Source organism: Fulvivirga marina, from assembly GCF_016775155.1.
Classification (GTDB): Bacteria; Bacteroidota; Bacteroidia; order Cytophagales; family Cyclobacteriaceae; genus Fulvivirga; species Fulvivirga marina.
Map to the genome: position 1 here is coordinate 1 of NZ_JAEUGD010000018.1, position 57,671 is coordinate 57,671.

53 protein-coding genes (1 of these 53 running past the window's edge) are annotated in these 57,671 nt (G+C 40.3%); 6 read left to right on the forward strand and 47 right to left on the reverse strand.

The features are described from left to right. Positions 1–202: 202 nt before the first annotated feature. The 10 genes from JMN32_RS05120 to JMN32_RS05160 form a co-directional block, all read right to left on the reverse strand. On the reverse strand, positions 203–1,057 hold the full coding sequence (locus JMN32_RS05120) for a hypothetical protein (protein ID WP_202855221.1): 855 nt from the start codon (positions 1,055–1,057) through the stop codon (positions 203–205). Positions 1,058–1,250: 193 nt separating this feature from the next. Further along, on the reverse strand, positions 1,251–1,376 hold the full coding sequence (locus JMN32_RS27495; protein ID WP_262896697.1) for a hypothetical protein: 126 nt from the start codon (positions 1,374–1,376) through the stop codon (positions 1,251–1,253). A gap of 248 nt (positions 1,377–1,624) precedes the next feature. Beyond that, a complete protein-coding gene (locus tag JMN32_RS05125; RefSeq protein WP_202855222.1) occupies positions 1,625–2,461 on the reverse strand; it encodes a S1 family peptidase in 837 nt (278 codons plus the stop codon). A gap of 76 nt (positions 2,462–2,537) precedes the next feature. Continuing rightward, a complete protein-coding gene (locus JMN32_RS05130) occupies positions 2,538–3,020 on the reverse strand; it encodes a hypothetical protein (RefSeq protein ID WP_202855223.1) in 483 nt (160 codons plus the stop codon). Positions 3,021–3,119: 99 nt separating this feature from the next. Next, complete coding sequence (locus JMN32_RS05135) at positions 3,120–3,809, reverse strand: SLATT domain-containing protein (RefSeq protein ID WP_202855224.1); 690 nt, start codon at positions 3,807–3,809, stop codon at positions 3,120–3,122. A 79-nt stretch (positions 3,810–3,888) separates the two neighbouring features. Further along, entirely contained in the window at positions 3,889–4,938 is a 1,050-nt protein-coding gene (locus tag JMN32_RS05140) for a PDDEXK family nuclease (protein ID WP_202855225.1), read from the reverse strand. A 174-nt stretch (positions 4,939–5,112) separates the two neighbouring features. Beyond that, a complete protein-coding gene (locus JMN32_RS05145; protein ID WP_202855226.1) occupies positions 5,113–6,063 on the reverse strand; it encodes a Shedu immune nuclease family protein in 951 nt (316 codons plus the stop codon). Positions 6,064–6,654: 591 nt separating this feature from the next. Then, positions 6,655–7,512: a hypothetical protein gene (locus JMN32_RS05150; protein WP_202855227.1), complete on the reverse strand. Its 858-nt coding sequence runs from the start codon at positions 7,510–7,512 to the stop codon at positions 6,655–6,657. 108 nt (positions 7,513–7,620) lie between these two features. Continuing rightward, positions 7,621–8,451 carry a S1 family peptidase gene (locus JMN32_RS05155; protein ID WP_202855228.1) on the reverse strand — a complete coding sequence of 277 codons (831 nt, stop codon included), beginning with the start codon at positions 8,449–8,451 and terminating at the stop codon, positions 7,621–7,623. 358 nt (positions 8,452–8,809) lie between these two features. Then, complete coding sequence (locus JMN32_RS05160; RefSeq protein ID WP_202855229.1) at positions 8,810–9,691, reverse strand: hypothetical protein; 882 nt, start codon at positions 9,689–9,691, stop codon at positions 8,810–8,812. A 762-nt stretch (positions 9,692–10,453) separates the two neighbouring features. Here JMN32_RS05160 and JMN32_RS05165 point away from each other — a divergent pair. After that, positions 10,454–10,882, forward strand: coding sequence for a hypothetical protein (locus tag JMN32_RS05165; RefSeq protein ID WP_202855230.1), 429 nt, complete (start codon positions 10,454–10,456; stop codon positions 10,880–10,882). A gap of 24 nt (positions 10,883–10,906) precedes the next feature. Here JMN32_RS05165 and JMN32_RS05170 read toward each other — a convergent pair whose 3' ends face one another. The 5 genes from JMN32_RS05170 to JMN32_RS05190 all read right to left on the reverse strand — a co-directional run bounded on the left by JMN32_RS05170 (position 10,907) and on the right by JMN32_RS05190 (position 19,827). Continuing rightward, positions 10,907–11,569 (reverse strand): hypothetical protein, encoded by a 663-nt coding sequence (locus tag JMN32_RS05170; RefSeq protein ID WP_202855231.1) that lies wholly within the window; start codon positions 11,567–11,569, stop codon positions 10,907–10,909. Between the two features lie 2 nt (positions 11,570–11,571). Continuing rightward, entirely contained in the window at positions 11,572–12,999 is a 1,428-nt protein-coding gene (locus tag JMN32_RS05175; protein ID WP_202855232.1) for an AAA family ATPase, read from the reverse strand. Positions 13,000–13,113: 114 nt separating this feature from the next. Continuing rightward, positions 13,114–18,741: a DNA (cytosine-5-)-methyltransferase gene (gene dcm, locus JMN32_RS05180; protein ID WP_202855233.1), complete on the reverse strand. Its 5,628-nt coding sequence runs from the start codon at positions 18,739–18,741 to the stop codon at positions 13,114–13,116. Then, positions 18,738–18,956 (reverse strand): hypothetical protein, encoded by a 219-nt coding sequence (locus JMN32_RS05185; RefSeq protein WP_202855234.1) that lies wholly within the window; start codon positions 18,954–18,956, stop codon positions 18,738–18,740. The genes dcm and JMN32_RS05185 overlap by 4 nt, the downstream gene beginning before the upstream one ends. Positions 18,957–19,059: 103 nt before the next feature. After that, a complete protein-coding gene (locus JMN32_RS05190; protein WP_202855235.1) occupies positions 19,060–19,827 on the reverse strand; it encodes an HsdM family class I SAM-dependent methyltransferase in 768 nt (255 codons plus the stop codon). 116 nt (positions 19,828–19,943) lie between these two features. On the opposite strand from JMN32_RS05190, the gene JMN32_RS05195 reads away from it, so the two are divergent. Then, positions 19,944–20,168 (forward strand): hypothetical protein, encoded by a 225-nt coding sequence (locus JMN32_RS05195; RefSeq protein ID WP_202855236.1) that lies wholly within the window; start codon positions 19,944–19,946, stop codon positions 20,166–20,168. A gap of 12 nt (positions 20,169–20,180) precedes the next feature. On the opposite strand, the gene JMN32_RS05200 is transcribed toward JMN32_RS05195, so the two are convergent. The 14 genes from JMN32_RS05200 to JMN32_RS05265 form a co-directional block, all read right to left on the reverse strand. Beyond that, a complete protein-coding gene (locus JMN32_RS05200) occupies positions 20,181–20,438 on the reverse strand; it encodes a hypothetical protein (protein WP_202855237.1) in 258 nt (85 codons plus the stop codon). A gap of 21 nt (positions 20,439–20,459) precedes the next feature. Beyond that, positions 20,460–20,984, reverse strand: a complete 525-nt coding sequence (locus JMN32_RS05205; RefSeq protein WP_202855238.1) for a hypothetical protein — start codon at positions 20,982–20,984, stop codon at positions 20,460–20,462. A 371-nt stretch (positions 20,985–21,355) separates the two neighbouring features. Further along, a complete protein-coding gene (locus JMN32_RS05210) occupies positions 21,356–22,402 on the reverse strand; it encodes a hypothetical protein (protein WP_202855239.1) in 1,047 nt (348 codons plus the stop codon). Positions 22,403–22,408: 6 nt separating this feature from the next. Next, positions 22,409–25,456: a fibronectin type III domain-containing protein gene (locus tag JMN32_RS05215; protein WP_202855240.1), complete on the reverse strand. Its 3,048-nt coding sequence runs from the start codon at positions 25,454–25,456 to the stop codon at positions 22,409–22,411. Positions 25,457–25,472: 16 nt separating this feature from the next. After that, complete coding sequence (locus tag JMN32_RS05220; protein ID WP_202855241.1) at positions 25,473–27,311, reverse strand: TonB-dependent receptor; 1,839 nt, start codon at positions 27,309–27,311, stop codon at positions 25,473–25,475. Continuing rightward, a complete protein-coding gene (locus JMN32_RS05225) occupies positions 27,308–31,417 on the reverse strand; it encodes a T9SS type A sorting domain-containing protein (RefSeq protein WP_202855242.1) in 4,110 nt (1,369 codons plus the stop codon). The genes JMN32_RS05220 and JMN32_RS05225 overlap by 4 nt, the downstream gene beginning before the upstream one ends. Positions 31,418–31,419: 2 nt before the next feature. After that, positions 31,420–33,483 (reverse strand): hypothetical protein, encoded by a 2,064-nt coding sequence (locus tag JMN32_RS05230; protein ID WP_202855243.1) that lies wholly within the window; start codon positions 33,481–33,483, stop codon positions 31,420–31,422. A 70-nt stretch (positions 33,484–33,553) separates the two neighbouring features. After that, positions 33,554–34,177 (reverse strand): hypothetical protein, encoded by a 624-nt coding sequence (locus JMN32_RS05235; protein ID WP_202855244.1) that lies wholly within the window; start codon positions 34,175–34,177, stop codon positions 33,554–33,556. 24 nt (positions 34,178–34,201) lie between these two features. Beyond that, the gene (locus JMN32_RS05240; RefSeq protein WP_202855245.1) at positions 34,202–38,515 is read right to left on the reverse strand and encodes a hypothetical protein; all 4,314 of its coding nucleotides are present in this window, start codon (positions 38,513–38,515) and stop codon (positions 34,202–34,204) included. A 326-nt stretch (positions 38,516–38,841) separates the two neighbouring features. After that, positions 38,842–39,108: a hypothetical protein gene (locus JMN32_RS05245; protein ID WP_202855246.1), complete on the reverse strand. Its 267-nt coding sequence runs from the start codon at positions 39,106–39,108 to the stop codon at positions 38,842–38,844. 15 nt (positions 39,109–39,123) lie between these two features. Further along, positions 39,124–39,357: a hypothetical protein gene (locus JMN32_RS05250; protein ID WP_202855247.1), complete on the reverse strand. Its 234-nt coding sequence runs from the start codon at positions 39,355–39,357 to the stop codon at positions 39,124–39,126. Positions 39,358–39,366: 9 nt separating this feature from the next. Continuing rightward, entirely contained in the window at positions 39,367–39,681 is a 315-nt protein-coding gene (locus JMN32_RS05255) for a hypothetical protein (RefSeq protein WP_202855248.1), read from the reverse strand. A gap of 90 nt (positions 39,682–39,771) precedes the next feature. Then, positions 39,772–40,017 carry a hypothetical protein gene (locus JMN32_RS05260; RefSeq protein WP_202855249.1) on the reverse strand — a complete coding sequence of 82 codons (246 nt, stop codon included), beginning with the start codon at positions 40,015–40,017 and terminating at the stop codon, positions 39,772–39,774. A gap of 116 nt (positions 40,018–40,133) precedes the next feature. After that, the gene (locus JMN32_RS05265; RefSeq protein ID WP_202855250.1) at positions 40,134–40,418 is read right to left on the reverse strand and encodes a hypothetical protein; all 285 of its coding nucleotides are present in this window, start codon (positions 40,416–40,418) and stop codon (positions 40,134–40,136) included. A 219-nt stretch (positions 40,419–40,637) separates the two neighbouring features. Between JMN32_RS05265 and JMN32_RS05270 the strand changes: the two genes are divergently transcribed. Further along, positions 40,638–41,129 (forward strand): helix-turn-helix transcriptional regulator, encoded by a 492-nt coding sequence (locus tag JMN32_RS05270; protein ID WP_202855251.1) that lies wholly within the window; start codon positions 40,638–40,640, stop codon positions 41,127–41,129. An 11-nt stretch (positions 41,130–41,140) separates the two neighbouring features. Here the strand turns inward: JMN32_RS05270 and JMN32_RS05275 are convergent, their stop codons facing one another. Both JMN32_RS05275 and JMN32_RS05280 read right to left on the reverse strand, forming a co-directional pair. After that, on the reverse strand, positions 41,141–42,475 hold the full coding sequence (locus JMN32_RS05275; RefSeq protein WP_202855252.1) for a tetratricopeptide repeat protein: 1,335 nt from the start codon (positions 42,473–42,475) through the stop codon (positions 41,141–41,143). Between the two features lie 145 nt (positions 42,476–42,620). Then, entirely contained in the window at positions 42,621–42,779 is a 159-nt protein-coding gene (locus JMN32_RS05280; RefSeq protein ID WP_202855253.1) for a hypothetical protein, read from the reverse strand. 786 nt (positions 42,780–43,565) lie between these two features. On the opposite strand from JMN32_RS05280, the gene JMN32_RS05285 reads away from it, so the two are divergent. From JMN32_RS05285 to JMN32_RS05295, 3 genes are all read left to right on the forward strand, one after another. Beyond that, positions 43,566–45,059: an AAA family ATPase gene (locus tag JMN32_RS05285; protein ID WP_202855254.1), complete on the forward strand. Its 1,494-nt coding sequence runs from the start codon at positions 43,566–43,568 to the stop codon at positions 45,057–45,059. Positions 45,060–45,306: 247 nt separating this feature from the next. Further along, positions 45,307–46,506, forward strand: a complete 1,200-nt coding sequence (locus JMN32_RS05290; RefSeq protein ID WP_202855255.1) for a hypothetical protein — start codon at positions 45,307–45,309, stop codon at positions 46,504–46,506. Positions 46,507–47,005: 499 nt separating this feature from the next. Further along, on the forward strand, positions 47,006–48,145 hold the full coding sequence (locus tag JMN32_RS05295) for a hypothetical protein (protein WP_202855256.1): 1,140 nt from the start codon (positions 47,006–47,008) through the stop codon (positions 48,143–48,145). Between the two features lie 315 nt (positions 48,146–48,460). Here JMN32_RS05295 and JMN32_RS05300 read toward each other — a convergent pair whose 3' ends face one another. The 16 genes from JMN32_RS05300 to JMN32_RS05375 form a co-directional block, all read right to left on the reverse strand. Further along, positions 48,461–48,709, reverse strand: a complete 249-nt coding sequence (locus JMN32_RS05300) for a DUF4248 domain-containing protein (RefSeq protein ID WP_202855257.1) — start codon at positions 48,707–48,709, stop codon at positions 48,461–48,463. A gap of 112 nt (positions 48,710–48,821) precedes the next feature. Next, positions 48,822–49,568: a hypothetical protein gene (locus JMN32_RS05305; RefSeq protein ID WP_202855258.1), complete on the reverse strand. Its 747-nt coding sequence runs from the start codon at positions 49,566–49,568 to the stop codon at positions 48,822–48,824. Further along, positions 49,558–50,196 (reverse strand): CHAP domain-containing protein, encoded by a 639-nt coding sequence (locus tag JMN32_RS05310; RefSeq protein WP_202855259.1) that lies wholly within the window; start codon positions 50,194–50,196, stop codon positions 49,558–49,560. The genes JMN32_RS05305 and JMN32_RS05310 overlap by 11 nt, the downstream gene beginning before the upstream one ends. After that, positions 50,118–50,489, reverse strand: coding sequence for a hypothetical protein (locus JMN32_RS05315; RefSeq protein WP_202855260.1), 372 nt, complete (start codon positions 50,487–50,489; stop codon positions 50,118–50,120). The genes JMN32_RS05310 and JMN32_RS05315 overlap by 79 nt, the downstream gene beginning before the upstream one ends. A 32-nt stretch (positions 50,490–50,521) precedes the next feature. Then, the gene (locus JMN32_RS05320) at positions 50,522–51,481 is read right to left on the reverse strand and encodes a peptidoglycan-binding domain-containing protein (RefSeq protein WP_202855261.1); all 960 of its coding nucleotides are present in this window, start codon (positions 51,479–51,481) and stop codon (positions 50,522–50,524) included. Positions 51,482–51,493: 12 nt separating this feature from the next. Next, a complete protein-coding gene (locus JMN32_RS05325; protein WP_238354360.1) occupies positions 51,494–51,937 on the reverse strand; it encodes an annexin in 444 nt (147 codons plus the stop codon). A gap of 30 nt (positions 51,938–51,967) precedes the next feature. Then, positions 51,968–52,147 carry a hypothetical protein gene (locus tag JMN32_RS05330; protein WP_202855263.1) on the reverse strand — a complete coding sequence of 60 codons (180 nt, stop codon included), beginning with the start codon at positions 52,145–52,147 and terminating at the stop codon, positions 51,968–51,970. Then, positions 52,134–52,982 carry a hypothetical protein gene (locus JMN32_RS05335; RefSeq protein ID WP_202855264.1) on the reverse strand — a complete coding sequence of 283 codons (849 nt, stop codon included), beginning with the start codon at positions 52,980–52,982 and terminating at the stop codon, positions 52,134–52,136. The genes JMN32_RS05330 and JMN32_RS05335 overlap by 14 nt, the downstream gene beginning before the upstream one ends. Before the next feature lie 2 nt (positions 52,983–52,984). Beyond that, the gene (locus JMN32_RS05340) at positions 52,985–53,296 is read right to left on the reverse strand and encodes a hypothetical protein (RefSeq protein ID WP_202855265.1); all 312 of its coding nucleotides are present in this window, start codon (positions 53,294–53,296) and stop codon (positions 52,985–52,987) included. Beyond that, positions 53,293–53,553 (reverse strand): hypothetical protein, encoded by a 261-nt coding sequence (locus JMN32_RS05345; protein WP_202855266.1) that lies wholly within the window; start codon positions 53,551–53,553, stop codon positions 53,293–53,295. The genes JMN32_RS05340 and JMN32_RS05345 overlap by 4 nt, the downstream gene beginning before the upstream one ends. After that, positions 53,550–54,071 carry a hypothetical protein gene (locus JMN32_RS05350; RefSeq protein WP_202855267.1) on the reverse strand — a complete coding sequence of 174 codons (522 nt, stop codon included), beginning with the start codon at positions 54,069–54,071 and terminating at the stop codon, positions 53,550–53,552. The genes JMN32_RS05345 and JMN32_RS05350 overlap by 4 nt, the downstream gene beginning before the upstream one ends. Then, positions 54,068–54,466: a hypothetical protein gene (locus JMN32_RS05355; RefSeq protein ID WP_202855268.1), complete on the reverse strand. Its 399-nt coding sequence runs from the start codon at positions 54,464–54,466 to the stop codon at positions 54,068–54,070. The genes JMN32_RS05350 and JMN32_RS05355 overlap by 4 nt, the downstream gene beginning before the upstream one ends. 11 nt (positions 54,467–54,477) lie before the next feature. Next, positions 54,478–55,107: a hypothetical protein gene (locus tag JMN32_RS05360; RefSeq protein ID WP_202855269.1), complete on the reverse strand. Its 630-nt coding sequence runs from the start codon at positions 55,105–55,107 to the stop codon at positions 54,478–54,480. Between the two features lie 59 nt (positions 55,108–55,166). Further along, positions 55,167–55,661 (reverse strand): SNF7 family protein, encoded by a 495-nt coding sequence (locus JMN32_RS05365; protein ID WP_202855270.1) that lies wholly within the window; start codon positions 55,659–55,661, stop codon positions 55,167–55,169. A 119-nt stretch (positions 55,662–55,780) separates the two neighbouring features. Beyond that, entirely contained in the window at positions 55,781–57,235 is a 1,455-nt protein-coding gene (locus JMN32_RS05370) for a hypothetical protein (RefSeq protein ID WP_202855271.1), read from the reverse strand. Positions 57,236–57,246: 11 nt separating this feature from the next. Beyond that, positions 57,247–57,671 carry the end of a hypothetical protein gene (locus JMN32_RS05375; protein ID WP_202855272.1) on the reverse strand. The gene runs 562 nt beyond the window's last position, so only the last 425 of its 987 coding nucleotides appear in the window; its start codon lies beyond the right edge, outside the window — the gene reads right to left on this strand; its stop codon occupies positions 57,247–57,249.

Genomic DNA, 57,671 nt, shown 5'->3' on the forward strand with positions numbered 1-57,671 from the left:
AATTACGCAACTCTTAAAGTGGCATAGTAACACCGAAATGACTGGCATAGTCCGACCGAAATAACCATGTTCTGTCGATCGAGAGAAACGTCAATATCTGGCAAATACTTATCAACCAAATTTCCAAAGAAAATATCATGTGATCTTTTTGAGAGTTCAAGTAGATCTGATAAGAAATTTTTCTCTAATTCACTAAGTTCTTTCATTTCCCATTATTTAGATCTTGCTTTATCTTCTGAATCAATTGGCTATTGCTTTTTTTCCTATTTTCCTTTTCAAGTTGGATCAATTTTTCTTCAAGAATGAATTCAAGTCCATCTTGTATGACTGGGAATACTTCCTTACAAAAGTTTTCATCTAATTCATGAATTCCTTTACTAAGAATTCCGTAAATCTCCTTGTTTTCAATAAGGTATTCAGGAAGATAATCCTTTAGAAAAGTAATTTTATCGCTCATTCTTGCTGATCGAAATTTTTCTTTGCTTATCCCTAAGTTTTCTTGAACTTTATCAAAAGTTTCAAAAATTAGGCCTTCAAAGATTCTTCTTAGATAGACAAATGAGCCAATGCCAACTCCATGAGCATGTAATCCAATGGCCTTGTTAAACTCAGAGATTTTATCGTTAGATAGCAATTTTTTGTATTTCCGAGTTACAAAACTATCAGTAAGTTCAGCTAATGAAGGGTTTTGACCAATCTTGAAAATTGAATCAGGCTCAACTCTAACATAAAAATAAATTCTATGTGAATATTCTTCTCTTAAACATTTAAAAGAAAGCCGAAAATCCTTATTTCTTAAGAAGTCAAAATCATATTCGTTGGTGAAATCTTCAAATGAAAAAATTTCACTATTATAACTATTTAAATCTGGGTTTTTCTTTTTTGCTCTTATTGGTTCTCCTTGAAATACAGTTTCCTTTTTGCAATAGGGACAATAAGAATCGATCTTGCCAGAAAAATAAACGGTTCGGAAAAGGCTTTCCAGGTCATCGTCACTAATTTCTGTTTTAGAATAGAGTGAATCCTGAAAGTAAAATTTTTTAATATCTATTTCCATCTAGAAGTCTAGTTTATTGCCGGTAACGATTTGTATATGGCAAGTAGGGCAATAGAAAGCACTGAACTTTCAAGCTAGCTCCGAGCCAAATCGTTTATTTAGATTTTATTTAATTCATTTTCAAAAGCCAAATCAACGATTTGGCGGTGTTTCAAATACCCACAGAACTTTCGTAAACAACTGAACGCCCCAATTAAGTACCGTCATGATTTTCGACTTCTATTTCAAAGTCTTTATACCCTTCCTTTTTTACTAGCATTTTTGGATCAGGACAGATCACAGATGGGTTCACCGGTGTCTGCATCCAATACCACTCCATACTGTACGAAGTAACAATGGCATGATGCTAAAAGTATCGTTAGTAATATATAGCAGAGAATTCTCATGGCATGTAACATCTATATAACAGTATGCTTGTTATTTTACATATAACTACTTCTCATTTATTCATTTGAATGACAAATAGTTATCCGACAGTAATATACTAGCCCATCATTCCATTTTCGCCCAATGGTATTGTTACCGAAACATTAAAATTCTCCATTCTTTAGTGTTTGTTATATACTGTTATTCACCGTATAGCATTTTCCTGAAATCCAGTAATTTTTCAGCTTTTATAGCAATTCCGAGATTATTTGGGACTGAGGTTTCTATAATCGTCCTCTGAGTTTGAGGGATTTCGACAACCTTAATTTCCCCATTGGCTCGATGTTGGAATCCCGCATAAAGAATCCCAACCAGATAAAGTTGCCTAAGGTTGGCAACACCACCCATTTGAGGCTGTAATGTACTGTTAGCGTAAAGAATTGGAGAACCGCTCGACCCTCCGAAGACAGCCATATCAATTAAGAATTCAGGTCTACCCTCATAATCCAGTCTTAAGTCTGTTGCAGTGACTCCTTTTCTGAAAATCGGTTTGTTGTTATAACTGTCCCAAATTCCATTCGGGTAACCAATCATAGTGACTTCTTCCATTGTATCGAAATGTGAAACTGTCTTAGCATTAGGTATCATTTCAAGAACTAATGGCAGATAGAAGAATTGTTTTCCGGTTCTTGTCATCACCATCTCAACGGTTTTAAAGTTAAGCATGCATAAATCAACGGTTTCATCTGGATGAGGAATCCAAAATGACTCGAAATTGCTAAATGGGATTTCTACCTTTTCCGTTCCCGCAATCTTGCCATCTTTTAAAATTGTTAAGGTTAGCGTTCCCTCTTCCGCATCTTTAATCACATGCTTATTCGTAATAAGAATAGGTTTAAAATCTTCACCTTCCGGTTTATTCAGGTAGATGAAAAATCCTGTCCCTGTACTTATTCCACCACTTTTAAGTCGGCAAACGATTCGAGTTGTTCCGAAGGACAGTGCTTCATAAAAGGATAGGTCTTGCATTTGTTTCATTAATCATACTTTGCGTTCAGAAATAGCACATAAAGACATGCCAGCATACCTTACATGCAATGTTGTGCGATATGTCCTAATTAACTTTATTCCTTATTTCTTCCGTTGATTTCAGAATCATTCGCCACATCGAAAAAAGAAGCTCGTTCCCGTTCTTAAAAAACTCGTCAAAGTCTATCACTTTCATTTCTGCGATTAGTCTATGGGTCAAAAGATTCCTTTTGTCAACATAATCCTTTAACATTTGCACTTGTTTGTCATCAGTTACTATCTTATGGGTTATTAGAAGGGTTTTAGTCCGTCCGAACGTTAAATCGTTTGTTTTAATTTTTCTTTCTGAATCGCTGTCGAACTTTAGACTTCCCTGATGCTTTTCTAAAATGAGATAGTAATAGCATACAGCTTCTAAAATGCCCGCTTGAGAAATACATGCTTCAAACTTTAACCCATTTGCAAATAGATTTTCAACATTAGTATATGTTGTTATAACCTGTTCTTTGTCGTTAACAACAGTCAAATTTTTGTAGTCCTCCTCCGTATTGGTAAGTTTGAATCCCATTCAATTATTAATTAATGCATTTTGCAGAAAGTATGAGTAAAATGCAATCCACTTTACTTGAAATTTAATAATTTTCAAAAAACTACCTTCAAAAGATCATCACCTTAATTGATCAAAAACAAATATTATTACTGGCCCATAAAGCATGATATGGTATTTAAAATTTACTCTGAAGTACTTTTCAATTTTAATACTCCATACATCCAGCTTACTTAGTTCAAAATACTCTGGCTTATGAATTTTAAAATATTTACTATCTATAGATGAGTGATTTTCATGCTGTCTTAAAATTGCATCATATTGTTTTGATATTTCAGCCACACGATTTTCTTCATTTTCTTTGTCCATAAATGAAGATGTCTTAACTATTCTCAACTGATTATATAGCTCAGCAATTTCAAGCGAACATTGATGAAATTTTTCACCTTTTATCGAGTAATTTTTAGAGCTTTCAAATTGACTATAAATTAAAATTAAAATAGATAAAGCGGTAGTCCAAAACCCTAATTCATTATCTGAAAGCTGTTTAATAAATGGAACATCATAGATATTTATTAGGTTAACAATAATCAAATAAGCAGACAAATATCCAACTGTTTGCGAAGAGAGCTGGTTCAATTTTTTATATCTTTCACTTGCGGAGAATCTAGCACCTTTAGTAACCCATAGTTTGTAATTTAATTCTACCCCAAAATCCTTCTTCAAATATGGAGGTTGCTTCTTCCTAAGCTTTCTAATTTTTTTTGCTCTTTTTACCTTTTTAAAATAATTCTTAATCTTTTTTAACATCAAATAATATTTAATCTATATTTTCTAGTAAGGCTTCACATGCCCTTGTGCATTACCAGCCATAATTTCATACAGAATGTTAGCTCTCGTTCTTTGTTATTTCGCCCTTAAGCTCTGGGAATTTTTGAAAGGTGTTGGTTACCAAATCGTAAGTTCCTTTGCCATGTTGGTTACTGAATGCGTAGGTCTTCCCTTCAAATTGAATCAGTTCATTATCTGCGTTAAACCACCTTGAAGAATCGTAACTTCTGACGTTGTGAATTTCTGAACTTTCAAATTCTTCTTTTGAGTTGCAAAATTTATCAACCCATATCCAACGTTTGGATCCAGTTAGCTCCATAAGTCGTTCTGGACTGATCCCAAGTCTTACTGCTTGACTCATTGCCAAATGCATTGTTTGACGTTTGTTGAGATTTGTTTCGTTTATATCGCCAATTGTTAGGTTGTACTTCGTATAATCTCTACTGCTTTCACGTCTAGCTTGTCGTTGTTCTGCCGCTTTTTCCCGGAGCTTTACCGTGTAATCAGTCGCCTCTGGAAGTGGTATTATTTGCTGAATATCAAAGTACAAATTGTCCCCGTCTTTCTGTGGCTTGATCCTAATGCATTTGATATCAATATCTCGTTCTATTAGCCATAATACTGATGTTGTAATCTCTTTTGAAAAGTCAGCAGAAACAAGAATTATTCGGACATCATTGGCAAATTCCTCTTCATTAACCTCGTCCCATTCCAAGAAGCTCATAATCTCTTCCTGTGCATCAATGTTGTCTATTCCGTTTTTCTTTAGATACTGTTGATAGGCTCGGACAGCCTTGTCAAAAGTTAAACTGGCTACCATGGCAGCATATCTAATTGATTGCAATTCCATGTGTCCTCCATCCTCTGTTCGTTTCAGTTCAACAACGACAAGATTCGCATCCTTATCAAGGCACAGTATATCAACCCTTCTTCTACTGTCTTCCCAATCTCCAAATTCACTGCTGATTACAAAGAGATTCTTTTCTACAGTTTCAATGGAGTTAATTATGAATTTCTGCAAATCATGAGCCTCATCAATTTTTTCGTTTGAAAAGGTCGTCTGAGTTAGCTCGATAATCTTATCTCCTTCTAGTTTGAATATTGGCATTGAATTTTGAAGTTATCTCCAGTCACGATTGATTTTTTTTTGTTTCTGAGAGTTGCAATACACATTTGTCATTTAAAATTTCTTGTGATTTTAAAGTGTATCTATTTATACCGTCCAATGATATAAAAATCTGTTTCTTAAACTGTGCGTATTGCAGAACGTCTTTAATGTATTTTATACATTGTTATCGTTTTTTTTAAATATATCGTACACATCTTTTATCTTCTCATATAGTTCGTCATATGTTATGATTTCAACATCCTTTAAACTGTTTCTGAAGATCCCAAAAGAACGGTTTTGATTGTCATCCATTTCTTCCATCTCTCTACTTCCAGCTATCAAAAGACATTTAGGGTGAAAGGATTTCAATCCGTTTTCACTTCCATCTGTTAAGGCATAATAATTTCTTTGAAATTCGTTTTTATAATTGAGAAGCTGAACGATAGAGCCTGAAATATCAGATGATATTGAGTAAGAATTACCTCTGTATTTTTGTCCTAGTAGTCTAGTTTTTGGGGTTTTGATTTCAATTAGAATAGCGTCTGAATTTTGTTTTTGTTTAAACAAAAAATCTATGATATTACCCCCTTTATTATCAAATGATTTCCCTCCTAAATATGATTTATCATCAACTTTTATAATTGGATTAATCAATATGTGAGATAGAATTGCTGGGTTAGAGCAAAATAGTTTTTGCCAAAACTCTTCATCATCATTTAACTCATTCTCTTGCCATAAATCCAGAAGTTCTTGATGATTTAATTCAAAATTAATTTCCGCTTTTTTTAGTTCGAATTTTCTGGGCTTATTCTCGAATATTGATTCGTTTCCTTCCTTGAACCGCTTCAGTTTCTCTATTGTGTATATTTCAGGAGATGCGTCTATTATTCGATGATGATTTGGACAAAGGAGAATTAGGTTTGAAATATTGAAAATTTCATTCACTGAATTGGTCGGATTATAACGCGGTCCAGCAGGAGAGTAGCTTTCAATGTGTACAATTTCTCCAAGAAATGTATTTCCATTAACTAACAATTCCTGTTGACAATCAGGGAATGCACATCTATTACCGGACTTTACAAAAAGGTCTTTTTTAGCTTTATTATTGATTAGTAATCTTTTCATTTTCTCTCTCTAATTACCGATAACATACCAGATAACAGTATGCTTGTTATTTAATTATGTAGCTATTGATGCACTATAACCTAAACAGCAAATACTTACCCAACCATAAATATTTTCAAATAACTACAATCGGATATAAAAAACACTTTAATTTAATCAATTCGCTCAACAACAGCTCTCATAATTCTCAACTGCACAATCGACTTTCTGAAAGCCATTCTTACGTTTGTGAGCCAAATTTAAAGCTAGTCAATGCGTAATGACATTGTCAATACCCAACCTTGGGTATATTGAAGGAAAAGTCAACAAATTTGGGAAACCCATACGAGAAAATCGAACCATTCAATTATTTGAATTTCAGAAGATTACATAAAAATCAAGAATGAGTGATGTTTTGAGAGAGGAATTATCGAAACACAGATCAAAAGATAATAATCTGAATGTCAATTACTTAGAATCAAAAAAGCCGATCATCTCGCGACAATCGGCTTTTTGTAGCCCCTCGGGGACAAATATCGAACCTTTTACTATCAGATTTGGCTGCAATCGAGGTTTTTGAAAAAGTGGCATGGTAAGTGATAGCTTCTGACATCACTCTTCTCTCTTCCTATCTTTGATCCAAACATCAAATGATTTCGAGTCGAGCCACTTGTCCATATTTTTCAAGTGTCTTTCTGTTGTTTTTTGAATCTGATTCTCCGAAACTTTCTGTGAATTTATAGTAATTATGCGTTGACTTATCAAGCTTGTAATATGTGGTTCTATCATTGGTTGACTACTAACTTGAAAGTGCCCTCCTTTAGGATTTAAGGCAATCGCTTCCAGCATTTTCGTATGAAGTCCGGTGATATTTAGGAAAAAGTAAAAATGTGGAACTCTAAGAGATAAGTAGCAAGAATCCTTATCGAACATTAGTAATGGATCAACCGTTCTTAGAAAAATAAAATTTAAGTGTTGCAAATGTTTAGGTGCTCTTTTGATTTCGCCCAATAACATCAAATAGTTTTGACTATATGTATGCGGGAAATTTCCATTGTTTAAAAAATCTTTTAATTCTTGTTCACAGGCATATATTTCTTTAAGATAACCGCATTCTTGCACGTCTGTTTCTAAAAGGCTTTGATGAATTATTCGCCACCAAACACTAGATAGGAAATAAAACAGTTTGTGATCATAATCAAAACTAGAAACTGCAATTCCATTATTGACAGGCTTAAAAATGCATTCCATGAAATACTTTTCATATATACTAAATTTCTGTTCACAATTATTACATAGCCAACGGTATTTATATCCATCTTGTTGGACCTTGTTCCTGTTTTTACCTCCACCTCTAAACAATCCTGTACCAGAAGTATTCTTTAGCCAACGAAATATAGCTTTCAGAATTACATGGCTTTCTATAAGCTTCGCTTGTTTATTACATAATTTACAAATTTCAGTTGTCATGTGGGATTGGTAACGTGGTATTTAGACAGTAGATAAAAAGAGAAGTATGCTGAGTGAGGAAATTTGCTAGTAGACATTTCCTCATTCATTTCATATTTTACCAATGGCTTATTCTCTTGCTTTCAATTCTTCCAATATAGGGATGAAGTCCAAGATTCTCTTGGATTGTATGCAATAACCTAGATTCATCGGAATATTCGTTAAAACTACATTATTAGTTGGGACTTTATACTTTTGCAACTCTCCTTGCGCGTCATAATCAGGTCCTGCATGAAGAATTCCGAGTAGAACCATTCTATTTCCTGCCTGTAACGGTTGTTTATGAAGAGAATAGCTACCTTCATTTACTATTAACACAGGAGAACCACTTGAACCAGGGAAGCAGGCACAATCAATCAGAAATTCCGTCTCTCCATTATGGTCAATGTAGAACGGAGTGGCCGTTATTCCCTTTCTTATTAGTGGAAGATTGTTTTGCTCATCACCTAATCCATTTGGGTATCCCACCATATGAATTTCTTCAGTGGGTTTATAAATCCCTAAATTGGTATAATCAGGCATTTCTTTTGCGCGTATCGGGGCAAAACATGGTTCTTTACCTTGCTTTTCCATTTCTGAAAGTATGCGACTCATTGGAAATAAACACAAATCGATATTTTCATCTGGGTGCATTATCCATCCGCTTTCAAAATCATTAATTGTGACAGTTGTTTGGTCCTTATAGTTGGGTTTCCCGTCTCCTCCAAGAGCTGTTAATTTAAACAAGCCTGTATGAGCATCTTCAACAACATGTTTGTTAGTTATTATAACAGTACTCGCTGCTTCATCGTCAAAAACAAATTGATAAAAAAATCCAGTGCCCGAAGCTGTATTCCCATTATTTAAAACACACTCTATTTTAAGTGTTGCATGCTGAAGAAATTCGAAAAGCGAAAACATAAATATTTAGATTAGCCTACATCTTAATAACAGTATGCTTGCTGCTACGTTTACAAGCGAAGTTGAAAAGCTAATATTATAATAGCTAGAAGTCAATACCCAACCTTGGGTATATTAATAGAAAAAGTCAGTAAAATTTGACAACCCACACGAGGAAATCCAACCAATTAATTCTCTGAATTTCAATTAATTATAAAATAACGAAGAATTATCGCTGCTTTTGGAGAGTAAATATCGAAACGAAAACAATCTAGGATACTCATTGTGGGTTTTGTATGGGCTATAACGGTTTGGTTATGCGCAGTAGAGTCCCGCAGGGCGCTATTGCGCATAGATTTTTGTTAGGCAAAGTTTTTAATCAGAAAACAGGAGAGTTACCATCGCTAATTAAAAATTCCTCTCTGATAAAAGCATTTCTTCCCAAGCCAGGCCAATTATCCCAGCCATATTTTCCATTGGACAGCGAAAAACCACCCCATGGATGAAATTTTTTCCATTCTTCAGAGTATGGTTCCCCAAATTCTCTTTCGTAAAGTTTTTGTATTGATCCTTTTAGTTCTGGTTCAATCAGATATTCTTTTAACTGATTGGCAATAGCTTTTTCTAATGCATTCTCAGAAGAAAGTATATGTGCATATAAATTTAGAATAGTGGGAAACAAATCGTTTCCATTAATTTGAGCAGCTTCTTCAAATTGTTGCCAAGTTTCCCAGTCAAGTGTATCAATTTTTTGTGACCCTCCATTAGGTTCTTTGTTTTCCAATAAATTAGTCAAAGTCACAATCAATTGGGGATATTCATCCTGACGGAACCAAAATCCCTCCAGTTTATCTAATACGCTTTTTAGCTTTTCCTGATTCAAATTCAAGGTATCAGAACTTGCTCGAATGTCTCTTGCGACTAAGTAAAATGTCTCCCTATCACTGCTTAATTTGTTCGATAATAAGGTTATTAACTTGGCAAATTGAGTTAATTGTTGATTGCGCTTTGATAGCTCTTTTTCATATTCTGCTAACCGCTCTTTTTCCTCCTTTACTTGTCTGTCAATTCTGGCATCAATAAAAGCGTTTATTCCAAGAAGTCCCCCAATTGTTACTACAGTGAGGAATATTCCTACTAATTTCCAAAGTTTGTTACTTATTTTCTCCCAAAGTCTAAACTCAAGAAGTTCCCAAGTTTCATTGGTCATTTCAGGAATTTGCTTAATTGGCTCTATATTTTTGTCATTGGAATCACCCATGGATTTCTAATTTTGCCTAACAATTGAATATATGCAACGTTGCACATATAAGCATTATGTATTTTCAGATAAAATACTGCATACTAACTCATTAATCGACAATAAACGCTTGCAAACGACCACAATCGGATATAACAGCACTTTAATATACTCATTTCGCTCAACAGTCCTTCAAAACTTTCCCAACGGCACAATATACTTTTCGAAAGTCATCTTTAATACCAGTGAGCAAAATTTAAAACTAATCATTGCCAAATGACTTTGTCAATACCCAAGGTTGGGTATTTTGGCAATTTTGAACTTAAAAGAACACTCTAAGAGTATTATCACATCATTATCGAGATGGAGTTGATTAAGTTAGTTTTACACGGTAAATTGTTCGCTCCGTGTGTTTCTGTATCCCTTATCTTACAATTTAATTAAATGGATAAATTTTCAAACTTAGCCAAATCGACAGTTTACTTTACTCAATACGTCGCTGAAAATCTGTAGCCCTTAAAAGGACAACATGATGAAGATGTTGTTCATTTTTTTGATACCTTACTTTTAAAACTTAACAGTGGCCTGAATACGGTTAGTGGATTGTTAATTAATTTTCAGCAGAAGCTTCACTATCATGATAGCATTTACATATTGCTCCGAACTTTACTTTCTGATTGTATAACCTTTGGGTTTCTCTTGTTTAAGTCAGGAACTGATGAGGACCTTGCGGATAATATAAAATGGCTTAAATCAGATCATATTCGATATACTCTCCACTCAATGAAAATATTTCAAAAAATCAATAGAACAAATGATAATGATATTGACAGAATGTTTTCTGATTTGGTGAAAGAAAAACCTGAATATTTCGGAGAAAATGAGAAAATAATATATCCTTCGTTTCCAACCGTAAGTAATATGATGAACAAAATGTTATCAGATACAAAAAAGTCGAATAATCCCTCAATTAACCTTGCGTTTCATTATTATGATCAATTTTCGAAATATGAACATTTAGGTGATTTGACCACATTCTTGATTATGCGACCTTTTACTCACCAAAATAATACGGATCAACGGTACAAAGAATTGGTTGATGTGGTAAGAATAGTGACTGAAACAATGGTAATTTTGACTACTCCTTGGGATGAATTTTATAAAGGGATCAACAATAAACGCAATGAACTACTGCAAGAGATAAACCTTTAATTATTTCTTGCAGTAGCTCTTTGCTTAATGGCCAAATAACCTTTTTAGAAAGTTTCTTTTTCTTTCCAACACAATACTGTAAACACTATCAGCCTGACTACCCGGATTGTCAAACTTAATCTCAGCAAACGCCCGTTTCTTTTTGAAAAAATTAAAAGGTGGTTTTCCTGGCTTCTTGTAATAGTAAGTCAGATCAAAATTGTGGTAAACTTTGTAATCTGCTATTAACGAATCAATGCCCGGTACGACCAGAGCTTGAAACTCAAGGTGCTTTGAATTATAAGAATACTTAATTGCCTTAACAGGTTCTATCTGCGGATTATTCAGAACGATTAAGGTATCTCTTCCATTTACCTGGATATGTCCAGCTGTACTTGCTTTTATTGAAGAATAGCTAATCAGATTCTTTTTGATGTTACCTACTTCTTTTTTTAGCATCCTTTTCAAATCTTCACTGAGCACCTCTTTTGCATTCTCGACTTTGATCTCCGCTATTTCTGCTCTTGCTCTGTTTTTTCCGGCCTTGTCCTTCCATTGCATAATTTCGACCGACTGCAGGTCTGCCATTTGCTCATAATCTTCTGCCAGGCTTTTTTGTTTCTGGTGTGAGTAGAAGAGGATAGCAATAATGATGAGTAGTAATATCCAATAATACCTACCCAAAAGTTTGAACAATGTTAAAATCATAATCAGGCGGCTTTATGTTGATCAAAAACATCCATTTCGCTGCCTTGGGCAAATCTACCCGTTTGGGTTGCAATGCCTCCTTCATCAACATTGATCAATACATCAACATTATGTGCATAGGTCTGACTTCCTCTAAAATCTCCTCCTTTGGTTGAGTGCATAATGTAGACAAACCCTTTAATGTTCTTGAATCTCTTTGGGAGCTGGTCCAGGGTTTCTTCATTAAGGCCCAACTTATGAACTGAGTCAAGGATTAAGTAATCGTAATCTTGTAGCTTATCGAAAGGTATATGATCATCAATGTCCAGGTTGGGGTGGGTTGCATTGACCCGTATCAACCTTTCTTGTAATATACCATTCTTACCTTCTTCTTTAGAAACATATAGTACCTTACCAAGGGTAGCCATATAACCAGCAAACTGAGCGCAAAGTGTACTTTTACCACTTTTGGGTTTACCATATACCAAGGCAGTGAATCCGGGTGTAGGATCACCAATAAAGCTTTTCCACTTACCTCCAAAACCAAGGGTATTAAATTTGAGTTTCGCAAAATCAACACTATTGATCGGACCATCGCACATACAGCCGTTCAATTCTTCCTGTTCGTAGTCTTCAACGATGCCCCTTAATCCTGACAGCTCTGCCTGATCTATTTTAATAGCGGAGCCGTCAGTAGATTTTTTTAAATTTTTCCTGATCTCATTTATGGTTTCATAGTATGGATCTCCTTTGCCAATCTCCTGCTTCCTGAACGCACTTTCTATAGCCTTTAGCAATAGTTTGGCTTTGTCTGCTGCTCTTTTTCCTGCTAGACCAATATAACGCTTGATCAGCATGACAGATTTATAAACCTTTTCCTTATTGGCAATAGCCCTTAATTCATCCTCCCATTTCTTTTCTATGCTTAAAGTGGTTGCCTCACTGTCTTTCATGCGGTTGAACTTTGCACATAGCTTATCCTGAATCTTCATTATATGCTCTGCATACTTTGAAGTTTTTCTTATCTCTTTGGCAATTATGGAACGTTGAAGAGCTTTGACATATAAACCTATCTGGTGTTTAGACTTGGTTTTATTGAGCAGATTTAAAAAACGTTTCAGAAAATAAAAGTCTTTGTCTTCGTGGAAAGTGAAGCTAATTTCTGGTGAGGCAATTTTCTTCGCTTTGGTTTTCTTTTCCTGTGTATTCTTCTTTCGATTCTTTACGGCAGGCTTTAATGCTACTTTTGTCCTTTTGGGTTTTACATCTTTCTTTTCAAGAAATTTATTAAGAAGTTCAATATACAGGTCTACTACCTCTTTGATGCTTTTATCTGCATCATAAAAGTGTACCAACTCATCAAAATCATGGTGTGTGTTTTGTAGGTCGGCAGGTAAACTTTTGACAATATCAGGAGTTATTTTCTTGTTGTAGTTTGCTATGGTTATCATTACTTTTTTCCTGTAATGATATCGCCAGCCTGTTTACCACTTTTCTGATGTTCCGTGATTTGGGGTGTTTACAAAGAATCCGGTCATAAAGTGACCGGATTCTATGAGGGTTTGTTATTTCTCCATTTGCATTTTGAATTTAAGCAAGGTCAATCTGGTCTTTACTGCTTTGGCTTTCAACTTTATTAGTCTTAATTTATCATCATTCTGTTCTCGCTTTAATGGCTTTCTATCAGGTGATGGCAGTACACACTGTCCGTCTTCTACGTCCGAGGCTTTGTATTCCAGGAGGTAATTTAATTTTGCGAAATCCCTGGCTCTTTCAATAGGGTTACCACCACTAATTTGAAGTTTTTCTTTCTTTGCCAATACCTCTTCGGTTTTGATTTTGATATAACTAGGTTCCCGTGTTTTGTCAAACTCATCTTGTATTTTATCGCGTTCAGATTTAAATGCTTGTAGCACGTCTTCCATGTTATCATTTAGGGTATAGCCTTTGTCTGCCAGCACTGTCCTTTCTGCTTTCCTTACTTCTGACAAGTACTCCTTGAATGTATTAAACATACTAGCTACATCCGAAGGGTTTTGCTCCATATCACGGCTTATGCTAAACATGGAACGCCCGATGCGAAGCAATTCTTTATCTGCTTTTTCGGTTCCTTCCTCAAAGGCTTCTGCTTCCTTAATGGCTTTACCCACTCTTTCAATAAAGGCTTTCTGATTGGCCTCTGTTTTCAGGATATACCAATTTTGAGTTTCATATATTTGTTCCTTGCCAAAAAAGTAGTTTTTAAAGTTTCTTGTAATCTCAATAAGTCTGGTTCGGCATCTCTCTTGAAATTCGTAGTACATATTAAGTTTAAAATTAAAGCGAGACATGGTATCTACGTTGTTTTCGGCAATTACTAATTTCCTGCGGATCTCTTTTCTTTCCTCATCAATTATGATTGTTGTCAGGGCGTTTACATTGGTAAATAGTGCAAACTTGACCTCCTGCGGATCGAGTGATTCCAGGTCGATAACATTACCCCGATCTCCCTTATACCAGATGTCGTTCACACGGGCTGTTTTTTCTTCAAGTTTCTGAAATACAAATACGTCCATTGAATCCTGTACAAGTGGCATTACTGAGCGCACATAACCAAATTCATTGCCTTGTCTCCATATCCTGCCCTCAAGTTGTTTAATATCGGTAGGGTTCCAATCGGGATAGAGGTTGTAAACTACGGTTCCCTTTTTTTGAAGGTCAATGCCTTCCCTTATGGTTGCTGTCCCTATTATTATTTTCACTATACCTGCAAGAAATGCATCCTTTATAGCTTCCTTACGGTTCGCTGATATACCGGAAGATATTATCTCAACTTCATCAAAACTTTTATTAGTGTGTTTAACATTGCTCTTGTACCCTAATTGTTCTTCTAGGTATTCCTTGATGTAAGGAAAGTAATCTTTACCGCGATTCATGTAGATTACTTGTCCTGAAACCGGCTCCCCTTTGTTTTCATGATATGTTTTGACGGACTTAATACACTCCATTGTATAATGGATTTTAGGGCTTCCTTCTACGTAATCAATGTAATCCTCCGGTGGTCTATTAAATTTATATAAAAATGGCGAAAGTGCATTGTCCAGGGACTGCCCCATTGCACGCATGATGTTACCATTTAAAACAGTCCCTTGCTGGGCGTGCTGAATAATCTCTTTTTGGTTATCCCTCTGCGCTTGGTTCATCCGCAAATAGGTGACTATCTGCTGGTCATTTGGCAAACGTTTAATACTTCCATCTGGCATGGTAGCATTGATTCGCGGCAGGTTCACCTTACACGGTCTTTTCACTCCCGCCTCTTCGCCTGTTTTATAAGCAATATGGTTATGGATGAGCTTTTGAAGGATTAGTCTGTTGTTAAAGCTTTTAACAACAGGAGCTTCCCTGATAGTATCATCATAGGAGTTTACATATTCTAATGATTGCAACACAAAGGTTTCCATGAATCGCTCCACCGAAACAATACCCATCTTGCGCATGCTTTCGTGGCCTACAAGGGAAAGCATGGAGTAGATTTCAAGGGGGCTGTTGGTGAATGGCGTGGCTGTTAGGAGCATGACGTTGCTACCGAAGGTGCGTTGAATGTAATTGCATAGAAAAAAAGCCTTTACTGCTCTACTGCTTTGTGAACCAGTGATCTTGTAGCGTTTAACTCCGTCTTCATCGGTGGGAACATCAGCAAAGACATTTTTGAAATTATGTGCTTCATCAATGATCATGTAGTCAAAGCCCAGGGTATCAATATCAGCAATGGTATCCTTCACGCCCATGCCTATTAATTCGCGAAATTTTTGATACTTGCTTTCAAGGTCACGGCCTGATTTATCCTCGTCACCTGCTTGGGCGAGTATTTGACTTAGTTCTTTAAAAAGAAGCTCCATCACTTTTCTTGAAAAACCGATTTTTTTCAGCCCCTCATAGGTCATTACGGTAATGCTTTTTTCTGGAACAGCTTTAAGAAAGTCAATTTTTCCGGCTATGGTTTTGTTCAGGTTGTACCATTCATTAACTGTTACATCTGTAAATGATAAAACTCCTGGTATGATTTTTTTGGTTGCCTTGTCATGATAGCCAATTATTTCACGTACCCACTTGGCATAGGTAGGATTGGGCACCACAATAACCGGGCGACTGCATTTCCCTGAATAAAGCGCATTAGCCGCAGTGATAATGGCTGACATAGTTTTTCCCACGCCTACATCATAAGCTATTATTCCTGATCCGGCAATCTCCATAAACGCTATTGCCTCACGTTGCGCAGGGGTAAATTCGAGACTGAATGCTTTAAACTTATATGAACATTCAAAGCCTATAGGTACGCGATGGTAGGGAATGGCACTAAAGCCATTGTACTCGCGGTTCCATTTAAAGTCAATTTTTTGTTGGTCTTCAAAGGTTACTGCTTCATAGAGGAAGTTGCTGAATAGCTCCTCTCCTTCTATTCTGGTGTATTTCTCAATAGTACTTTTGTGTTCATCTGAAAAGTCTTTTTTGAGGTTTTTCCCATTGATATAAAAGTCTATGATCTCTTTTGCGGTGACTTCATTAAAATGGTGCTTGTCAAGTTTTTCCAGCCATTTCTCAAAGGCATGGGTAAGGCTGTACTGCCTTATATCTTCTTCATCTTCATTTAACACTACTCCCGCTTCATCTCTAAGCTCTACTACTTCAAAGTTTCTCGCAAATTTGGATACACTTAAAATCTTTGGCCGCTCGTTGGGATCAGGATTGGTAACGGTCAAAAGTTTTGGTTTCAGACTATTGATTAAGTCAAGGTGTTTGCTGTACTCTTCCTCTCCAAACATGTTTATGATGTCAATTTTATCTTCACGGAGTTGTAATTCGCGGTCATACATATTGCCATAGGCAAACAAGGGATAGGGTAAAAAATCACCCCGGGAGTAAAACAGAACTCCTTCTTTAATCCATTGGTGAAGTAATTCATCATCAACTCTCACACCTGTTTTTTCTCTGGTAACATGCGCCTGGTTAATGATGTATTTATTGCCATCTAACCCTACATATACCAGGTAGGTGTCTCGATCATATTTGTTAGTGAATTTCGTCGGTTTACCTATGATTGTGCCTTTCTTTACGCTTTGAATATTCTGCCAACGGTTATCTTTGATCATTGTATCACGAATTGTACGCAATACTTCTTCTTCCTTACCAGCTTTTGAATTGACATAGTATTTGTTCCAGCCTCTCATGGGGTAGCCTAGTGAACGTTTGTACCATACCCATGCTTGTTTTTCCTTTTCACTGATACCCTTATTATACAGTTTATCTACATCATCAAAGCTTAACAGGTCATTGTGCTTTTCTTGTTTTTCTTTTTGGCTTTTTTGCAATACTTCCTTTAAGGATGCAAGGTTCTTGTTCATTACCTCGATATCCGGCTGGTACAGGTCGCCCAAGCTTGCAAAAAAATTATCATCGCCAAGCCCACTCAGGGCATAGTTGTTATTATTCATATTCTTTTTGAGTTTTAAGAGTTGTTGTTTGATATGTTTTGCATCGGCTTTTAGCTTTTCAAGCTTTTTATCCATGCGATCATCCGGTGGGGTTTGGAGGCCTTTCCTGATGGTATCAATAATATCTTGTTTTGTACCCTTAATGCTTATTGGAAAGTCTCTTGATGTAGTTACCCACTCTGTCCCGGCAATTTTCTCAGGGTGTGCTTCAAACCAGGTGTTATAGCGGGTGATTTCATCAAATGTTAATTCGTGATTACCGAAGGTGGTGTTGGCAAGCCGTTCTTCTATCAATGGAATGTTATATTCATAGGCAAAGTCTTCATACTCTTCCGGGAAAACACCATTTCGCAAGACTCTCAGGTTCTTTTCTATGGCTTTTTTCCGATCAATGTCGCTTTCTTCACGGAGCAGTAGGTTGTATTTCATGATGAGGTCTTCTATTACCTCCATCCGGTGTCTGTAGTAATCAGGTTCTTTATTTTTTTGCATAGAGCTGTATTTTGCATGAATGCCTTTTAAGTCCGGGAATAATGTTTCGTTGTAAAGACCGTCAAGTGTCGCCTGCAGGTGGACGGGTTTGCCTAATAACTTTTTGCCCAGGGCTTCTACAACGGGTACGCTGACTGCATTGCCAACAAGTTTGTAGCGTTGAGTATCACTGATTTCCTTTATCTCTCCATTGAAACTTCCGTAAAACGTCCATTCATCAGGAAAGCCTTGTAATCTCTCGCATTCGCGTGGAGTTAGCCTTCTTATCAACGGTTTGGTTTTGCTTGCCAAAAGGTTGTCCATCTGGGAAGAGCTGGCAATGGCACCAGTCATATTTTCACGCCTGGGGGTATATTCTTTTTCAGCAAATGGGGCATGGTCTATACCCAACTTCTGATTTTCCCTTCTTATGGCTTTGGCTTTCTCTGTTCTTTGGGTTTTAAGAGGTTGCCAGGGTCCTTGTAGCAATAAGTTATGTTTGTTTGTGCCGGTAATGGCATTGGTGTTTTTATCCTTGCGGAATTCTGTTCCCTGGGTATAGCTACCACCCTTCTGCTTTTGCCCTCTAACTGCAAGCACATAAGGGGCACTGTTGGTTTGCTCTCCAACCCGGGTGTCTATTGTCGGAGCAATGTTGGCCTGAATGAGGGTCTTTTCATTCCTTTTACAATCCGTTTGGCAGTGGTCTCCGATAGGAAATACTTGTGGAGCGGGTTCGCCTCTAAGACTTCCGACAAGGTACACACGTTCTCTATTCTGGGGGAGAAACCAGGCAGTATTAAGCAATTGCCATTGGACGTCATATAGCCCAATGTCGGCAAGCGTCCGGAGCACGATTTCAAAGTCTTTGCCCCCGTTACTGAACAGGAGACCTTTGACGTTTTCAAAGATAAAAATACGGGGTCGGCTTTCTCTGATAACCCTGACTGCTTCAAAAAAGAGGCGGCTTTTACTGCCTTTAAGTCCATTTCGCTTTCCAGCGACCGATAAATCCTGGCAGGGTGAACCGAAGGTAAGGATGTCTGGTCTTTTGATTTTCTTGGCATCGATGTTTGTTACGTTCCCTAGTGGGATCGCTTGTTTAAAATTGTACTTATAATTAGCTATGGCCTTTTCATCTATTTCTGAAAAGTAGTGGGTGGAAAAGTGGAACCCCGCACGGGCTAGTCCCAAGGCAAAGCCTCCGGTCCCGGCAAAGAGTTCCAGCAAAGTGAGGTTCCGGCATTTCATGTCATCTCGCTTTCCAGTTGACTTATAGCGGCCCCTATACTCACTTCATTCTTAATGGCATAGTTGAGCACCATGCTTTCGGCCTTTTTATAGCTTTCAGGTGAACTAAGCATTTGACAAAAATTAGGGGTGACACTACGATCGCAATGTTGGAGGGCAACCCGGATCATCGACCTGAGTTGCATTACTTGGTTGTTATTTAATTGAGTTTTCATACCACAAGCGTAGTATGAAACCAGAATGTAGTTCCGTGATTTTGAGTGTTAACAAGCTCTTATGTTACCTTGACTTAGAAAATATCAGCTTTAACCTCATCTTTTATGTTCTTTGAAGTACAATAATGTCGGTGGAGATTGAGGTTTTGGGAAACACTGGTGGCAAATGGTATGCATCCAGTAACTTGCATATCCAACCCATTTCTTTTTTCATTTGACTGTAGGTTGCTCCATTGCGCATAAACCTGTCGGGAATGATGTAAACCAATAAACCTCCCTTTTTAAGCATTTTTAGCCCGTAATACATGAAGAACAGTTCGTTCTGGATAACCTTCGGCCATGTGAAGTAGCTGCTGAAGAAGTTCCTGTACCTGCCGTATGGAGGATTCCCGATTATTAAATCGAAGGGGTAGCCGCTTAACCAGGTTAAACCTTCCTTGATACGGGAGACATAACGCGGTTGGATCATAAAGGCATTTTCAAAATAGAAGTTGTGGATCTCTGCCACTGGATAGAGTATTTGGGCTATCCTTGCACTTATTGGGTTGGTCTCAAAGCCTGTTAGCTTACTTTCTTTAGGTGCATGGCTAAAAAATCGACCTGTTCCACATGCGGGTTCAAGAACCTGTCCTCCTTCAAACCCAAAGTGATAAGCCAACTCCCACATAAGTTCTACTATGTAGGTTGGCGTATAAAATTCGTAGAGGATACCCTCACCAGTTTTACCGGTGGTGGATTCACCGCCACTTCCGACATACTGGCTTACAAAGGCTTTGTCTTCCTCGGAGTAGGTTTGTTTAGAGGCATCTTTGTTCTTAATTAATTCCTCGATCTCACGGTTTAGTTCTGACTGGTTTTTTATAGCTGCCATAATCGGGTTGTTTGATTATAGGGCAATGGTAGGCGAGGCAGTTAAAGAAGTTTCGTGATTTGGGTTGATTTTACCCACCAGAAAACATTTTTTATCAAAAAAATAGTTATGTCTTTATGAATAAAATACAAACAAAAAACAAGGTATTCCTAAAAGAAATGAATATCATGATGATCGTCACTGAAATTAAAAATACAAAGAAAGGAATGCTTTATATTTTAGAATCTATATGCTCAACCTTTCACTCCAAGGCTTTCAGAGACCAAATTGAAACAGGAGCTGACCGCAGGAAAAGAAAGATATACAATATAATTGGTTCTCCTCGTCATCATTCCCCATAAAACTTATATATATCAAGAAATACGGGATTTTAAAAATGCCAAACCTTTTGCAGTTATGTAAAATTCATAGCACTTTTTACCTGACTTTTCTACTCTGATAAAACCATGCTCTTTGCAGTAGTTTATAGTATCGTGCGAACCTCTGGAAGCATTGGACAAAACCTCAAAAGGAACCAATATATAGCCTGACGGATTGCTCGCTGATTTGAGTAACTCAATTAGTTCAACAACTGTTAAGTCGTCTTTTAGCCGACTAGCGATATTTATCATGACGCGAAAATAGAGATTATTCTAAACGCACTGATAGTACTTTAATGCATAATCACAAAAACTTTTAATCATCTCCCGTTGCTCTTCTGAAAATTCAAACTCTGGCCGATCGCCTAAATAGTTATCAGGATATTTTCTTAATTTCTTTCCTTCCTTAATCTCTTTGACGGTCAGGCATTTTATATGCTTTTTAGTAACCACTACCACAAAAGCACTATCATAGGGGTTCTCTTTTAATTCGACCTTACTGTAGGCTCCATCAGCCTTAAATTTAACTTCTATGTAAAAGGAACGTTTCCTGTTTTGGTCAAACACAACCAGGTCTGGCATTCTTCTAATTCCGAGGGATGTCTCATCCTCACATCGACTTAATTTGTTGGTAAGAGCAGGAACAGAATTTTCCATTCCATAATAATAAACCTCGTAGCCAAGGCTACGAAATAACTCTTTAATGATGGTTTCTGCGATACGGGCTTTGATAATATTCTCAACCCAAAATGCGTTGTTAGGTTTGAGAACATTTTCTTTAATGGTTTGGTCAATCATAACCCTTAAACTATAATCTAAATTACAATGATCAGATCAGAGGTAAGTATTTTTACATTATTTCACCTTTTAAGTACGATCTTTCTAGCAGAAGCTTAAATCGTTTATAAAACCTGTACCAATCCATAAAGAAAAATAACGAGAGCAATCAATAAAATGGTTACAACCATACCTGTATTGCTCAATTCAAATCCTTCTTTTGAACCCACAAATAGATTAACAAAATCAGATAATATTCTTCTCATACCCTATTGTCATATAGAGGGTTATCCAAACTCAAGGGCTTTGAATTATGGTGTAAGTCCTGACCTAATGAGGCTTTAGTACAAAACAGAAGTATAGCTAAAATTATTTGTCTCATGGTTTTATTATTATTCATAAGAAAGTTCGCCCGCCCAATCTAACGGGAGATAATTTTTATCTAGTTTGTACTTTCCATAATTTTCCTGAACCCACTTTTTGATAAACTTCAAATCGGAAGGGTTAAAGGAGTTTATAGAATAATACTTGGAAGAAAATCTCTTTTTAAAATCAGGATTTAATATAACGTTTACCAAATCCTCCGCTGCATAATTAGCTATTGGGACATAAGTCCCTGTATGAGAAATGGCTTCCACCTCATATTTAGATGAGGTCAATGACAACCATTTAGAAAGCTCAAGCACCGATTCTTGTGTGTTTAGATAAAGTAAGGCGGGTGACCTTTCTTGATAATCTCTTATGGGATTGTACATTCCCCTTTTATCATTGTTGGGCTTGTAGGGTAATTCAATCCTGTTTCTATCTAAAACATCTACAAGGCTAGGTCGATCTCCCATTCGAGCCAAAGCAAGTCTAACTGCATTTTGGTTGTAATGAAGGCTATCCCCTAAAGCTCCCTTTAGAACTTCCAAATACCTCGCGTCTTTAATTGATCCTGAAATTAGAATTATTTTGTCTTCAACTTTTTGGTCTGCTAAAGTTTTCTGGATCTCATTTAAGTGTGCCATTAAATATACATTAGATTTTATGGGCTGATCTTTAATGGAACTTAAACTATCAAGCCTCTCCTCAAATTCATGTCTCTTTTCTTTTGCAAAGGGATACTTTATAGTATCTCCTATAATCTGCTTTAAAAAATCAATGTCCTTTTGAAGTTTTTCTTTTAATTGGTTTATAGAAATTAGCTCTAATTCCTCGTCCAGCCATTCATTCTTAAGTAGCTCAAAAATTCGATCTTTAGATTTAGACGTGTATAATATGCTGTCTCCTTCAAGAGGTCCTAAACCTCTACATGAATAATAACCTGCTTGGCAATATCTATATTTTTCTAAGTACTCTTGTATTCTTCTTTGCTTCTCATTAATTCTCAAGGTATCTTGACCAAATAGGTAAGATGATGAGATAAGTAAGACTAGTCCTATGAATGTCAATCTCATAATATTTTATTTAACCCCTCCCATTTGATAAATAAAGAACATATTTCTTCCTTTTGAAACATAGTCCATATAACTTTTTGTAGTTCCTTTCGGAATAGCCCTAGCACCTACTTCTTTAGAGGAGAATGGATGCTGCAATCCCAGGAGATGTCCAAACTCGTGTGCCGTTGATTCTCTTGCCACCGGCTCACTATTATTTACATTATATAAAGCTCCAAATGCCCCCCCTGTATAAGCCTGACCACCAACAATGCCACCATCTTCACCTTTTACTGGAATATCCGTAAGAAAAAAATAATGGGTGTTTTCAATGTCAAATTTACTTTTGTACTGTTCCTTCAAAGTCTCCAAGGCGGTTTCACTATTTAAATATTTACTATTCCGCTTTTTAAAGTCCTCAGTAATGTCTAAAGTATCTACCCCATGAAGGTGCCAATTTCTAAAGAATTGATTATGGGATTTTAAATTTGTGAAGTTAAGAAAATCATCAACGGACCAACTAGGACATCCATTTCCCCTGTTCACATATACAAACTTTACATCTTTTGTTGAAGCTATCTTGCCGTAAGATATGGCAATTTTTCCTAACAATTCTCCTTTATGATCGGTAGCCACAATATATTCATGCTTGTCTACTCTTCCGATTGTATTTGTATTGGGAATCTGAATAATTACAGGTATTCTTGGGTTAGACAGTCCTGCTAATTGATCATAGGGGATTGTAATCTCATCCTGAAAATCTAAGGTTATCTTTCCATTTGTTGACTTCAGTGTTACTTTAAAATCTCGGTCTTTTTTGGCTGCGTTCTCAAGTCCTTTGGCATAAAATTGAATAGTTGCTGTTTGGTTGGGTAAAAATGTCATCACAGGTACATAGTAGTCAGTTCCGTTAAAATTTAGCTTCTCATAATCTCCAGCATTCCGTAATTGAATATAGCCAGCACCATCAAAACCATAATCGCCATCAAAATTTCGATCATTCTCGAAAACAACAATAGGTTTCTTATAGATATTGAGGTTCATTCTTAAAACCTTTTCCGAACCATTAAATACCTCTATTTTGTAATTTCCTTTTTCACTCAAATCAACATTACAATTAGATTTACCCTTACAGGTTTCACTTCCTGCTATTTTCCATTGTAGTGTTTCAATATTTAATGTGTCAATGTCAGAGTATACGGCTAAGGGCAATTCACCTTTATGTCTTATCAGGACAAGCTCATCTCCGTTCTTATATTTAGTTGTGTCATTTGGTATCATTAAATAATAACCTTTGTCTTTGTTATCATCACTATTAACGATTATATCACTTACCTCATTGTCGCTTACTTCTCCATTCTCGTCAACATGCCAAACATCCCCACTGGCATCGACAAAGGTTGTACCTCCATCTTCATCCGGTTCAAATGTTTCAGTGTCTCCGTTTTCATCAACTACAACTATCAGACCACCATCATTTACATAGACACTGTCAATTTCACCATCATAATTGATATAGTCAGTATCGCCATTGGTGTTTGTACTGTCAGGTGTATTTGTGTGCCCGCCATCATTGGTTGTGCTGTCCTGATCGGCATGCTCTTCTCGCCACTGGCGTATATAATCGTCAATACTGGACTGCATACTATACAGAAATCCTTCGATCATCCTATAATTCTTGTTTATCTTGATGTTGGTAAACTCTACAGGAATACGATTACCTAAAAAATTGATCTTTACAGTACCCCAACCGCTATACACGCCATTGGAACCTGTGAAACTCACAAGTGTCAGATCAACATTACCAGCGGCAATTACATCCCCGACACTAGCACTAGGCAAAGGGTCAAACTCTTCAATAGGTACAATTGGCGCAACATCGCCACAGGCCAGTACTTGTTCTTCCTGGGTGGTAAAATAAACGCTTTCGCTCCAACTACTTACTAGTCCATCCCTTCGGCTACCTACCCGCACTTCATACTCATTGCCGGGGGCAAGCCCTGATATGTTCAGCTCTCCATCGATGGGGCCGCCCGCTTGTTCAGGTTCATTGATACCGTACCAGGTAGTGCCATCGGCTACCCTGTATTCTACACGGTAGTCTTCCACCTCCGGATTTAAGTCCCAATATGCCCTGCCTTGATAGCTGGTAATGGCCTCAGCCCTTACACCCATTGGAGAGGGCAGCGCTGTTTCTGCTACCCTGAATGTACAAACAGGGCTAAACCCCTGTTCCCTGAACCTTTCTTTTCCGTTTATGTCTTTGGCCTGAATACGCCAGGCATAGGCCATGCCCGGGATCAATAGCGGTTCATCGTTATCATATACCAAACTGGTTTCGCTTGTTGAAAATTGATAAACAGGAGGCAGTGTACGCATAGCCTCGTAAGGATCTCGGCCCGTTGGCCTTATTTCCGTAAGGGTAAACTCATACTCCTGCTCCCCGTAAGTATTGGGCGAAACCCCAATAGGCGACCATTGAAAAACAATGTACTGTTGCCCATTGTCCAGGCTAATTTCCGCATCGCAAAACGGCAAGTTCAATCTTGGAGGTTCACTTAAGGCCATCCATGCTATTGCTTGTCCTGGTTGTGAGAGCTGACGGCCTGTTGTCACATCCAATACGGTAAAGCTGATCCTGTATAAGCCTTCCGGCAGCCTGCCTCCTTGCTGTTCATATTTACCACGGCTGATACCTCCAAAATTTAGGTTGGCTGCATCGAAGTAGCCAGCCAGATCAACGGAGGTTAATAACCGTGGAATCCCACTTTCAAGGGTTATGGCGGGGGCTTGGTACCAGGGAGCAGTTTCTAATGTTATGCCTGGCCCTTCAACTTTTAGCCTCAGCCTCACATCCAAAAACGGTTCCTGCAGGTCCCTTAATAATAGGTTTAGTTTTACCTGGTCTGCCTCCGGACGAAGCAAATCTGAGAAATACACACTGTATGGAGGCGATAACTGTAGCTGGGAGCTTATGGGGAACGTCTGCGCATTGGCGGGTATGCAAAATAGCATAGCAAATGCCTGGACTACTAGCGTGATAAGACTAAAATGTATAAGTTTTTTATTGATCATAATGGTTGATAATAGATTAGAACCTATAGCTGTAATTAAGTGTAATGGTCAGTTCTGAAAATTCAGAAGGGTTTGTAACTGTCGTTTCCCCTGACGTTAGCTTTTTCATGTAACTCAAGCCTATCGAAAGAGAATGCTCTCCAAGCCCCTTGTTTTTCTTAACAGGAGCTTTCTCTTCTTCCTTCTCTATGTCGGCAAATTCGGCAGGCATGTTTATGCCTGTAACCGTACTTGGTGGACCTTCCGGTTCTTGCTCAAGCTCCTTTTGTTTACCGCCAAGCATTTTTTGAGGTTTTAGACCAAAATTCAGGCGTAGGTTTAATATGCCAGATGTTGGCCTGCCCGTGGTTTCCTGTTTCAGATAGGTGCCGGAAAAGGTGCTGCGTATATTTTTGTTCATCAGGGGTTTGCTCAATGTCAGGTTAGGCCCGTAAGATCGTGACTCTGATGTACCGAATACGCTTTTGTTCCCGTTCAATGCTGCGCTGGCACTGGTTCCACCTGTGAGACTAAAGCGATAGGCCAAATTTCCACTAAAGAAAGTTGACTGCGCATCTTCTGCTCCTGTGGCTTCTTCGTTCGTAATCTGATATGAACCATTCAAGGAAATGCTTTTACGCACTTCTCTGCTTCCAAAGGAATACATGGTTGAAAGTGTTGCACTCTGGTTGACCTGATAGAAATTAAGTGTGTCAAGTTCATCCCGGAATGTCGGGTCTGCCTGCGCTCTAACGTTAGTGTAGGTGTTGAAGTTGGAATAGCTGGTAGCGAAATTCCATTGTTGAGACGGGCTATAGTTAACATTGACTGAGCCTACAACCCTGCGGGTGGCACTGGCCTCAGTGTCTTCAAGGTTATTTCTCTGAACCCCGGAAGATACGCCAATTGAGAGCTGGTTACGCAAAAGATTCAGGCTACCATTGAGGGTTATATTTTCCATGTCGTTGTTATTGTAGTAAGCGCCCAAAGTTTCATATCCGGGGTCTATCCGCTCATATTTCAAAAGCAGGCTGTAGATGTTGTGTGCATAGGCTATACCGAAATTATAAGCATCAAATACGCCCGATGTATTGATGTTTTCAGTTTCGGTACTATCAAGGGTTACGCCCCTTGTGTCCCTGTTGTAGTAGCTTTGGGCATATTCAAAATTAAGGCTTACCCGTTCCATAAGTTGCTTGCTTCCCGCTATGCTCCAAACCGTGTTGTCTTCGGGTGTAACCTCACTATCCTGCGGCACGAAATCAACGCTTTCAACATCGTCTTTTGCTGAAAAGACAGATACGTCCACGTTATAGCCCTCACCCCAGTAACTAGCCTTTGCCCCGTAACCCATTCTTTTATACACCGGGTCGGCATAATTTACACTATCCATTTGCGCGGCTCCGATTGCTTTATTGAGCCTGCCATACATGGCCTGTATGTTCCATTTACCCGGTGTCAGTTCAACACCACCACCAAGGAAGGTATGCCCTGACAAGCTATAGGTTGAAAAGTTCATATTACTATATCCTAAGTGAGCTTTTACCCATTTGTAACTTGGCGTTATTCCTATCTGATTGAAAGGCTGCGTATAATTCAACTGCCTGTTGGTGTAGCTGAATGTTAATGGTATAGCAAAATCATAGATGGAGATATTCAGGTTTCCATTGAGATACCATGTAAAGGGATCTCTGCGTTCTTCAATACCATCAGCATGGTAGCCAATTGCATTGTAGCCAAGCCCTCCCGTTACTTTGACTGGTTCTTTCTCAGTAAGATCGGTAAGATCCTGACCACTAATTTGATGGGCTGTTAACCACCAAAGGCCACAGGTCAGGAAAACACCTGCAATAAAGTGGTTCTTTAATACTTTCATTCTATTACCATCCTTATAGACATCTGGTCACTTCCTGTCACCAGTTTCATTACATATACACCTGCTATCTTACTTGTCAGATCAAAACTGATCTCAAAGCTTTCACTGGCTTCATAGCTATCCCTGAACTCTTCCATGCCTCCGGATGAGACAATGACCACACCTAAAGCATCTTTTTGATGAAGTTCAACAGACAGAGTGAACACTCCTTCAGAAGGGTTGGGATAGATTCTTACATCCTTAAAGCCTGTCTGCCCAAACAACATGTGATCAAGGCTGTCAGGCACATTTTCCGGCAGGTAAACGGTTACCGTTTTGGTAAGGCTATCAGTGCATTTTCCGTAATAGGCTGCAAACCTGATCGTATAAGTTCCTTCTTCATCAAAAAGCAGGGTTGGGATTGTGGCAGAAGGGTTAAGCACGGTTGCCCTCTGGTCAAAATACCAATTCAGGGAATCCGGTGTGGGGCTACTCGTCTCTACAAGTTGCAAAGTATCTCCAAGAACAATATCGGTAGCCGTGATAAACTTTGCATCGAACTTAATGTCATAGGCATCGACCGTTACGGTATCATGCATAACACATTCCCTGTAGTCCAATTCAACCGTGGAAATGTATTTTCCGGCCTTGTCTATGTATAGTGTAGGTTCCTGGTTCAATACAGTGCCGTTATTACTCCATTGGTATGTTGCACTACCATATCTCCACGAGGCATCCAGTAAGGCATTTTGGCCATAACAGAGGTTCAGATCCGGCCCCGCATTAATGTTAGGGGGCTGTGGGATATATACCGTGTCGGAAGCTATACAACCTTCGCTATCCCTGACATTCAAATAATAATCACCTGCTGTCAGCCCTGATAAGGTGGTATTCTCATTCTCCTTGTCGTGCGCCCATGCTATATTGTATGGGGCACTTCCTCCAAGCACTTCAACGCTGGCAGAACCATCGCTATAGTTGTAGCAGGTAACTGAATCCACCGACCAGTTAAAAGTGATGGGTGGGAAAAGGTTATTGATGGTTGTTGTTACGGTATCGTAGCAAATATTCTTGTCCCTGATAATTAAATCATAGGTGCCGGAAGTCAAATTATTGAATACAGGGTTTGTCCTGTAATACTGGTCATCAATGGCGAAAATATAAGGCCCTACACCGCCTGAACCTTCTACTTCAATGAAGCCTGTATTATCACCAAAGCATTTAACATGTTTAATATCCGTAACATCGATATTCAAGTTCTCCGGCTGTATCAATTCAAGTGCCTGGCTTTTTACACACCCGTTGTTATCCCGTACATGGAAGGTATGCTCACCTGCAGGCAGTCCAGTGATCGGGTTATCAATGCCAAAGGGTTCATCATTGACTGCATACTCATAACCTTTGGTTTGTGTGATCAGGCCACCTTTTACATTAAGTGTCACTTCTCCACTATACGTCCCGTAACAGCTAATGTCATATCCATTATATTTCTTGCTTTCAAGACTGATTAGTTCAAGTGCTTCATCAGCTTCGGCAAAGAACAGTTCGTCCGCCCACTCGGTCATACACCCCTCACGGTCTGTTGCCCTTATTCGGTAAGTGCCCTGGTCAAAGGAATCGGAAAGGTCAAAAGTTTGCCAGTTGGTGTCAGGGAGCTTCTGGTATTCATAAATATAGTTTCCCCATCCTCCGGTTACACCAGGTAATATGTGGCCGTTTTCTTCTTCCTTACATTCCAGCCCTGATAAAATCACTTCCTCAATGATCAGAGAATCGGGGTTGACAATCTCTACACTTGCCGATGCTTTTTCACATCCTTTACTGTCTATCACATACAGGCGGTAAACCCCATCAAACAGATTTTTTAATGTTAATCCGTCCTGTCTCTCCGCATCATTGAAGTCTATCCATGAACCGCCAGTTTCCGTTTGCCAGCGGTATGTGTAGTCTCCTATATTACCACCCCCGATAGCTGCCGTAATTCCTGCATCAAAGCTGTCGGTACACGTCATATCATCTTTTACAAGCTCTATAACTATCGGTTCAGGTTTTTCAATGGTTACCTGCTGCGATAAATTATAGGCATCAGGGCACCCATTATTATAAGTAATGGAAACGCTGTAATTCCCCTTGGGCAACGCACTCACTGTTGAGGTGTTTGAGGTAAAGGTTTCCCCTGTACCCATGTTTGTCATGGTGATGGTATAAGGAAAGGCTGCGTTTTGCACGTTAAAAGTTGCCTCTCCATCGTCCGGTGAGGCCTCGGGACAGGTAACAGGTGTTATTTGTTGAACTACAAGACTTAGGCGTGGTGGCTCGGGCAAGTCAACTGTACCTGTCACCAAAGAACATTTGCCTGCAACGTCCTGAACTTTCCAGCTATAGCTGCCATACAAAAGTTCATTAAATACCACCTGCTCACCGTCAGAATAGACATTGAACTGTTTCACTACATCGCCTCCTTTGGATAGGGTTACGCTATAGTCACCGTAACCACCTGTCGGGGTAATGATTATAATACCATCGCCCTGATCATGGCAAAGTGGTAACACTTGTTCAGCCGTTGCCGCAATTGGGTCAGCGGGTTGCTCCACCGCAATATCCGTGTATGAGTAGGACTTGCACCTGTCTTTGATCCACGCCACATAACTGCCGGGGGCAAGGTTGGTAAAGGTTGGGCTTTCCTGCCATTGGGTAGGCTCACCTAACACGTTTAGGCCGTATTCAATACTGTTTGGTTCCCCCCCGCTGCCTTGCACGGTAACGCTACCATCGTTGCTACCATAGCAGGTAAGTTTTGTTATTACAGGTTGGGTAATGCTCAGTTCGGGATCTTCTTCAATAGAAAAAGGGCCATATTCCCGGTAACAACCGCCATTAGTAGGGTTTCCTTCATCATTACTATTTTGCACATAAATATAGTATTCTGAACCTGCTGCGCCTGTAGCATAAACCCGGCCACCATTAGAAGAGCCTTCGCTTTGAAGCCCCACTGTTGGACAATTACCCTCTAATATTTGTTGCTGGGTGCAACTGGTCACTTTCTTCTGTAAATACCAATAGTATTGCCCGGTAGAGCCGCTAATATTAAAAGCAATAACACCGTCAGGCTCACCGAGACAGGCATTAGTTTGTGAAATTGAGCTGATTGCAGGGGCTGCTTTTGATATTTGATAAGCCTTGGAAACCTGTGAAATTGAAGTGGTTAAACCTGCTGTTGCCTCGACCTTGAAAGTAATATCTTTCCCATTGGCTACGCCATTTCTGATTTTTGAATAGTCCGCCGGAGCAAAGGTGTAGCTTTTTCCTGTTGCCCCGTAAGTAGTTGTCCCAAGTGATCGCCAGGCATCAATGTAACTAGGGTTATTGCAACAGTCAGGCAATGATATAGCCGTACATTTGCCATCATCCGCACAACCTACTTCTCCATTTGAGAGCGTGCAGAGATTGGTACAATATTGCGAAGGGTTGCAACCGTGACAAGGGGCCTGAATTTTATCTCCATCCACATGATATAGCCATTTCAGTTTGGTGTTTGACGAATAGGGAGAAATGTTTTTAATATCTGAATAGATCGTAATATTATCATTCAGGCATAAAAAATTCTCTCCAGGAACAGTTACTATATCGGGAACAGGTACGGTATAGTAAACATTTAATTTAATATAATAAGCATACCTGCTTTGTCCACTACGGTATAGGTATAGTGTTACCGTGTTATTGACTCCGGGTATAAGTTCCTCAAACTTAACAGGCAGGTTGTTGATAACCTGATAGCTATCATCTGCACTACTGGAATTACATGTAGAGCCTCCTTTTTCAGACCAGCCATGCGCTTTAAGTATTACAGGTGAGGTTGGATTATAAACAAAATTATAAAGCTCAAGTTCTCCACTAGAAACCTGATTGACCCAGGCACATGGATAAACACCATTATTAGAAATGGTGCCAAGATATTCGACTTTCAACCGCCATCCTTCTGTAGTATCGTCATGCTCATCAGGGTGCTTGTCCCCTCCAATAATCTTTATCTTTGCCGTGCTGATCGTCCCGGCAGTCTGAGCTACAGAACGGTACAAAGGCCAAAAAATAAAAAATAGACCTATTAATATCTTTAATGGTTTCATAACTAATTGGTTGTTGGTTTTATCCATGCACTTAGTGGTGACCTTTTATTACCCGAGTACGCTTGTATCCGGTATTTGTAGACCCTGCCGACCTTATAGTCATTTTCAATAAACTTGGTTTTGTCTGCGGGGAGCCTTCCCACCGTGCGCAGTGTACCTTCATCAAGAGACCTGTACAAAATATAGCCGTCAATGCCTTGAAGATCATATTTCCAGCTTAGGGTGAGCTTCCTTTTTTCCTGGTCAATGGTGTAGGTGATCTTCTTTACTTCCGGCAGTATTGAATTGTCAGGTACAACAATGTTGTACGCTGAGGTATCAGAATTTAAGCCCGCACCATCAAGGGCAATAAGTTTGTAGATGTATTGGGCACCTCCGGGCATATTTGAATCCTGATAAGTGACCTGATCGGGTTGAAGGTTTGCTATTAAAGTATTTATACCTTCATTCTCCCTATAAAGCCTGTAGCCTGCAAGATCTTCATCAGTTCCCGCTATCCAGTTGAGCATTACCTGACCGTTTTCGTATTTCGGTTTCCGTAGCACAGGGGCAGAAGGTGGAATGATATCGGGTTTTTTAAGAAGCACGGGAGCAGAAAAAGCAGAAGCGTTTGACATGTGGTCTACGGCCACAACCTGATAATAATAATCTTTAGTCAGGTTCTCTAGCTGGACATTTTCATTAAATTCATTGGCCTTAATAGTATTTCTATGGGCTTGCACATAGTCCTTATCCTGATGGTAAGACCTGAACACCTTATAACCGTGTAGGTCAGGCTCATTGTTTTCCGACCACATTAGGGTAACATTTCCCGTAGAATCAATTTTTCCTGTAATCCCGGTTGGTGGCAATGGTGGAATGGTATCCATTGATTGTACCAACATGGGCATGGATTCTACCACCTGCCCGTAGAGGGACTCTGCCCTTACTACATAATAGTTGGTGGACATAGGTCGGTTATCACTATAGCTTCTTGTAGAAGGGGGCAGTATTTTATCATGCACATTGACAAATGGCCCCTTTCCGGTCATGCCCCTTGCCACATAAAAGCCTTTGATTTCAGTTTGCAGGCCAGGAAAATACCAGTTGATATTGGCCCTGCCGGAAACATCAATTTCTCCTTTGCGGATACCGGGGATTGACCGTATTTTTTTATGGGCCTGACCTTGTACTACATTGGAGGGCGGCCCTTCTTTGCCAAATGCTGTTACTCCCTTTATCCTGTAGTAGTATGTCCTGTCATTGGCAAGGGAATCCATATAATAAATGTTGTAATCCTTTTTGCCACTAGTGTGGATAAGCTGTAGAAAGTTAAGCTCACTGGTCTTTTTGAATATCTTATTATCCGTGGACTTTTCTATGATATAGTAATTGTAGTCCATGCGGTTGAAAAAGCTGTTCCAATGAATGCGAACAGAACCATCCCCAAATTCTGCATAAAGACTGTCAGGTCTTGGCAGGGCATCAACTTTTGAAGGACTGGCTATAGCACTGCCCCTGAAAACGGGAAAGCCGGGCCTTTGGGAGGCAAGCTTGACCCGATAAACATATTCCGTGCCCGGCATAGCGGTTTTGTCTTCATAGTATAACCCCGAAGCTTTAGCGACCTCTAAGGACTGATCGGCACAGGCCAGTGCGAAACTAAAGCGGTTTTCCTGCTCGGTGTTCTGGTTAATTAAGGCCGCCTGTCCGCTGCTGCCTTCTTCCATTTGAAAGGATTCACCATATAGTGCCTGGGCAGTGATGGCTGCATAGCGGTTGTTTTTGACCAACGGTTCCCAAGCCGGAAGAGGAAGAGGTTTTAAGGGCTGACGGGTAAGTAAAATAGAATCCTTTAGCATGCGCTCACCCTCGGGATCAAAAGTATAACGTACAACATCATAGCCCAGCTCGTTGCCTATCCTCCATGCCATGTAAGTCGTGGGTGCCCAACGTAGTTTTACGCTATTTCCTGTTGCCCGCGACAATACTTTTATTTCACCACTATATTGGGTTTGAGCCAATACAAATGAAGCCGTAGCCGTAAGTATAAAGGTTATAAAAAGTGTCTTTTTTATGTCGTACATTGTTAATTATAATAAGTGGGTAGTTGAGGGCAGCAACAAAAATTGCCACCCTCATGGGGGGTGTTATGCTTTAGCCCCTGTATTTTATGAATTCAAAATCTGTCTCAAAGCTGCCAGTAGCTGTTTTTCCATCTGACAAGGGGATTTGAAAGCGTACTTTATAATGTTTGTCTGACCCTTCAATAGTTACTTCCCCACCTGCACCTATCAATTCAGTGATTTCTTCCTCGTAATCCTGCTCACCATTACCGTTACGGTCAAACCAGAGGACAAACCCTGTATAGACATTGAGGTTTACAATATCATCGTTACTGACAGCATTTTGATCTATAAAATCAAATTCCCCATCGCTGAAAGTCCCGGTTGAAGGGTAGTTAAGATCCACATAAACATTATAGGTGGCGTTTTCTGCAATGTAATAAGTTTCACCACCGTTGGTGACCAGTTTCAAGTCCCCATCAGTAAAGCAGAAACGGTTGCGATAATGGGTTTCGGTGCCTCTACCATCGGAACGGGCCGGATCATAAGGCCCATAGTCTTCTATATGCCCGGACTTGATCTGATACTCTTTACCATCATAAGTCAGCGTGTTGGTAACTGCAGGGCCATTATCATCATCTTCATCAGAACATGAGAACATCATGGCTCCGGCCAAAAGGAACATTGTAAGTTTGAAAAATCTACTTGTCATCATTTTAATTGTTGGTTTGGTTGACATTTATTTATTAAGGTTGATTGTAAGTACTCTCTCAGAAGTAAATGTATCGGTGCCCGGAAGCCTGTACCTGACGTTGAATCTCAGAGTTTCAAGGCTATACATATACTTGTAGGTGCCGATCAGGATAGACCTGACCCGCTGAGATGGATTGCTGTTGCCATCATATAAGTTGATCAGGGCGTTTTTTATATCGTAGTAATCGTAGTACCCATAAAAATCAAGGTCGTGCATGAAGTCGACAAGGCCCCCTTGTGATGGGTACGCTCCCATTTCTACCTGGCTTTCTTTTATTGCAGGGAAGAACTCCTGCTGAACAATGACGGGCTGATCTGGTGGTGCTCCGCCTTCCCGTGTTCCTCTTTCATCTACACTTCGCCATTCAATAACAGCTTGTGGATGCACCGGGTAGCCATTGTAAATGACGGGGTCTGCAAACCCTGTAAACCAGCTATTGTCATTCATCGGAGCAATAGAAACCACGGGCATAAACTTACTGGTACCACGTACTTCTGCTTTGTCAAAAAGCTCTGAAAGAGTTCCCCTTAGTCCGTACCGTTTGTATTGCTTCTCAAAAAGCAATTGGGAGAAGCTAAAGGATGGCATATCATCAATCTTGTCCAGGAACTTCTCATACTTGCTCGTTCTAAAGTAGTTCTCATACAGGTTAAAGCCCTGCCCAACCACAAGGTTGTTGAGCAATGCGGTTTGCTGTACGCTTACATTATTGTCTCCTTCATCCAATTGGCTCACGGATGTAATACTGATATTTGATTCTATATCAATGGCACTGTTTTTCGGCTCTCTGACCAACACCATTTTATAGGCTGTTTGTGTAGAGAGATCCGGCAGCACAAAAGATACCTTTTTGTTTGCCCTGCTATAGGATGCCGTGGTTTTAACAGGTACCTGTGAAGTGGCAACAAAGTGCATCTCATAGTTCATATCCGGGTCACTGAAAAGGTACTCCTGGTCGGTGTCCAGTAAGATGTAACCGCTTGTAGTCTCTTTCGTGTAGAAGTTGTATTGCCCCATGAAGGGGTAACCCGCCAAAACGTTGCTCTCTGGTATATAATCCGGGGCTTCTCCGGTAGTAAAGCTCAGGCTTTCTTCTTCGATCAGGTCTTTGCCGCCTTCGCTCATGTTTTTCCAAGTCCCTGATACTTTCTCCTGCCATACTACTTTGACCACTACATCAATCTTTGATTGCGGGGGTAGTATGCTTTCCGTTTTGTAGATCACACTGTTACGGGCTTCGTTCCATACCAGTTTACCTTCCAAATCCTGCCCGTTGTGGGTTACTGAAAATTCGGTCAGGTTGACACGATAGAATTTATAGTCATTGTCTTTGTTCAATATCTCCATTGGCCTGCCCTCAGGAACACTCAATGCTACCTGTGGTTTTGTGAACACATCAACATCCTTGTCTTGATTTAGAGGTTTAATTTGTCCTATGGCTTTTACTCCTGTCACTGCATTGGTTCCTGCTATTTCACATTTCTCTCCTAATTCAAATTTGAATTTACATTTACCCTTTACAAGCCCACCCAGGATATTGAACTCGCCTGTCACGGCACCCCTCATATATACGGGGTTAGGGAGTTCCGCTTGCAGTACAGAGGCAAAGGCCATATTGATTATCGGAAACTCACCCTCAATAAACTTTAAGTTCACTTTTACCCCAATCTCGGCCATGATATACGCCCATGCCTGACCGCTTGCATACCAGCCGTTAATGCCGGGCGTTTGTCCTGTATTGGAACAGGTAAAGCTGCTCAAATCCCTTAACATCAGGTCGAAGCCTAAACCTGCGCCTATCTCTCCGTAGAATATCAGGAAATTGATCCTGCCTGTATTTAATTCTAAGGAAGTACCAAAGGCCATGCCCCTCGCATTAGCAAGCATTCCTTCATCCCTTGACATGTTCATTTCACCCGCGAGCTTGCTTACCTGTGGTGGGAGATCGGGCATATCGGGGATGCGGTGCCCGGCCATGAAGTAGCTTTGGGCTACGACTGTAGGCCTATTTCCAAGCGCCACAAAAGCAAGCCCTATTTTCTTATCTGGCCGCCCGATATGGATAAACCAGTCGTCCGGACTAAAGTAAAGTTCTGCCCATCCCGCCAAATCATTCGGTCCCGTGCCTTTTAGCATATTGTAAACATTAATGTAGGTTTCGAGGGTGGCGTGGAATATCTTGTTTTCAAAGTCAAACCGCATCATAAGTTCAGCATAGAGCTTGACATCAGAATTGCTCCTGTCTTCTAAGGGAGTCATAAAGTAGGCATCACCCGTAAACTGGATATACTTTACACCTCCGTGGCTACCAAAGGCAATTTCAAACCAAGAGGTGCCATTAAACACATATGGATCGGGGGTCATGCCAATCGTTACACCAGCTTTGAAACCTAAACCTACATCAGCATCAGGGACGTAGGCGATCTCTGGCGTTGTACCATCGGGATTTAAAGGCCCCTGCTTCATGTGATAAAACAGCCCGCCTCCAAGCCTGTAGATAGCAAAGTTGGATGAGCCTAAAGGAATATTGACATCGGACATTGCCGTCACATACCAATAGCGGTACTCGGGCAGCTTGCCAAAAGTGCCTACGGCATTGACCTGAAAGCCTACTATTTCGGCATCCAGCTTTCCGTTGAAACCATTGCCGTACACAGGATCGCTATCAAAGAACTTCACCTCTCCGTTAAGGGTATAGGCTTCTGTTTTTACATCCACCATTATATCATGGACCCTTACTCTCTTAAATTCAAACTCGTGCCGTGTGGTGGTATATTCCCCTTCGGTGGTGGTGGTTTCTTTGAACTTGCCCTCCAAACCTACGGTCGTCTCCCCTGAAAAACCGCCAGAGCCGTCCATCAGGGTCAGCTTGGCATGGATAATAAGCGCTAAATCTTCCAATTTGTGATGCAGTCCTATGCTGTCTATTTGGAGGGGAAAGCCTGCCGTCATAGATTCGGTTTTTACTCCCCATTGCCCGCCCCGAACTACGGGGGCTTTGCTGGACAGTACCAAATTTTTGAAGTGCAAGCCCTTGGCGGTTATTTCGGACCCTCCGTTGATATCGGCTACCCCGTGTAACTTTGCATTGGCTACAAATCGCCCGCTATCACGCTCTAATGTTATTACACTGTTTTCATCCAGTACAATATCCGCTAGTAATAGGTCTGAATGCAGGGTTTCCTTTGTCTGTACTAATACCTGATAGTCCAGGTCGCCACCATTCCAGTAAATGCCTGCTGCATATTTTGTCGGCTCATCAAAGAGCGGCAACTTCAAATCTCCATTGAACTCGCTGCCAATAAGCTGGTTTTTCAACATGATCACGTAAAACTTCTCTATGCTGAAAGGCCAGTTTGCCAGTGCGCCTTTGTCCAGGCTTACAAGTCCCTGCGCTGTAAATGCGCCCGTAAACCCATTACGGTCAATGAGCATGTTCCTTGCCTCTACAGAAATCCTTTTGCCGCTGACGTTTAGCTCTGGGGGTAGCTCTACTTTAAGCTCACCGAAGTGTATCCCCGTCCAGAACTCGGGGTAGGTGCCAAACTCAGCCTCGTATTCTTCCGGTAGTTTAAAGCCTTGTGCATTGCGATCGTCGCTAAAATCAAGGGTAACTGCCCTTGCAGTAAACCGGAAGCCGGGGAGCTGTCGCACTTCAAATGCAGGCAGGTTGATTTGAGTGATAATTGAACCGGGATCAGTGGCCTGAACCCTGAAATCGGCTACAACGGGCTTGCCGGGGATATCGGCATTCGCTGCCGTTTCCTGTGATACAGTAACATTGCCATTCAGGGAGAGGTTTTTAAAGCCGTTACAATCCCATTCAATGTAATTTTGCCCTGTTTCCGATAGTAGGTTAATGGTAATATGTTGACCAATCGGTAACGCTTCATCGGTGAGCATGACAAGCCGTGTGCCTGTTGAAGCTGCAATACCTCCTTTGTGTATTTTAAGCTTTAAGGCGGCAAAGGCCACACGCCTGTCGATAAGGGGAAAGTACAGGGATACATAAGCATTGACATAGGTGGCCTCAGTTGTCACGACCAGGTTATCAAACAAGATATACTGGAGGCGGCCATTAATTTCTTTTACAACACCCAGGGGCAAATGAGCAAGGTCATCATCAGTCATTTGGCTGACTATGCGATTTTGCTCTATGACATAGTCCTGCAAGGCATGGACTTTTAAGGCCAGTTGCGCGGTGTCAGCCGTAACGCTGTCTGCTATGAATACATCGGCTGAGACATCGAGGCTAATGACGATTAATATTAAAACAAATATATACCTGAATAACGTCATGGTTATTTTTTTTATGCGTTGATTTTGGACAAATGGGTCCTGTTAAGCTTGTAAAGGGCTTATCAACTTTACTTAAATACTATATGGGGATTACTAATGGGGCTTTGATCGTAGAGCCTGCCTTAAATCAGGTGATCATATACTGTTCAAGTTTTGCGTGACTCTATAAATCTTTCAAAGCTATTATTATTATCCTATAATAAAAAAGCAACTTAATACCATTACTTACATGCTGGTTTGGCTTACTCACAACCTTTTAAAAGTTATTTAATAGTTGTTTGTCAGGCTGTTTGCCTGTTGCAGTGGTGGCAATCAGTGCAATTGTCTTACATTCTTGAATGGCCGTCCTTACCCTTTTTGTCTTTTCTGCTGTTTGCTGCTCGTTCAAAATGGACTGCATTCCTTCGCTCTATTTCATGACGGATCGACATATACCGCAGGCTATCTTCAAGAAGCCTGATCTTTTCGTTCAACGATATTTTTATCTTCTCTGCTTTTATCTTGTTTCCCCTGGCATTTTGGCCCTCATAAACGGCAAAGGCCATACTCAGGGCAAACAATACGATTAAAGGTACTATTACTCTTTTTTTCATAGACTTAGTTATTTGTTAAGACTTCCACAAGGGTAGCCTGTTGATGATTTCTTTATACGCATACAATACTCGCTTATATTCTTCTGTACCCATAGGGACCTCTGGCACAAAATCATGACTTAAGTGAGAGAGCCAGTTTAATGCACTATCTTGGCGGACAAGCCGTTGCTCAATATTTAACTCAGCAACATTTGCCCCTTGCAGGATGTAATAGAAGTTGTGGTTATAGTATATTTTAATTTTGCTCATCTACAGCATTTAGTTAACAGGGCAGTTCACTGGGTCTTTGATCAGGATCACCTGCAGCACTCTCCGAAGACGTTTTAGTTGCTCTACCTGCCCCTTCAGGCTGTAATGCATAAATTCAAAGCTTCTTTCATAATCCTCCAGGATGTTGGCCTTTTCCATAATCTCATAAAGCCCTTTTTCATAAATGAAGTGAGCAAATTCCATGTTGGTCCCTTCATACAACTTTGCCAGTTGGGTACTGTCTCGGATCAGATCGTTAACAGCCCCTAGGAGTTGTCCGTAGCGTTCTACCGATGCTTCCCAATTGGTGCTTTTTCTTTCCATTGTTTTTTTCTTTAAGGGGGCTCCCGGGGAGAGACACTTGCAACTCCCCCCGGATAGCCGTTAACTCAAACACGTCAGACAAGAGTGTTTCTAAGCATTGTTCTTTTTCACGAATGACATCACTATTTCACCCTCGGTTGTATATCTGTAAGCGGTTAGGTTCCTGTCATACACAATCGGGGCATTGAAGTCTTCTTTCATGATCCTAAGCATGTTAAATATGCTTCTTGGTGATACTCCCAGTCTTTTTGCCAGGTCTTTCGCATTACCCGAACAGCCTTTCCTAATAAGCGCGTCCGTGCGCTCTATTCGTTCTAAAAGTTTTATTTCCTTCATTTTTAATTGTTTGGGTAAATGACTTTCTAAACCATTTTAAGGTATGGGAGGTGTTATTGCCCACACCTCCCGTTTCACCCGTCAACCTAAACCAAATCAATCGGGTTATTTTACCCTTATACAAGTGGCATTCGTTCAGTCATTAACTTTCTTTTAAACTGATAATTGATCTTTTCTCTTTTTAAAAGCTTGGTTTCCGCTTCCATGTCTGCCAAAAGCCCCTGAAACCTTGCTCCATAGGTAGACAGGTTGCCATTCAACTCTTCTTTTAGGTCGGATTCTGCCAGCTTGCTAATGAATTCGATGTTGGCTTCAAATAGCTCCTGCGTAATGACTTCCATTTTCATGGCTAGCATATCCATGCTATGAATTACAGTCTGATAATCTTTTACAGTAGACATATGCTTTGATTTAATTCATTACTGTTCAGCGGGGCGAGCTGCTTCAAATTCCTTCACATAAACTCCTTCTTACCCTTTGTACAGATAATGCCTTTCCAAATGGATTTTGAACATGGCAATTCTGTACCTTTTACATATATTTGATTTTGCGCTATATAATAAACACACCTGATCAGGTGGTGTGCGCTTATTTAGCTCATGTTTTAAAATTATAAATTTGTGTTTAATAAAGCAACAATTCAGGAGAAAGTTTGTCATTTCCGTACTGTGAAAGGCTACTCGCAAGTGGAACTAGGGTTGAAAATTGAGGAAATCACTGGGCAACCCTATGATAGGCATGCGATTTCAGCCTATGAAACCGGCCGTAGAAGGATACCTGCTTATTTGGTGCCTGTGCTGGCAGAAATATTTGAGATTACAACGGATGAACTCTTCTACTCTAAGGAAGAGATCCGGAAATTTGATCAGATTGATCAACTAAGTGCTCAAATGGTTGACTATCGAGAGTTATCTAACACCAACCCGGAAGAAGCTGCGAAAGCGGCACTTGATTTATTAAAGGAGGCAAGAAAAGAAATTCAGACTTTAAAAAGCCAGTTAGCGGTAAGTAAAAATGAAGTATCAGAGGCCCATAAGAAAATATCTGTTATGAAGGATGTGATTAAGAAATGGAAAAAGCACGTAAAACAGTTTATGAATTATAACCCTTAATAATTCAATAACTATTCCGTATCCTCTATGTTAAGTTCAGCGCTAACATCTTCTAAATCCTGGTAAAAGCCTGCCATTCCGACTTGTAGCCTCTCTTTTTCTTTCTTCTCTTTCCTTAGCCTTTTTCTGTAAAAAAACACGCTAAGAACTATAGCCAGTAAGCACGCCCCTATGAGTTCTAAATATTTCGTTTGGCTGGCACTAAACTTTTCGTCCTTTTCTTTTAACGCCTGTTTTCTTTCCTGATTGACCTCTGCCGCTCTAATAGAAGCTTGTCGGTAAAGGGTTTCCAGGTTGTTGCGCTGCTCTTCCTGCTGTTGACTTCTTTGATTATATACTTTCAGATATTCTCCCTGACGAGACAATTGATCATAATTTAGGTTTTGTACCACACTATATAAAGTACTTAAACCGTTAAGCGCGATACCCAACTCCTTTGAGGAAAGGTCTGCCTTGGAGAGTTGCACTACTTCATCATACAGCACTAAGGCTTTTTCATTATTACCTTTTAGTGCTTCCAATTCCGCACTATAATTAAGATTTGGTCTTAGATCTGCCCCTTCAATTTTATTTTTGAGCGCGATTGCCTGAGACAGCCATTTTTCTGCTTCCGCTATATTTCCTTCTTTAATATAGGTTTCAGCAATGTTTCCATATATGTATGAGGTTTGAAGTTCACTTGCCGAATATTCAAGTGCCCTGTTATAATATTGTCTTGCCTCATTAAACTCCTGTTGCTTAAAATGTAATTTACCATACAAATTTAAAAACTCACCAATGTGGGTATTGTTGCCCAAACCTTTTGCCAAGTCTATCCCTTGCTTAAGATATAATTCAGCCTTGTAAAAACGGTTTCCATCAATATGTATAAGCGAGATATTTTGATACACCCAGGATAGCTTTTCTTTACGTTCAGCTTTTAAGAAAGCTTGTTCCGCCTTTTCAAAATGTGATAATGCTTTCTCATAAAAAGCTGCTTGATAGTAGATGCTTCCTAAATTCAAATAAACCAACCCTTGATGATAGGAGTCATTATTTTTTCCATAAAGCTCCAAAGCTTCGCTGTATGAATTGGTAGCTGTCTCGTAGTCGCCTGTATTTCTTTTCAATACAGCATTGTAAGTATAATATTTGGCCAAAAATTCGTTGTTTCCTAGTTTTTGAGCCTGCACTTTAAGTTTTTCAAGTAATGGATAAGCAAACTCAGGTTCACTTTTGTGCTTCAGAAATTCGGTGTGGGTAAGCTCTAAATCTTCAGTCTCCTTATTTTTAACCTCAATTATTTCATCGGGACTGCAAGCAAGAAAGGTTGATACAAGTGACAGGCAAAAGATTAGCTTCCACATGGATAAAGAATGTTTTAGGTTGATGCGTAAATATGGGTCGACAAATATGTCTATAATATTATGCAATCAATATTTATATATTTCCAAAACCTTACTTATATAAGGAAACTAATCTTTTTCTCATAGTAAGTGATATTGAGTTTTCTCAATCATTAAAATCATCAATGCCAGCTTCTTTAGGTTGATCACCTTCCGTTTTTAGTACATGATCATTAGCTGGGGAAACTTCCTCTTCCTGACATGAGGTGAAAGTCAGCCCAAATGTGGCAATAAATGCAATAGCGGCAATTTTTCTAATTTTCATTGTTTTTGAATTTAAATGGTTTAGTTAATTTTTGGTCATCAGGCAATTGAATAAGACCGTCACAAACTTAATTGTTTCATATACCATCCTCTAATGGTATTTTAAGGCAATGTTACGCTGGTAATGAATAGGTTATACTTGTATGGCTTTGAACAACAAACTAATTCGCAACCAATGGCAAGTAAAAGTGTTTTGTATAAAGCAGATATGCTTTACTGTACAGTAATAAGGCAATTGATATAAAATACTCTATCGAAGTGTCATTTTGATCCAATTGCTTACACAGAAATTTTGATAATTATCGATTACCAAAATGATTTGGCATGCATAAAACCGTATAGACCATTTCAGGGACGGTTTATATTTGACATTTATTGGATGATAAAATGGTTTAAAGAATTTCAAGCATATGACCTCTTTTGTGGGTTATCAAAATGACCATAAATTCACCTCTCTATACTAAAATATTCCTGTGATGTTTGGTTAAAAATACCCAAGGTTGGGTATTGACAACAAGATCATAGCTGGATTATCTTTAAAAATTCTTTGCAAATGGAACCTTTAGGTTTGGAAAGTGTAAGGCTGCATAGGGAAAGTTTTAGATGGAGTTGCCGGTAAAAGTTATTATATAGGAGTGGTTGGGTTGCTACACCCGATTGTAGTCATTTGTAAACATTTAAAAATGGATAAACACTGTTTATCTGGTAATTATAATTAAACAGCTATATAGCAGGTAAAGTGCATGCACTTTATCCGTACGTTGGGCTGCATTAGAGAAAACTAAAAATGGAATATCAAAGCGAAATAAGAGACAGTCAAATAAATCAGCTTTTTGAAAAAGTCGAAAGGAAAAATTATGGTAAATACTTGTCAAAAGTAAGACTGAATCCAATTCGAGGCTTTGACGATGAGACAGTAACATTTGATTTTCCAGTTACGGCGATAATTGGGCCCAATGGTGGTGGTAAAACGAGTGTCTTAGGAGCAGCTGGTTGTGCTTACATAGCTGTTAAACCTAGTAGATTTTTCTCGAAAAGTGGGAGGTTTGATGACAGTATGGCCAATTGGAAAATTCAATATGATCTAATAGATAAGGGCGTCAACACAAGGGACAACATTTCTCGAACAACGAAATTCACTAACTTCAAGTGGACGAGAGAACATAATTCAAGAAGCGTTGCAGTTTTTGGAGTTTCCAGAACGGTACCAATTAGTGAAAAAACAGAATTTAGAAAGTGCGCTTCGGGGAAATTCAATGTGCCTGAAGAACGTGTTCATAATTTAGATGTTGCAGTAAAAGATGCAGCTCAAAAAATTCTCGGTAAAGACTTATCTGACTATTCTCGAATTTCAGTTGATAAATCCGGAAAGATCACTCTATTAACAGGAACAACTAATACAGGAACACAATTTTCAGAATTTCACTTTGGTGCGGGTGAGTCCAGCATCATTAAGATGATTTTAAAAATTGAAGCACTACCTGTTAATTCATTAATCCTAATCGAAGAGATTGAAAATGGGCTTCACCCAATCGCAACTATTAGAATGGTTGAATACTTGATTGATGTTGCAATTAGAAAAAATGCTCAAGCCATTTTTACTACACACAGTAACGATGCAATATTACCACTTCCTCCACGCGGTATTTGGTCAGCAACGAATAACAAATTTTTCCAAGGGAAATTAGATGTAAGATCATTGCGAGCTATAACTGGACAAGTTCAGGCTAAACTGGCAATTTTTGTTGAGGACTCTTTTGCGAAGTTATGGGTAGAGTCATGTCTAGCGAATGACACCACGATCGTACATGATGAAATTCAAGTTCATCAAATGGAAGGTGATGGTATTGCAGTTAATGTTAACAAATACCATAACCTCAATCCATCAACAGAACATCTATCAATTTGTATTATTGATGGAGATTCCCTACAAAATGAGTCAGAAGACGATAAAGTCTATCGTTTGCCAGGTGAATCACCAGAATCTTATATTTATGATTTAGTCCTCGATAAAATAAATTCTGAAACTGAGTCTGTAATTGGCGAATTAACAGTGGCTTTACATAAACCTTACGAAAGTCAAGATCAAGTAAAAGAGATTATTAATGAGATCCGGAATACCAATAGGGATTCTCATTTACTCTTTTCACAAGTAGGAAAACGTCTTGGGTTCATAGCAGAGATCGTTGTTAAGAGCGCATTTTTGAACATTTGGATTAGAAGCTATCCAGATGAAGTAAATCGGGTAAATGAGATAGTGAAAAAAAATATAATTGAGTAATAAATACGACAGCCCAGTCGAGTAAGCCAGGGGAGTTTCACCCCTAACTTTTCACAGAACCGTACGTGAACCTCTCGATTCATACGGCTCTTATTATTCAATCGTTATTGGTATGAATTCGATCACACCAATTTGTACCCCAATTCCAAATTTTGACCTCTTAAAAAAAATGTCCTGAAGGCTACGAATATCGTGAAATGAATTATTCAGGAAATCCCGAGAAAATTTAATTCTTAAATAAATAATCATGGAAATTAATTTAAATACCAATTTCGACTACCAGTCTAAAAGATTTCAAGAGTTCTTATTTGACCAGAGTAAAACTTTCTTCAAATCAGTAAATACAGTACCTACTGGTTTTAGTTTTGATTCAGCAGATTCTAGATCAAGCAATCAAGATGCTGATCCAGTTCAAGAAAATGTCATCTTTTTAGTAGAAGAGGAATATGTTGTAGAAAAAGGAGAATCGAGAACTGCTGGGGACTTGAACGGACAGTGTGTTGCTGCAGGGACAATAGAATATCAAGGTACTGTTAAGATTAATATAGTGTATGGCCACGATCTTGACCTTAATCTTGAATATTTGTTATATATAAAAGACAACATTCCCTCAAGTGCATCTTCATTGGCAAAACAACTTTTTCAACAATTTGATCCGAAAATCCATGGAAGCGACATTATGAAGTGGATTGAGAGTCAACTTAAAGATGGATTGACTAAAGACATGTTTATTGTTGATACAATTTCTGTTTTCGAAAAAGTATCCGATAGAATCATAGTTGATGATAGCCAAAGACGGTCTCTTTTTAGACTTTATTGTAGCAATGAGGGAGGTGTAATTTATGACGAAAGAGGTGAAAGAATTTTAGATTACGGTCAATGGGCAGACCAAGAAAACATTGGATGCCGATTAATAGATGAAAGATTAATAATTGGGAGAGATGAACCACCACAATATGCAGAAGTACGAGAGTACAATTCAGGTAATCCCCCTACTAGGCAGGAACTCGACAGTATCACTGAAGAACTAATTAATCGAGTAATGCCACCAACTAACAATTGTGGTACTATGCAAAGGCATAATCAAAGATTACTAGAATTATTGGAATGGCCTGAATTCAAAATCGAATGGAAAACTAAAATAATCAAAATCGGTTGTTCGAAAATCACAATATCATACCCAGTTTTAAGAACCCGTAAATCTGAAATAGTTTTTTACGCATATATATCTGTTCCTAAAAATGTAGGTGTCGCTGCATTTAACATCGCAAAAGCATGTGCCTTTAGTTCTGCTTTAAAAGGTGCCGTTGTAGGTGTAGTATTAGGCAACTTACCTCTGGCCATCTCAACCTTTAAAATTTCTTTTAAGGATTGCGTAGAACGTGAGATAAAAAAATGTATCTATCCAGGCCTTTTTACAATTAAAGAAGTTGGTCCCTGGGAATAAAAACTACTGCCAGTCGAGTAGGTAAAGGGGAATTTCACCCCTTTACCTCTCACAGAACCGTACGTGAACCTCTCAATTCATACGGCTCTTATTATACAATCGTTATTGGCCTGAATTGGTTCATACCAATTTGTGTCCCAATTCCCAATGATAGAACAGGTTTGGGTATGACTCGGTTACGAACCCAGCGCACGGGACCCTTTGGAACACTCATCTTCTTGAGCTATATTCACCATTCAAGGCACACACGGTATATAGCAAATAGGGCGTTCTGTAGTTCACGAAAGTTCAGTGCTAATTACCAACACCACCAAATCGTTGATTTGGCTTTTAAGGATGAATAAATTAAAAACAAAATACAACGTTTTGGCTCAGTGCAGACTTGAAGGTTTATCGCTTTCTTCTGCCCTAACTTGCCATATACTAAACGTTATGCATAACCAGTTAATACCTTAATCGCTGTCTTTTATCAAAATTGTTTACCTAAGACATTTATGAAATGCAAAGAATAGACAATAAAAATCAAGAATCAAAAACCATGATATTTTGGGTGCTTGTGACTTTTGGAGCTTTGGTCTTTTGTTCATTGTTAGTTGTGGCACTAGTTTATTCCTCTTTTAAGGGATATCTCTATGGCACTAATGGAGTTTTTGTTCGGTATGGTATTTCAATTGTTCTAGGTCTTTCTTCGGCAGCCTTTTTGATTGGCGGATTAAAGGCAAATGCAGCAGTGAGGGGTAAAAAATTTGGTATGGCAATCGAATTGGGTGGAGGTGCCGCTATCGCTGCACTTGTTATCTGGGGTTCCATATACTCAACCAAACAAACTGAATTTACCCAAGGATTTTATCTTTTCAATTCTTCAACGAATAAACCCATTGACAATCAAGAGCTTTCTTTAACTGCTATGCTTCCAAATGGACCCCAGACAGTAATGGTTGGAGCTGAAGGCTATATAGAATTTAAAAATCTTCCTAACAAATTACTAGGAGCAGAAGTGGAACTCAGCATCCCTGTGGAAGGGTATAATCTCCCTGACACAATCAACTCACTCATTTTTAATGGAGAGACGAGGAAAATTATGCTGTTGAGAGATAATTCAGCGATGCTAAGGTTTAAAAAATCAGTTGCTTACGAATTCATTAGGCTTATCATCCCTCTTCGTATTATGGCTGATGATGCATTTGGAAATTACTCTGAACTTCCATTTGCAAATTTTAATAGAGATGAACTAATTAATACTTTAGCTGAAATTCCTATTTCAACAAATCCAGGAGATTTGACATTACCTGAACTACAAAGAATGTTTGTCTATGTTTCAGATGAGCCCATCTATAAAACTGAACTCGTAAAATCTAAAGGGACATACGCAGAGAGGCTTGCTGGTGCAGCCATGAGATTTACTGAATTTTATACAAATTTTTCTCAATTGGAACGAAACTATCTATCTGATAAAGAATTGAATCTAATACATGAAGTTCGACATACTTTATTTATCGAGAGGATGAAGAACTTAATTGGTATGAAAATAAGCAATGATGAAACATTAATTCCTGTTGAGCTCGAAGGTTTGTTTTCAGCGCTTGTAAATGCTGAAGAAGAAATGGGGCCTTTCGAAATGTATTTTGTAACATTCTAGACTATCAGCCTAAGTAGTTTAAAACGCAGAAAATATGCATAGTCGAGTAAGCCAGGGGAGTTTCACCCCTAACTTCTCATAGAACCGTACGTGAACCTCTCGATTCATGCTTACGCCGAAGCTTCAGCATAGGCGCTACGGCTCTTATTATGCAGTCGTTGTTGGCCTGAATTGGTTCATACCAATTTGTATCCCAATTCCCAATGATAAATAAAATATACTATCCACAAGCTATAGCTTATCACGCACCAAAGTCTCGAATATGGTGGTTCACTTGATGATATCTCACCATATTTATAACCTTACCTTCGTCAACTATGGCTCCCCCAAATGCTCAACAATACACCTGACCATCCGTGGCGTTAGTTTCTTCATATGCTTATGATACCCCAACCTTTCCAGTTTCTCGATAAAGAGATCCATCCAGGTCACCATAGTTTTCACGTCCACATCATAAAGCTCAGCCAGTTCATACTTATATAAAGTGTGTTTTTTGAGGTTAAAGGATTCCTCCAACTCGATGGCCTCAATTCTTTTATATGTTCTTTTGGTAGTTGTCTCCATTGCTGTTAAGCCTTACCTGCCTATCCTCCGTAGGGGATCATCCTCGGGTAAGTATTCTTCTCCAATAAAATTTCCGATGAAGCCACCGATCAGGGCATAAGGGTAGCTATCCTCACATTTTCGCCATTTGGCGATTGCCAATCCGCCTAGTGTCCCGAGGACGGCCAATGCTGCCTTTTTTGTATTCTTTGATAGTTTCATTTTCATATAGTTGATAACCAACCCAGGCGGTAGAAGCAAGTGCAGCTCCCCAGGCCACGGTTGAAAGCATTCTTTTTCTTCTATCCCGGTAATCAATCAAAGTCAGCGTAAAGCGGTTGCCATAGAGGTTTTTGTGTATTCGGGCAAGCTTCGTGAGTAAAGCAAAATCCGTTGAACTGGCAAGTACCATGCAGCCTGCAGAGTAATTGTCAACCAGGACACTTGTACCGTTTGCAGTCGCCCGATGAACATTAATGCCAAATAGCCCGGTGTCGGGGTAACCGGAAGAAAACCAGTTGAACAAACCGCCTCGATCATAGTCACGGATCACCGTAACCGGCTTCACCTGGACTAGTGCTTCATAGCTGGCTTTGTGCATGCCAATCGCATGGCTATTTACGTATTGGCCTGCTTTCAGAAAAGCAGTGCCTTTAGGGTGCATAGGGTTGTTAAGCCAATATTGCCCCGGATCGGTGGTGCAGGGAAAGTGGTGATACACCCACTTCCCTGCATCATTCCTGTAAAAGACAATCAGCCAGTCATCAAAAGCGTTAGTTCGCAAATGCCTGCTTCGAAAAGCAATAATGTTCAACTCCCACGGTCTTTGATAGACTACGTAACCTTTCGCTTTTAATATTTGCTTGGCGTTATTCAGCACTGCTAATAAAATCGCTTACCGCCCAGATTTGCCGTTTCAGTCTTTTTTTGCGGTAGACACCGTCACCATCGCGGCCACCGTTGTCATTAGTATTCCCTTCCACTGTTATGACATATTGCTCACCCCATGCATCCACAAAGCCAATGTGCGCGGGCCTGTTAAGTCGGTCATACCAGATAAGAAAAACGTCACCTGACTTTGGTATGCTCTTTACTGGTTTTCCTCGCTTGTAAATGATGTTACGTTCAATAGCGAAAGAAGGAACCCACGCACTTACAGGAGCATCCACTCCTGCATGCAGATAACACCAACTTACGAAAGCCGAGCACCAGGCATAACCGGGACCAAGACCGGTAACAGCTAAATACTGCTCCACGACCTTGCCCCGGTTTGCCCCGCCTTGCTCACGTACACCGACCTGGTTGCTGTAAACTTGCTTTAGCCTTGCCCGAAGCTGCTTTTCCTTTGCTTCCGGGCTTGCCCCATTTGCTACAAGGCAAACCTCTTTGCCTGTTGTGTTGCTCTCATTAGCTTCAATGCAGGTTTGAGCTACAGCACTCGCGCCAAAAGCACCGCTGCAAATAAGAAAGCAAAGAAGATAGAGGTAGTTAGCTTTAGCTTTTGCCATGATTCCAGGGTTTTAAAGTCTGTTGCAAATTCGTTGTCCAGGTAATTGTCAGTGGTAGGCCAGATCAGCTTCATTAATATCCTGACCACACCATGCAGCACGAAAAGAGCTATCACTGCAAATAATATAATTTGGAATATGCCTGCGTCATACGTTGCTGACGTGGGATCTATCCACCTGAGTAGAATGTGGCTTTTCATCCACAGGATAAACCCTACCACTATGCTGGAAAGCTCACGCCAGACCTTAACGTAATTCCAGACATCTTTAAAAAAACTTTTAAAGTGTTTCATGTTGTTATTGTTAAATTGAGTTGTTTGTTTACTTAAATCAATGTGAGGTTCTTTTCCGGGGCATACACAATCTTCTGTTGCGGGGTATATATCTGGATAATTCCGGCTTTGCCACCAGTGACATAACCCAAGACCTTTTTTTGCTTCACCACAGGGGGCAAAAACCTCCCGTCACCCTCTTTTAAGAGCGTTGGTTTGCGGGTAACCGCAAGCTTGAACAGCTCCCGGTTGTAGTCAGAAGCCATGCCAAAGCCTGATAACGACCATACCCCATTGCGGTTAATCAATCCCATGCGCTCAAATTCAGTCCGAATCTTCACTTTGGAAGGCTCATTGGCAGCAAAGGCCACACTTAACAGGGCATTGACCAGGCTGGTTATCCTGGTACCCCGAACCCTTGCTCCTTTAAAGTGGCTGCTTACCGCCTGGTAGCCTGCTACATCTTTGATCTTGGCAAGCTCATTGAGTACCGTGAATATGTTTTGTTTTTCTGCCCCGGCTTTGATCCCGTCTGCTATAGCCTGGCTATCTGTTGATGATTTACTGCTGGTCCCTTTGGCTATGAGCTTTGTAAAGGTGGCCTCAGAAACCATAGCAGGGAGACCTGCTGCCAGCAACGCCCTGACCGTACCTGCACCAAACACTCCGTCCGGGGTTCCGTCTGGTTTGATACTTGTAGACCTGATCGCTTCTGCGGCCTTGCCTCCAAGGGATAGCAAAGCAGATTGCAACATTTTTACCATACTACCCTTTGCCCCGGTGGTCAATGGAAAACTGCTTTTGTTCTGGGTTACCGCCTGCTGAACCGCTTGGGGTAGATGGTTTATGATCACATCACCTCGTCCGGAAGCCGCTTTGTTTTTGATCATTGTATAAGCCAGGTAGCCACCTCCTAACAGGGCACCCGCGCCAAGGCCGTAAACAATTAGGCGCTGCCTCTTTTTCTTGTCCATTTGCTTTGTGGGCAGTTGCTTATTTTGAGTTCTTTTCATTGTTTCTAAATGTTAAAAATGTATTCTCCCATTCAGCCCCAGGCGTAATGGCTTAGAATTTATGATGTTAAGTGCCTTTGCAAATTCTTCGCTATCCAGCTCTGCTTGCATATCTGCTACAAGGTCTATCTTATATAAGTCCCGGTATGCCTGCTGTACCTTCCGCATGTGACGGCTGTCTGGTATATCTTCAAGAATCTGGAATACCAAGTCTTCATTGGTTCCCCACCCAAACCAAAGATCATTCTCAAATGCCATCTTCAATTGGATTGCGTCGCTGGCGGGGTTTCCGGGATTAAGGGCTTTCTTTTGCCGGGCTTTCTTCTTAATATCCCTGACTACTTTGCGGACAAGTAAGAACGTTCCCACTCCGGCAATACTGACCAACGCAACATCCAGGAGCTTGCCGGAGAGGTTGCTATCCTCTTCCGGCTCACTGTCCCGGCTCCTTGCCATGCTTACTGCTTTAAGTATAGGGAGCACCTTTTACTTTACTTTTAGTTTTACCATGTTACGGACGAATGCATCTGTTTTGAAGATTTTCTCCATTTTGATGATCCCCTGGGCTTTGAAATTCTTTATCATGGTTTCAAATGCCCCTTTAACCTGGGCAGCTTCGTTTTCGTCTTTAGCGGTCAGGGTGATGTTTAATTTAAATTCCTTCATGGTTGATATTGTCTTGATTTACTTCGGTTTCTTCTCCTGTCTTTGATTGGGTACTGTTTTGTGCGTTCCTGACCTTTCCTAAATGGCTCAGGTAATAGGTCAGTTTTTGTAGCGTAGTATTGTCCATTTTCAGGCTTTCGCTGATTTGCCCTAATAGCAATACCACATCCTGTAACTGGTCTTCTTCAAAGAGGCTTTGGAAGTATTCAGCAAACTCAATAAGCTCTTGCTGTTCTTCTGTCATGCTTTGTGGTTCCGGCAAGGCCGCCATTTGTCCGCCCAGCTCGCCCAAAGTTTCAGCAAGCCCCTGTAATTGTTTTGGGTAGCGCTTGGCAAGGCCACTGACAGCACCAGGGAGCAAAGCTTTGCCCAGCTCTACAATACCAAGCTTGCGTACCAGCTCGGCAATTTCTGCGTCCTTTTCTTCTACCTCGTCCTCTGCCTTTTTTAGCTTGCTTTCCAGCTTTTCTATTTGCTTACTTTGCTGCGCATTTTCCTTTTTCAGTGCCTCATGGTCACGCTTCATTAATTCTTCCTGCAGGAGTTGGGAAACGTGGTTGTTGACTCCGTTCAGGGCTTGTTCCTGGTTCTGGCTCAATTCGTTCAGTTTCTCTTTCAGTCGCTCGTTCTCCATCTCTGCCCTTTGCAGGGCCAGCTTATCGGAAATGTCGTCAGTGTGGTCATATTCCCTTGAAATATGCATTGGAGGCGAAGTCTGGTTGAGCTTGTGCCGAATGTATTGGCTTTCATTCTCCAATCCCAACAACTCCATCTCCTCGTACTGCTCATCGTTAAGGCGGACAGATCCGGGCTTTCTTTCTCTGTAGGTTTCCATTATCATGCTTCAAGTACGATTACTATAAATTTCACTTTATCTATTCTTCTGCTGATATTCTCAATCACTATCCGATCACCATGTTCATGCATATTTTCCTCGATAAAAGGATCAAAAGGAGAATACAAGCCATAGTCGCTATTGACACGTATGCCCGGCCCTGCTTCCACGACAAACCATATTTCATTATAGGCCATTATCTCACGTGTCTCCTTACTGTTGACACTGATGTCACGATAATCCAGCCTGAACTTTTCAAAGCCTCTTTCTTTTACTCGTTGCGGTGCATAATGAATGGCAAACTGCTCTGTCATAGTTTTTCAGGTTCATATTCGGCCAATACCCAAACCCTTATTTTATAAGGCAGGGGTTCGGTTCGGAGGTCCTTTACAATGCCCAGGATATAGCCCGTGTCGTTGTCTACTTCCAGCAGCGTAAACCGGGGTGTTTCCAGGTGTTCTCCCAAAGTCCTTTCCTTAGGTGTAATCCCATCTTTTATGATGCCTTCCGTAGGCTGGCAGGCGTAAAAGAGGCCTCGCGCATTGTAGAGCTTTACTTCGCATGTCTTCATTTGTTTTCTCCTATTTCAAGGGTTATATCCACTGTTCCCGGTCCTTCATCACTTACCCATACATCATAATCTTCCGTAAACCCTGTTTCAAGGTCTGTTACAGGGATTGTAGCAGTTTTGATAAGCTTCAAGCCAGTATCAAACACTTGGAAGAAGTTCATTCTCACGGGTTGTGCGTAGTAGATCCATTGTCCTTTTTCTGCGGTAAGGTGAAACTGGAAAAGGGAATCTTCGAAAGCACCGGAATCGAGGGAGGTAATAAACCCGCTGTTAAGGAGGCCGGACGCATGGCCTTTACCTAAATACCATTTAGGTGCTCCCTGAACAGGTTGTACCATAGTATCTAATACCACCATCGCTCCGGTTACTCTTCTGACTGACTTCGGAAGTCTTATGCGAAAAGTCTTTACCCGTCCCATCTGTTCTATGATAATTTCGGCTGGTAAAATTTTCCTCCGGACAAAGTACTTTTCATCTTCCCCGTTTAACCTCTCAGTAGTTTGAATCTCCCGGATCATGCTTTCTCGTCAGTGATAAGTAGTACATAAATTTCATAGCCATTTTCAAAAGGCGCTCTCACATGGTCGTTGTCCTGGAACCTGAATTTTAACGACAGGTCTCCGGGGGGTACATCTCCCAAATGAAAAAACCTTTCAGAAGGACTTACATCCCCTGTGGAAAGAAACGCCCGGCAGGGAAAGCCCTCGGGAATAATTTCTTCTCCGCCAATTTCAACTTTCAGTGTCCCTCTTAGAAACAGCTTATCATAGTAGCTGCTGGAAAGCTGGATACCTTTGATCCGAACTGTCCGTTTTGACAACTCCCAATCTTTCGTGACAAGCTTACCCGCTTCTTCCACCTTAAATTGGAAGAAGGGGTAACGTTCAACCGCTTTTATATCCTGGTTATCCATTTCTGAAATGATTAAGCAGGTACGGTTGAAGTTCCTGCAAGCATCACCTTGATCAACGTCTTTTCAGGGGCATCATCACCCAATTCGATCATGAATTCGAACTCCTCATCATCACGAATAAAGCGCGGGTTTTCCAGGTAATAAGTACCCAGATTAGTGGTCTGGTCATTGTCTGTTACAAAGTCAGTCAAAGACCTTTCGTCAACAATGATCTTCTTATTTGCCATGAATGTGAAGTCTCCGTTTTGAAGCCCTGCAACTTCCTTAATGCTACCGAAGTCGGCAGATAGTTTTAACTTTTTCCATGCGAAGTCCGACTGTGGTAAGTCTTCGGTAAACTCTGTGGCTATAAGGATAATGCGGTTGCAAAGGAATAAACGGTCCTTTGGGAGTTTTGCCTGCGTGACATTGGTTATTCCCCTTTCTTTGGCATCCTGTGTTTCGAACATATGGATGGTCGCCTTATCTCCAGCGTATTTAATACTGTAGTATGCGGTGTCAGCTAATTGCAATCTGCCGTCTTTGATTTTCTCGGCCACCCGTACCATCTCAGGATCGTGCTTTTTTCCTTCTTTAGAGAGCTGCACGTTAGCGTTTACAATTTCAAGGAATTGCTCACGCGAGGTTTTTCTTACTTTCATAGTTGTTGTTATTGAATGATTTAAGTTTTGTGTTATTTTTTCAGGGTTTTGACCGAACCCTATGCTGTGGCCGCCAGTGAAATGGCATCGAGGCCGTTGATCTCGGCCATATCCACACCTTCAAAGCCTTCGATACCATCCATGTAGCCGCTGGTATAGCTACCTTCATTGACTACATTGCCCGATTCTAATTGGCGAATGATCTCGTCTACCTCAGAAGTGTCGAAGTCGTCGGCAGCACCCATGCTTCCGTAAAGCACCTCGGCACCACTTAACTCCATGTTTTTGGCCATTTCAGGAGAGACTTTGTGTAGCATGATCTTTCTGCCAAGCACTTTTAGGGTGTTCAGCACGCGGTTTTTTGCTCCTTCCATTTCGTCCTCGAAGCCTTCTACACTTTCCTGCTGTGCTCCGGGCTTTTTGAGTTGGGGTGCGATACTGGTCATCATGGCTACCCCTCCGGTCATAGCCCAGGGTTTGTCGTAGTATGCCCCTACGAGGGTGGTGGTTAATCCGGCAAGGAGACTGGGCCAGGTGCCTAGTGCGCTTCCCACTATGACACCGCCCAGTCCGCTGGCGATATTAATGCCGGATGTTGTTAATACTGTTTTAGTATCTGTTTTTTTGGTTTTTGACTTTTCCATTGTTTTGACGTTTTATCTACTTTCTTGTTTTATAGCAGTGTTTTTGGGGCGATCGTTATCCTTTTCGGGACGGGCTTTTTCTTTTTAGCTCCAGCTTTGCCTTTGGGAAGTCCGGCCATTGGTTTTGTGGTATTCTTCTTTTTGGATTGTACCACGGCATAGGCTATACCACCCCCCGCCACAAGAATGCCCGTACCAATCACCAAAATTTTGTTTTTGTCAAACCAGCTTTCTTTATTCTCATTGTTGGTCTTATCAGTGGTTTTGCCTGCCGCTTTTGCGACTTCCTGGCTGGCGACCTTTGCTGCGTTCATAACTTTCTGGACAGCCCTGGCTTCCTGCATGGCTTTCTCTTGTGCTGCCCTGGCTTCCCTTTGTCTTGCTTCTGCTTCAAAGTTGGCAGAGGGTGCTGCTGTATGTTGTGCCATCGTCCTGAAGGAAGCAGGCAGTTGATTTTGTCCGGTGGGCAACCTTAGAGGCAGGGCAGGACTACCGGGTCTTACCAGTGATTGCGCGGTGTTTACAACGCCTTTGCCCGTGTTTACCAGGCTCTTTCCGGTATTTACAACATGGCTTACTGTATCTTTGGCCTTTTTAGCCTTATCAAACACCCCGGTAATCTTGTTAAGGACGGCAGCGACAGCCGCCACCGCGCTACTGGCTGCTGCCAGGGCTGAACCTGTTGCTACCGCCCCTAATCCTTCAATGCTCATTTCTCCCTGCAGAAGGGCTTCTACGGCTTCCTCATCGGCCTCTGCTACAAACCTTTCAAATTCGTCTACATATTCACCCTCATCCACCAACCCTAAGCCGTTAAGTTGCGACCCGGATAGTGGCACTGCCTTGTCTTTATTTCCTTTTCCTGATAATATTGCTTTTCGGAGGTTGGACCTTTTTCCTCCGGCTGTTTCGTACACTTTCTCAGCGCTGGAAATGGCTTTTTTAAGTTTGGAAAAACCGTTCATGTTTACCCCGCGTCTTCTTGCTTCTGCATCGGACAGGTAGCCAAACCTCAGCTTTTCCGCTACTTTCATGAAATTGAGTTTCATGGCAAGCAAAAAGCCGTTCCGTAATAGGATGGTACCGGGGTTCAGGTAACGGTTAGTGAATTTTACAACGGGTTTAACTACTTTCTTTACAGTGAATTTTGTTGCGTTCTTTACCCCTTTACCTATTTTCTTTCCAAGCTTTTTTAAGCCTTTGCCAATCTTTTTGAAAAAGCCTAGTTCTCCCAATCCGTCCACGGTGTAGATGTTTTCATCTGCATCGGCATACATCACCACGTTTCCGTACTCATCGAGGATCTCATAGGCTATCATGGGGTCTTTCACGTAGCCTAAGCCAGAAAAATCCAGCTCTTCGTCATCATCATCAAGTTCCTCAAAGTCGATTTCTTCGCTGTCATAGCCGTCCAGATCAATGTCCTGAATGTCGACATTGTCAAGGCCACTAATGGGCAATCCGTCTAATCTGTGTAGTTCCATATTCGTGTTGATTAAGTAAGTATTTTGATGATTTGATATGTCCCGATCCCCGCGACTCCGGCAATGAGTACTTTGGTCCAAACTTTTCCTTTTTTCAAGGTGGTGTTTGATCGTGCATGCACAGGGTTTTGGCTGGCGGTAGTGGCCTGTTGTGTATTTTTGGTTTGTATGTTTCGGCTGGTTATAGGAGCAACGAGTAAGGGTTCCGGTATTCGCTTCACCTCCGAAGGGACCTGATGGGTAACCTGATTTTGCAGGCAGGGCATTTGTCTGCCTACCATAATATTCACATTTACCGGACTGACAGGTTTTACCCGATAGGTAGGATGGTGCTTTGACTTTGACCTGTGTTTGTTGATCCTCGTTTTGATCACCTCCCTGAGTGCCAATGAATCCACTCCGCTGAAACCTGACGGGACACCTTCTATGGTACCAA

Coding starts and splice junctions, on each gene's coding strand:
- JMN32_RS05120 (WP_202855221.1), bottom strand. CDS start 1,057: ATGGAAATAGATATTAAAAAATTTTACTTTCAGGATTCACTCTATTCT.
- JMN32_RS27495 (WP_262896697.1), bottom strand. CDS start 1,376: ATGGAGTGGTATTGGATGCAGACACCGGTGAACCCATCTGTGATCTGT.
- JMN32_RS05125 (WP_202855222.1), bottom strand. CDS start 2,461: ATGAAACAAATGCAAGACCTATCCTTTTATGAAGCACTGTCCTTCGGA.
- JMN32_RS05130 (WP_202855223.1), bottom strand. CDS start 3,020: ATGGGATTCAAACTTACCAATACGGAGGAGGACTACAAAAATTTGACT.
- JMN32_RS05135 (WP_202855224.1), bottom strand. CDS start 3,809: ATGTTAAAAAAGATTAAGAATTATTTTAAAAAGGTAAAAAGAGCAAAA.
- JMN32_RS05140 (WP_202855225.1), bottom strand. CDS start 4,938: ATGCCAATATTCAAACTAGAAGGAGATAAGATTATCGAGCTAACTCAG.
- JMN32_RS05145 (WP_202855226.1), bottom strand. CDS start 6,063: ATGAAAAGATTACTAATCAATAATAAAGCTAAAAAAGACCTTTTTGTA.
- JMN32_RS05150 (WP_202855227.1), bottom strand. CDS start 7,512: ATGACAACTGAAATTTGTAAATTATGTAATAAACAAGCGAAGCTTATA.
- JMN32_RS05155 (WP_202855228.1), bottom strand. CDS start 8,451: ATGTTTTCGCTTTTCGAATTTCTTCAGCATGCAACACTTAAAATAGAG.
- JMN32_RS05160 (WP_202855229.1), bottom strand. CDS start 9,691: ATGGGTGATTCCAATGACAAAAATATAGAGCCAATTAAGCAAATTCCT.
- JMN32_RS05165 (WP_202855230.1), top strand. CDS start 10,454: ATGAAAATATTTCAAAAAATCAATAGAACAAATGATAATGATATTGAC.
- JMN32_RS05170 (WP_202855231.1), bottom strand. CDS start 11,569: ATGATTTTAACATTGTTCAAACTTTTGGGTAGGTATTATTGGATATTA.
- JMN32_RS05175 (WP_202855232.1), bottom strand. CDS start 12,999: ATGATAACCATAGCAAACTACAACAAGAAAATAACTCCTGATATTGTC.
- dcm (WP_202855233.1), bottom strand. CDS start 18,741: ATGAAATGCCGGAACCTCACTTTGCTGGAACTCTTTGCCGGGACCGGA.
- JMN32_RS05185 (WP_202855234.1), bottom strand. CDS start 18,956: ATGAAAACTCAATTAAATAACAACCAAGTAATGCAACTCAGGTCGATG.
- JMN32_RS05190 (WP_202855235.1), bottom strand. CDS start 19,827: ATGGCAGCTATAAAAAACCAGTCAGAACTAAACCGTGAGATCGAGGAA.
- JMN32_RS05195 (WP_202855236.1), top strand. CDS start 19,944: ATGAATAAAATACAAACAAAAAACAAGGTATTCCTAAAAGAAATGAAT.
- JMN32_RS05200 (WP_202855237.1), bottom strand. CDS start 20,438: ATGATAAATATCGCTAGTCGGCTAAAAGACGACTTAACAGTTGTTGAA.
- JMN32_RS05205 (WP_202855238.1), bottom strand. CDS start 20,984: ATGATTGACCAAACCATTAAAGAAAATGTTCTCAAACCTAACAACGCA.
- JMN32_RS05210 (WP_202855239.1), bottom strand. CDS start 22,402: ATGAGATTGACATTCATAGGACTAGTCTTACTTATCTCATCATCTTAC.
- JMN32_RS05215 (WP_202855240.1), bottom strand. CDS start 25,456: ATGATCAATAAAAAACTTATACATTTTAGTCTTATCACGCTAGTAGTC.
- JMN32_RS05220 (WP_202855241.1), bottom strand. CDS start 27,311: ATGAAAGTATTAAAGAACCACTTTATTGCAGGTGTTTTCCTGACCTGT.
- JMN32_RS05225 (WP_202855242.1), bottom strand. CDS start 31,417: ATGAAACCATTAAAGATATTAATAGGTCTATTTTTTATTTTTTGGCCT.
- JMN32_RS05230 (WP_202855243.1), bottom strand. CDS start 33,483: ATGTACGACATAAAAAAGACACTTTTTATAACCTTTATACTTACGGCT.
- JMN32_RS05235 (WP_202855244.1), bottom strand. CDS start 34,177: ATGATGACAAGTAGATTTTTCAAACTTACAATGTTCCTTTTGGCCGGA.
- JMN32_RS05240 (WP_202855245.1), bottom strand. CDS start 38,515: ATGACGTTATTCAGGTATATATTTGTTTTAATATTAATCGTCATTAGC.
- JMN32_RS05245 (WP_202855246.1), bottom strand. CDS start 39,108: ATGAAAAAAAGAGTAATAGTACCTTTAATCGTATTGTTTGCCCTGAGT.
- JMN32_RS05250 (WP_202855247.1), bottom strand. CDS start 39,357: ATGAGCAAAATTAAAATATACTATAACCACAACTTCTATTACATCCTG.
- JMN32_RS05255 (WP_202855248.1), bottom strand. CDS start 39,681: ATGGAAAGAAAAAGCACCAATTGGGAAGCATCGGTAGAACGCTACGGA.
- JMN32_RS05260 (WP_202855249.1), bottom strand. CDS start 40,017: ATGAAGGAAATAAAACTTTTAGAACGAATAGAGCGCACGGACGCGCTT.
- JMN32_RS05265 (WP_202855250.1), bottom strand. CDS start 40,418: ATGTCTACTGTAAAAGATTATCAGACTGTAATTCATAGCATGGATATG.
- JMN32_RS05275 (WP_202855252.1), bottom strand. CDS start 42,475: ATGTGGAAGCTAATCTTTTGCCTGTCACTTGTATCAACCTTTCTTGCT.
- JMN32_RS05280 (WP_202855253.1), bottom strand. CDS start 42,779: ATGAAAATTAGAAAAATTGCCGCTATTGCATTTATTGCCACATTTGGG.
- JMN32_RS05285 (WP_202855254.1), top strand. CDS start 43,566: ATGGAATATCAAAGCGAAATAAGAGACAGTCAAATAAATCAGCTTTTT.
- JMN32_RS05290 (WP_202855255.1), top strand. CDS start 45,307: ATGGAAATTAATTTAAATACCAATTTCGACTACCAGTCTAAAAGATTT.
- JMN32_RS05295 (WP_202855256.1), top strand. CDS start 47,006: ATGCAAAGAATAGACAATAAAAATCAAGAATCAAAAACCATGATATTT.
- JMN32_RS05300 (WP_202855257.1), bottom strand. CDS start 48,709: ATGGAGACAACTACCAAAAGAACATATAAAAGAATTGAGGCCATCGAG.
- JMN32_RS05310 (WP_202855259.1), bottom strand. CDS start 50,196: ATGGCAAAAGCTAAAGCTAACTACCTCTATCTTCTTTGCTTTCTTATT.
- JMN32_RS05315 (WP_202855260.1), bottom strand. CDS start 50,489: ATGAAACACTTTAAAAGTTTTTTTAAAGATGTCTGGAATTACGTTAAG.
- JMN32_RS05320 (WP_202855261.1), bottom strand. CDS start 51,481: ATGAAAAGAACTCAAAATAAGCAACTGCCCACAAAGCAAATGGACAAG.
- JMN32_RS05325 (WP_238354360.1), bottom strand. CDS start 51,937: ATGGCAAGGAGCCGGGACAGTGAGCCGGAAGAGGATAGCAACCTCTCC.
- JMN32_RS05330 (WP_202855263.1), bottom strand. CDS start 52,147: ATGAAGGAATTTAAATTAAACATCACCCTGACCGCTAAAGACGAAAAC.
- JMN32_RS05335 (WP_202855264.1), bottom strand. CDS start 52,982: ATGGAAACCTACAGAGAAAGAAAGCCCGGATCTGTCCGCCTTAACGAT.
- JMN32_RS05340 (WP_202855265.1), bottom strand. CDS start 53,296: ATGACAGAGCAGTTTGCCATTCATTATGCACCGCAACGAGTAAAAGAA.
- JMN32_RS05345 (WP_202855266.1), bottom strand. CDS start 53,553: ATGAAGACATGCGAAGTAAAGCTCTACAATGCGCGAGGCCTCTTTTAC.
- JMN32_RS05350 (WP_202855267.1), bottom strand. CDS start 54,071: ATGATCCGGGAGATTCAAACTACTGAGAGGTTAAACGGGGAAGATGAA.
- JMN32_RS05355 (WP_202855268.1), bottom strand. CDS start 54,466: ATGGATAACCAGGATATAAAAGCGGTTGAACGTTACCCCTTCTTCCAA.
- JMN32_RS05360 (WP_202855269.1), bottom strand. CDS start 55,107: ATGAAAGTAAGAAAAACCTCGCGTGAGCAATTCCTTGAAATTGTAAAC.
- JMN32_RS05370 (WP_202855271.1), bottom strand. CDS start 57,235: ATGGAACTACACAGATTAGACGGATTGCCCATTAGTGGCCTTGACAAT.